Genomic DNA, 57,671 nt, shown 5'->3' with positions numbered 1-57,671 from the left:
AAGCCGCGTGGAGCGGACGCTGCTGGACGCGGGCCATCCTCGGCTCGTTGCAGGCGGCGCTTGAGGACTGCAACAAGGTGCTTCAGTCATGGCCGAACGACGCCGCCACATATGACTCGCGCGGACTGATTCACTTGAAGATGGGGGAAGCTGCCGCGGCGATCAATGATTTCAGTGCCGCGCTACGCTTCGATTCCAAGTTGGCGAGTGCGTTCTATGGGCGCGGGCTTGCCAGGCTCAAGAGCGGCGACAAGGCTGGCGGCGACGCCGATATTTCCGCAGCGAAGACGCTACGGGCCGGAATCGATGACGACTTCATGCGTTATGGCGTGCGCGGCGGCAACTAGCCGGCAAGCCCGGCGCGGCGAACTCGTCATGAAACGGTGCCGCGCCCAGGCTGCCGGGCTAATCCAGCTTCACGTTCGCTTCGGTCGCGACCTTGCGCCAGCGTTCGACTTCCGACGACACCATTTTCGCGAACGCAGGGCCGGCGACATCAGGAACGTCGGAGCCGTTGCGCTCCCAGGCTTCCTTGATGGCGGGCGTCTGCATGGCCTTCTGCACCTCCTTGGCCATCTGCTCGACAATCGCCGGCGGCGTGTTCTTCGGCGCGAACAGGCCGTACCAGGTCGATACTTCATAGCCGGGAAGGCCCGCTTCGGCGGCGGTCGGAAGATCCGGGAATGCGGGCACGCGTTTTGGCGCAGCGACGGCCAGCGCCCGCAACTGCCCGGCCCTCATCGGTCCTGCCGACGAGCCGAGCCCGTCGAAGACAACAGGCACGTGGCCGGCGATGAGATCCTGCATCGCGGGGCCGGCCCCGCGATACGGGACGTGCTGAAGGTTGGTCTTGGTCAGAATCTTGAACAGTTCGCCCGCGAGATGATGCGTGGTGCCGGCGCCTGCGGAGCCATAGTTCAATTTGCCCGGATTGGCTTTGGCGAAAGTGATGAACTCGGCCAGCGTTTTGGCGGCAACCTTTTCCGGATTGACGACCACTACCTGCGGCGGCCGCGCGACCAGCGCCACCGCAATAAAATCCTTCTCGAAGTTGTAGTCGAGGTTGGGATAGAGCGAGGGGGCGATGGCGTGATGCGCCGCGCCCATGAAGAAGGTGTAGCCGTCGGGCGCCGCCTTCGACGCCGCGGAAGCGCCGACGGTGCCGCCGGCGCCGGCGCGGTTTTCGATCAGCACGCGCTTGCCCAATTGGGTGTCGAGCTGAGCCGCGAGCGGGCGGGCAAAGGCGTCGGTACCGCCGCCGGCCGCGAACGGCACGATGAAGGTGATCGGCTTCTCCGGCCATGACTGGGCTTGGGCCTGGCCGGCCACGGCGGATACCACCGCCAGAACCGTAAACAGGGCGTACCGGATAACTCTTGACTTCACGGTATTCTCCTCCGGGTATTGCAAATTGGCATCCGCCCTCGGCGGCGCGATTGTCTTTTACGTCCCTGATTCCGGCTTTATTCCGGAAGCGGCCAGGGCAACGAGCCCGCACCGTATGCAAGATGCCAGGCGCGATCCATCAAAATGAGCGGCCGGCCGGGGGAAAATGGTCGTAGTCCCTGGGGCGTATGGTCGTTCCCATGGGCGCCGGCACCGCTCGTTCCCGTACGGCCGCGCCAAAGGGTACCAAAAAAGCCCGGACTGCCGCTATCGCGCCGGTGCCGGGGCGGTCGAAACCCCCGGACGAAGCATAAGCACCATCAGCATCACAGGAAAGAGCGGGCGATCCGCTCCCCTGAGAGGAAATTTGGTCCCCCTGCGCCAGTCCAAATGGACACTGGTTGCAAAGCAAAATATGCTCGCCCTGGGAATGTGGGGAAATGCGCTTATGGCTTGCCGTGCTGCTGCGGTTGCAGCCTTGTTGTGGTCGATTTTTTGCCAATTCGAACGCAGAGGCGCGTGGGCCCTACGGCTCGATCAGCGTCGGCAACTGGAAGGGCGGGGCCTACACCCACGATCAGACCGGATCGTTCTCGCACTGTGCAGCAGGCGCCCAATACGCCAGCGGCGTCTATTTTGTCGTGATGATCGACGGCAATGGCGGATGGAGCCTCGGCTTCATGCACGAACAATGGAGACTGAGGACCGGGGAAGCCTTTCCGCTGACCCTGACATTCGATGGTCAGCAACCGTTCAACGTCCATGGCGTCCCGATTGCCGACAAGCTGGTTCGGGTGCCGATGCCGAACAACTCCGCGCTGATCAGCCAGTTCCGGCGGGCCAAGGCCATGACCGCCTACACGCAGGGACAGCTCTTCCAGTTCAACCTCGACCAGACCGGCCAGCTATTGCCGGTATTGGCGAATTGCGTCGCCAAGATCAGGCAATCGGGATTGGCCAGTGCCGGCGATTTCTCGGTCCTGCCCGCCGCCAAGCCGGTCGCCGCAGCGGCGGCGCCGGATGCTGGGCCCGCCAAGCCCGACCGACTGTTCGACCAGACCGGCACCGGCTTTCTGGTGAGCACGAACGGACATCTCGTGACCAATGCGCATGTCGTGCACGGATGCGTCGGCGACATTTTGGGCAATCTGTCCGGCGAGGCGCCCGCCAAATTGCGCCTGGTGTCGAGCGATGAGACCAATGATCTGGCGCTGCTGCAGGTGACGGGCTCGTTCAAGGACGTCGCCAAGATCCGTGACAAGGCGATCCAGTCCGGCGACAGCGTGGTGGCGATCGGCTATCCCTTTCATGGCTTGCTGACATCCGATTTCACGGTGACGACCGGGATCGTGAGCTCGCTCAGCGGAATCCTGAACGATACACGCTTCCTGCAGATCAGTGCGGCCGTTCAACCCGGCAATAGCGGTGGGCCGCTATTGGCCGCAAGCGGTGACGTGGTCGGCGTCGTCGCGGCGAAACTGAATGCCATCAAGTTCGCGAGGGCGACGGGCAACATTCCCGAGAACATCAATTTCGCCATCAAGACGGGAGCCTTGCGGGATTTTCTCGACAACAGCGTGGTGCCGTATCAGATCTCGGACGCCAAGGCCGAGTTGAAGACGGCCGAAATCGCCCGCAATGCGCGGGGATTTACGTTCTTAATTTCCTGCAAGGCGAAGGCAAAGGCAAAGGAGAAAGAGACGGCAAAGAACTAGAAACTGCGCCCCTAGTCCCTTCAACGCCTACTGCGAATTGCGGCCGCAGTCTGGGCGTTCCAGGCGCTCCAGCTCACACTGGCGAGGCTTCGCTGGTCGGTCGCAAGCGGCCGCCGGGTCTGCCGCTCATAGGCGGCGATGATGTGCTGCGACTGCCGGATTTTCTGCTCGAGCTCGGCAATGGTCTTCTGGGTCTTGCCAGTCCTGCTCGATTGTGCGGACTCGCCCACCGTGAACCTGGCGGTCTCGATGCCCCTCAATGTCTCGCGAAGCTTCTTGAGCTGGGCGCGGTGCCACGCAATGGCGCTGTCACTATCTACCGGCATGCAAACCCTCCTGATTCGTGGCCGAATCTAGCACGCATGGGGCAAGTTGGGCCAAGGGGGGGCCCGGCGGGGGCATCGGGCCCCACTGGTTTCGCACGGCGGGAGACGGCCGTTTCCCGATTTCGACCCTTTTTTTGCCATCGAAGCGACCGCGGGCGAGCCTTCTAACAACAAACTTGCATGGCGATCTGTGGACAGCGCGGTCCCTCTTATCGTCCAGGCGGCAGAATGCCGGCCCGGTGCAATGGAGCGTGCGATGAGCGAAGTTGAGTTCGATCGAATTGTCGATGCCGTGCGGAAGGAAATCGCGTTGGCGCCGCCGGCGAGTTCGTTGACGGGGTTGCGGGCCTCCGAGGTGCGAGCGAAGACCATGGGCGACAAGTCAGCGTCCCGGCGCCACGCCTCGTTCGCCAGAATTCGCCGCGTCGGCGAGGGGCGGAAGCGATACAGGTGACGCGTATAGGAGACCACATGGAGCGATCAGTGTTCGAAGTCGTGAAGGCGCCGCTGGGCTGGTCGGTGTTTGCCGACAACGTCAAGATCGGCGGCGTCTACGATTCGCGGGGCGCCGCCCTCGAGGCCGCCGTGCTGGCCGCCTCCTATACCGTCAGCGACGGCGGTGGCGTTCAGATCAACGTGCCCGGCGCGGAGGAAGAAAAGCCGAGATGGGCGATCGCGTTTGATATCGCAGCCGCCATTCTGCCGCCGCGGAGCGGGGGCGAGCGAGGCAGGGCACGGTAAAGTCCGCGCAGTCGCGGGCCATGCGTGGACCGACACTGGCCGCGGTTTTCCGCTGGCGGCCTTTCATTTTACATCGTCGAACGGCGACACCGCGGGACGGCCAACGCGCGTCCGCTTGATGCGGCGCACTGCCATCGGCGCGCCGTCGGACTGATACTGCAGCTCGTATGTCTTGCCGTTCTTGTCGCTCGCGGTGCAGGAAATGCTGGAGACTTCCAGCGTCACGAAGTTTCCGACCTGCTTGCAGAGGCCGGCCGTCAATTCGACCGATGGTATCGGCAGTCCGTCGGCCTTCGGCCTGTCCTTGGATTTCAGCAGCATCCGGTCAATCGGCAGTTCGTACAGGTTGGCCTCCGGCCTTCGCCCGTTGTCACCGGAGAACGTGATGGTGTGACTGCCGTCGCTGGGATCGTCGAGCGCTACGGTAAAATTGGCGCGGCCTTCCTCGGTCTGGAAGAACGCCACGGCCCGGCAGGCAAAGTCCCGTCCGGCAACCTTCAGCGTGCTGCACTTGCCGGACATCAGCGCGAAGATGATGGTATCGGGCTCGTCCGAGGCGAGCGCCGGCGTTGTCGTGAGAAGGATGGCAAGGGCGAAAGCCCGACGGCCAGGGCGCGTGGTCATGTTCGGTTGATACGACATCGAGCGCCGTGTTGGCCAGACCGGCGGAGGTTTCGGACATCGGAAGAGGATAGCGCCGGTTTTGTGATACCTCAGGCCATCAGAAGTCGAGCGGCGCGTTGTCGACTACTTCCTTCATGACGAAGAAGGTCCGGGTCTGGCGAACGCCCGGCAGCGCGATCAATTGTTCGCCGTGGATGCGGTTGAAATCCTCCATGTCGCCGACGCGGATCTTGAGGAAATAGTCGAAATCGCCCGCCACCAGATGACAATCGAGCACGAATTTGAGTTGCGCTATCGCCCGCTCGAAGGCGGCAAAGCTTTCCGGCGTCGAGCGGTCGAGCACGACACCGACCATGACGAGCGCGCCCTTGCCGACCTTTCGCGGCGCCACCATCGCCCTGACCCCTGCTATGAACCCCTCGTCGAACAGGCGCTGGGTTCGGCGGTGACAGGTTGCGGCACTGACACCGGCCGTTTCGGCCAGCTCGGCATTGGTCAGCCGGCCGCTATTTTGCAGCAAACGCAATATCTTAAGGTCGACACGGTCGAGTCTGCCGGGCATGAAGGAATATTCCGTATTTGTGCCAAGTGACGGTACATAATGCGTCACAGTCCCTGAATGGTGCAATAACAGCGCTAGCTACGTGTCGATTTTGAAAACACCTCTCGGGAGCGTGGTGGTAGGCATTCCCCCGACATCAGACCATCAACGGGGATGACCATGTTGGAGAAATTCGAACGCTATCCGCTCACTTTCGGGCCGACTCACATCGAAAAGCTGGAGCGGCTGTCGCAGCATCTCGGCGGCCAGGTCGAGCTCTATGCCAAGCGCGAGGATTGCAATTCCGGCCTCGCCTTCGGCGGCAACAAGCTGCGCAAGCTCGAATACATCGTGCCCGACGCGATCGCTTCCAACGCGGACACGCTGGTCTCGATCGGCGGCGTGCAGTCCAACCATACCCGCATGGTCGCGGCCGTTGCAGCCAAGATCGGCATGAAGTGCCGCCTGGTGCAGGAAAGCTGGGTACCGCATGAGGACGCGGTCTACGACCGCGTCGGCAACATCCTGCTCAGCCGCGTGATGGGCGCGGACGTGCGGCTGGTGGATGAAGGTTTCGACATCGGCATCCGCCAGAGCTGGGAAGAGGCGATCGCGGACGTGAAGGCCAAGGGCGGCAAGCCCTATGCGATTCCCGCCGGCGCCTCCGTGCACAAATATGGCGGGCTCGGCTATGTCGGTTTTGCGGAAGAAGTCCGCGCGCAGGAGAAAGAGCTTGGCTTTGCCTTCGATTACATCGTGGTCTGCACGGTCACCGGCTCGACCCATGCCGGCATGCTGGTGGGATTTGCCAAGGACGGCCGCGCGCGCAAGGTGATCGGCATCGACGCATCCTTCACCCCGGCCCAGACCAAGGCCCAGGTGCTCGAGATCGCTCGCAATACCGCAAAGCTCGTCGAGCTGGGTAACGAGATCGTCGAGGACGACGTCGTCCTGATCGAGGACTACGCCTATCCGGCTTATGGCGTTCCGTCGGAAGAGACCAAGGAGGCCATCCGGCTCTGCGCGCGTCTCGAAGGCATGATCACCGATCCCGTCTACGAGGGAAAATCCATGCAGGGCATGATCGACCTCGTGAACAAGGGCTATTTCCCGAAGGGATCGAAGGTGCTCTACGCCCATCTTGGCGGCGCGCCCGCGATCAACGGATACGCTTACACCTTCCGCAATGGATGAGGTCGAGACTTACGCGTCGGCTGCCCGCACCACCGCCAGCAGTTCGTCGCCGTAATGTTCGAGCTTTTTGTCGCCGATGCCGGGGATGTTGCGAAGCGCGTTCAGCGTCGCCGGCCGCGCGGCGGCGATGCCGTCGAGCGTGGAATCATGCAGCACGACATAGGCCGGCACGTTTCGCTGGCGCGCGATCTCCGAGCGCCACGCGCGAAGCGCGGCCTGAAGAGGGGCGTCGGCGGGCCTCGCCTCGGCGCGTGGCGCGAGATCGCCGCGCCTTGATTTGGCGCGGCTGGCGCGAATGCGCGTGCCCGGCGCCGCCTCGCGCAGCATCACTTCGGTCTCACCCTTCAGGACGCCGCGCGCGCTTTCCGTCAGTTTTAGCGCACCAAAGGCTTCGCTGTCGGCCTGAAGGTGGCCCATCGCGACCAATTGCCGGATCACGGCGCGCCACTGCTTTTCGTTGAGCTCACGGCCGATGCCGAACACGGACAACTTGTCGTGGCCGAACTGCGTGACCTTCTCGGTCATGCGGCCGACCAGCACGTCGATCAGGTGCATGGCGCCGAAGCGTTGTCCGGTGCGGTAGGCGCAGGACAACAGTTTTTGCGCGGCGACTTTGCCGTCGCGAAGCTGCGGCGGCGACAGGCAGTTGTCGCAATTGCCGCAATTGCCGTCGGTGACTTCCTCGCCGAAATAGCCGAGCAGGCGGCTGCGCCGGCAGCCCGCGGTTTCCGCCAGCGCCACCAGTGCGTCGAGCTTGCCGATCGAGACGCGCTTGAACGTATCGGAGCCGGTGGATTCATCGATCATGCGGCGCTGCTGCACGATGTCGGTCAGGCCATAGGCCATCCAGGCGCTGGACGGCTTGCCGTCGCGCCCGGCGCGGCCGGTTTCCTGATAGTAGGCCTCGATGCTTTTCGGCAGATCGAGATGCGCCACGAAGCGCACGTCCGGTTTGTCGATCCCCATGCCGAACGCGATGGTGGCGACGATCACGACGCCATCCTCGTTGATGAAACGATCCTGGTTGCGGGCGCGGACGCCGGCGTCGAGACCGGCGTGATAGGGCAGGGCCGGAATGCCGGCGTTGCTCAGCGCTTCGGCGGTATCCTCGACCTTGGCGCGCGACAGGCAGTACACGATGCCAGCGTCACCCGCGTGCCGCTCGCTGATGAAGGCCTTGAGCTGGGCCGGGGCATTCTGCTTCTCGACGATCTCGTAGCGGATATTCGGGCGATCGAAACTCGAGATGAAGCTCGGTGCGCCTGATAGCCCCAGCCGGGTCACGATCTCCTTGCGCGTCATCTCGTCGGCGGTCGCCGTCAGCGCAATGCGCGGCACGTCGGGAAAGCGCTCGGCGATCGCGGACAGGCCGATATATTCGGGGCGGAAATCGTGCCCCCATTGCGACACGCAATGCGCCTCGTCGATCGCAAACAGCGCGATATTGGCTTGGCCGAGCAGGGAAAGGCAGCGCGGCGTCAAGAGCCGTTCCGGCGCGACATAGAGCAGGTCGAGGTCGCCGGCCAATAGCCGCCGCTCGACTTCCGACGCCTCGTCGAATGACAGCGTCGAGTTCAGCACGGCCGCGTTGACGCCGGCCTCCAGAAGTCCCGCGACCTGGTCGCGCATCAGCGCGATCAGCGGCGACACCACGATGCCGCAGCCCTCGCGCAGCAGCGACGGCAACTGATAGCACAGCGACTTGCCGCCGCCGGTCGGCATCAGCACCAGGCAGTTGCCGCCCTCGGTCACGTGCCGGACGATCTCTTCCTGCGCGCCGCGAAAGGCGGGCAGGCCGAACACGGAATTCAGGACGGACAGCGCATCGGGGGCATTGCCGGGTTCATCGTACCGGGCTGCAGGGGCAGGCATGGGAGTGAGGTCGTCCGGTTGAAGGCGTATGGGGGTAGGCACCGCGGAATTGAGGGATCAATAGGCCAAAAACATCGTGGCAAGTCCATGCCTGATTTTGATGTTCCCGCGGCGTGTTTCGGCAACGGCAGCAAAGGGGTCAACTGCCGGTGATCGGCGCGTCCGGGGGCGAACGACGGAGGGAGATTTGTGTTAGAAGGCAACCCAAGCAACAAAAACCCGAGGCGAGAGCATGCGGGCATCGACGCGGATTATCGCGGGCATCGTTGCCGTCGTGCTGATCGCTGCCGCGGTCGCAGCCTTTGCAGTTGCGTGGCGCCCGGCAATCGCGGCAATCGATCCTCCCGACCCGCAATCCTTCGATGCCGCCCTCGTCAAGCGAGGCCGCGACCTGGCGGCGATCGGCAATTGCAGCGATTGCCATACGCCGCGCGGGGCTAAGAACTTTGCAGGCGGTCTGCCGGTGCCGACCCCGTTCGGCACAATTTTTTCCACCAACATCACGCCGGATCCGGAGACGGGAATCGGCCGATGGTCGGAAGCGGCATTCCGCCGCGCGATGCGGTCCGGCGTCAACCGTGAAGGTCAGCACCTTTATCCGACATTCCCATACGACCACTTCACCAACGTCAGCGATGAGGACGACCGGGCGCTCTATGCCTTCCTGATGACGCGGCAGCCGGTTCGCGCAGCGGCACGCGAAAACCAGCTTGCTTTCCCGTTCGACCAGCGGCTCGCCATCGCGGGATGGAAATTGCTTTTCCTTCGCCACGACACCTATCGGCCCGATCCCAAACAGAGCGCCGAGTGGAACCGCGGCGCCTATCTGGTCGAAGGGCTCGCCCATTGCGGCGCCTGCCATACGCCGCGAAATGCGCTGGGCGCGGAACGCGTCAGCGCGCGGTTTGCCGGCGGCGATGTCGACGACTGGCACGCCTATGCGATCAACGACCAGTCCCGCTCACCCGTGCCCTGGACCGCCGATGCATTGTTCACCTATTTGCGCGAAGGCTGGCATCCCGATCACGGCACCGCGCGCGGGCCGATGGCGAAGGTGGTGAGCAACCTGTCCTCGGTGCCGGCAAGCGACGTCCACGCCATCGCGGTCTATATGGCCGGCGTATCCGGTACACCGTCGTCTGGCCGCGCCGGACCAAGCGAGGATGCCTTGGCGCGCGCCAGGACGGCTTCGCAGACAAACCCCGTTGGCGCGTCAATGTATACTGCCGCCTGCGCGTCATGCCACGAGGGCGGCAGGCCGCTTCCTTATGGCGGGGTCGATCTTGGCCTCAGCACCGCGATCTCAAGCCCCGATCCGCGCAATCTCGCCAACATCGTCCTTTCCGGCATTGATGCGGTGGAAGGCGAGCGTAGCCCGATCATGCCGGGCTTTGCCGCCAGCATGAACGATGATCAGGCTTCGGCCTTGCTCAACTATTTGCGGGCGCGGTTCAGCGACCAGCCGGCATGGATCGACCTCAAGAAAACCATCGCGGACGCGCGCCGCACGCAGACCGTATTTCTCCAGACGTCGCCCGCGCCGCGCAACGCGCCTGCCGACCCTCAGCAGCGAGAAAAGCCATGATGACATTGAAGGTCAACGGCCGCGAGCATCAGGTCGACGCGGAGGCGGATACGCCGCTGCTCTACGTGCTGCGTGACGACCTCAAGCTCAATGCCGCCAAGTACGGCTGCGGGTTGGGACAATGCGGCTCGTGCACGGTAATCGTGGACGGCAAGGCGGTGCTGTCCTGCGTCGTGCCGATGGTGCTGCTCGAAGGCAAGCAGGTAACGACGCTGGAGGGTCTCGGCACGATCGCCGAGCCCGCGCCGATCCAGCGGGCGTTCATGGAAGAGCAGGCAGCACAATGCGGCTATTGCATCCCGGGAATGATGATGCGGGCGCAGGCCTTGCTGCAGAAGAATTCGAAGCCGACCGACGAGCAGATTCGCGCCGAGCTCGAACCGCATCTATGCCGCTGCGGCACCCATATGCGGATTCTGCGTGCGATACATCGGGCGGCGCGGCTGATGGACACGGCGGAAGCGTCGCCGACAGCCAACGGGAGCGCCCGATGAACGCCCCCCTGATTATCGATCGCCGTCGCGTGCTGGCAGGCGGCGGCGCGCTGATCGTCAGCTTCTCGCTCGGCAGTGCTTTGGCGCAGCAACAAGAGGCGCCCGCGGCTGCCGCGCCGACCCCGCCCGGCAGCCTGAAAACCGCGCCCTATCTCGACGCATGGATCCGCATAGATGCCAATGGTGTCGAGGTGTTCACCGGCAAGGCCGAACTCGGCCAGGGCTTCAAGACGGCGTTCCAGCAGATCGCGGCCGAGGAGCTCGATGTTGCCTTTGATTCTCTGAAGGTGACGACGGCGGACACGCGCCTGACCGCGAACGAAGGTTATACCGCCGGCAGCAACTCCATGAAAGACAGCGGCACCGCGATCCAGAACGCGGCGGCACAGGTCCGCGCGCTGCTGATCGCGGAAGCGGCGCGGCGGCTTGATCTGTCGGCCGAGAGCCTGCGGACGGCAGACGGCGCGGTGATCGCGCCGGATGGCAAGCGCCTGTCGTATGGTGAACTCGTCGTAGGCGAGATGTTGCATGTTCAGGCGCAGCCAACGTCCAGACTGAAGGACCCGGCGACATTCAAGGTGATCGGCCGGCCTGTCCCGCGCGTCGATATCCCTGCCAAGGTGACCGGTGCGGAGGCCTATGTTCAAGACATGCGGCTGCCCGGGATGGTGCATGCCCGCGTCGTGCGGCCACCGAGCTACGGCGCGCAACTGACCGAATGCGATACCGCCGCCGTCGAGAAACTGCCCGGCGTCGTCAAGATCGTGCGTGACGGCAATTTCCTGGCCGTCGTTGCGGAAAAGGAATTCCAGTCGATCAAGGCGATGAACGCGCTTGCCGCTGCCGCGAAGTGGAAGGAAGCCGCACGCCTGCCTAAGCAGGATGATCTGCTTAACGTGTTGACCAGCCTGCCCTCGCAGAACACGACGATCTTCGAGCGCAGCAATCCCGCCGTCACGGCCCACAGGACCATCGAGGCGACCTACACGCGGCCCTATCAGGCGCACGGATCGATCGGGCCGTCCTGCGCGGTGGCACAATTCGTCGATGGCGCGATGACGGTGTGGACGCATACGCAAGGCGTTTTTCCCGACCGTCAGGGTATCGCCGAAATGTTGCGTATGCCGCCGGCCAGCGTTCACCTGATCCATGTCGAAGGCTCTGGCTGCTATGGCCATAACGGTGCTGATGATGCCGCCGCCGACGCCGCGCTGATCGCCCGTGCACTACCCGGCCGACCTGTTCGCGTGCACTGGATGCGCGAACAGGAACATGCCTGGGAGCCGTTCGGCCCGGCGATGGTGACGAAGCTCAAGGCCTCACTCGACGGCAATGGCAGGATTGCCGACTGGAATTTCGATGTCTGGAGCAATACGCATTCGATGCGGCCGGGCGGCGCCGGGTCGATGCTGGCGGCGCAGCACATGGCGCAACCGTTTGCCGTGCCGGCTCCCAGGCCGTTGCCGTTGCCGGAAGGCGGCGGCGACCGCAACGCGATCCCGTTCTACAATTTCCCCAATGCGCGCGTGGTGCATCACTTCATTTCCGCGATGCCGCTGCGGATTTCAGCGATGCGGGCGCTCGGCGCCTACCACAATGTGTTCTCGATCGAGAGCTTTATCGATGAGCTCGCCATTCTCGCCGGCGCCGATCCGGTCGAGTTCAGATTGAAACATCTCGACGATCGGCGCGGCCGCGACGTGATCGAAAGGGCCGCGCAAGCCTTCGGATGGAAACCTGATCAGAAGCCGCCGCCGGATCGCGGTTACGGCTTTGCCTTTGCGCGTTACAAGAATCTGGCAGCCTATTGCGCCGTCGCTTCCGAAGTGGAGGTGAACCGCGAAACCGGTCGCCCGCGCCTGGTCCGCGCGGCGGCGGCGGTTGATAGCGGCCAGGTGGTCAATCCGGACGGGTTGATCAACCAGATCGAAGGCGCAATCGTGCAGTCGATGAGCTGGACGCTGTATGAAAGCGTAACGTTTGACGACACCAGGATCACTAGCATCGACTGGCAGACCTATCCGATCCTGCGTTTCAATTCAGTGCCCGAAAGTATCGAGGTTCACATCATCGACCGGCCGGGGCAGCCGTTTCTCGGCAGCGGCGAAACCGGGCAGGGTCCGGCGGCGGCCTCGATTGCCAACGCCATCGCCAATGCTACGGGAAAGCGACTGCGGAATTTGCCGCTCACGCGCAAGCGCATCAAGGAAGCGATCGATGCGTGAACGGGGCTACTGATAGCTCGCCACGATGTCAGACACCGCGCGTTCGAGCTGTTTGGCGGTCGCGCATTGGCGGACAACGGTGCAGAAGGTCGAATAGCGCGGCATTTCGGAATCGCCCCAGCCCCAGGCCATGCGTCCCTCGGGATTGAGCCAGACCAGCCGTTTCGACCGTTCGGCAATTCGACGAAGGATGTCCGCACGCGGATCGAGGTTGTTGCTGCGGGCATCGCCGAGCACGATCACCGTGGTTTGCGGCGTGATCGCGCTCATCCACTCATCCTCAAAGTCAGCAAGCGAACTGCCGTAGTCGGAGGAGCCGAAGCCGACCTTGGACATGATCTCGGCCATTGCCTCTTCCGGCGATTTGGATTCCAGGATGTCGCTGACTTCGATGAGGTGTCCTGAAAATGCAAACGAGCGGGCATCGTCCACGACCTCGTGCAGGCTATGGATCAACAGCAGGAAGAAATCCGAAACCCGCGCCACCGAGCCCGAAACGTCGCACAACGCCACGATCTTCGGCTTGTCGCGATGCCGTCGCTTCCACGCGGTGAGAAACGGCACGCCGCCCCATGCGGCGTTGCGGCGGATGGTGCGGCGGACGTCGAGATGGCCGCGGCGCTGGCGCTTGCGCGGCTTGGAATAGCGCTCGCGCAGGCGGCGCGCGATCTGGCGGATCAGATGCCGCATCTGTTCGACCTGCCGCGGCTCGATCCGCGACAATGGCGCGTTGCGCAGGATCTCGTTGCGCAGGCTCTCCGCCTCTTCGCGGCCGTACAGCATCAGGGCCTGCGAGACGGTATCGCGCACCGTGCCGCGTAGCCCGTCCAGCGCGTTGGTCAACCGCTCTGCCAGCGCCGGGTTGGTGGCGGCGAGGTTGTCGAGATCGTCGCGCAGGCGCTGGATGCCCATCTGGTCGAGGATGCGGCCGGAGAAGATGCCACGCTGGGTGAAGTAGCGGATGTCGGACAGCGAGGCCGCGCTTGCCGCATTGGCAATCGCAGCCGATATCTGGTTGCGATCCTGCGCCAGCAGCATTTGCGCGAGTTCGCCAAGCCCTTCGGCTTGCTCGTCCCCGCCGCTTGTCTCGCTCGGTGAATCGGATGCCGCGTTGGATCCGTCCGCATTCTGCTCGTTCGGCTTGCCATCTTCGGGCGGCGATTGCGGCTCGGGCTGATCGAAGAACAGATCGAAGCAATCGCCGAGCGCCTTCTTCTCATCCTGCGTCTTGGCGAGCGTCAGCAGAAATGTGTCGCGCAGGATGGTGCGGTCGGTAAAGCCGACCTTGGAGACGGCCCGCATCGCGTCGATGCTTTCCGCCGGCGAGAGCCTGACGCCTGCGCCCCGCGCCGCACGAAAGAAGCGATGCAGGTTCTCGCGCATTCGCGCCTCACCCGAAGACGTTTTGACGCGAGGCCTTGGCGATGAAGGTGGAGACCTGCGGCATGGTGGCCTCGATATCCGCCTCGTATTTCAGAAGAACGTTGAGCGTGTCCTTGACCATCTCATGGCCGAGCTCGGGCGCCTGCAGCAGCACCAGCACGCGCGCCCAGTCGATGGTCTCGCTGACCGACGGCAGCTTCTTCAGGTCGAGCGTGCGGACCTCGTGGATGAAACCGACCATCTGCCTGCGCAGCGTCTGCGAAATGCCGGGCACCCGGCTCTCGACGATCCGCTCCTCCAACTTTTGTTCGGGGAAGCCGATATGCAGGTGCAGACAGCGCCGCTTCAGCGCGTCGCCGAGGTCGCGCTCGCTGTTCGAGGTCAGGATCACGGTCGGCGGCGCGACCGCGACCACCGTCCCGAGTTCCGGAATCGTGACCTGGAAATCGCTGAGGATTTCCAAGAGCAGCGATTCGAATTCGGCGTCGGATTTATCGATTTCGTCGATCAGCAATACGCAGCCCGCGGGCTGCTCCAGCGCTTGCAACAACGGCCGCGGTTCGACGAACTCCTTGGAGAAGAACACGTCGCCGAAATCGTGAAGCTGGGTTCAGCGCCGCCTCCAGCGTCGGCGCGCCGCCGAGCACCTCGCCGAGCTTGTCCTTCAGGATCTGCGTGTACAGAAGCTGCTTGGCATATTTCCACTCGTACAGCGCTTTCGCCTCGTCGAGCCCCTCATAGCATTGCAGGCGGATCATCTTCATGCCGCGCCAGGCGGCGATCGCTTTGGCCAGCTCGGTCTTGCCGACGCCGGCCGGGCCTTCGACCAGAATGGGCTTTTCGATCTGTTGCGACAGATAGACCGCGGTCGCGATCTGGCGGCTCGCAATATAGCCTTGCGCCGCAAGACCGCTTTCCACTGCCTCGATCGAGGCCGAAGGCCTGATATCAGCCACGGGGTTTCAACTCCGAATTCGGTAGATTTCGGAATGTTCTGCCTGCGTTCCCGGCAAAGAACAAGCGCCGTTTGGACATAACGAGGGCGCAAGTTCCGGTATTTTCCGCCTAGCGCAATGCCAGCCCGGTGGCCGCCTCAAGCTCGGTGATCGCCTGCGCCGCACTAACCACCTTGATTGTGGTCATGCCCATCTCGCGCGCCGGCTTCAGATTGACGCCGAGGTCGTCGAGATAGACGCAGTTCTTGGGATCGACCTTTAGCGTCTCAACCATCATCCGGTAGATGCGCGGATCGGGTTTCCGAAGGCCGATTTTTGCTGACTCGATGACATGGTCGAACAGCGCCATCACTTCGGCGACATAGAGTGTGCGGCCGCTGTGGCTGCCGATCGCGTTGGCGGGCAGGTTGTTGGTGATGCAGCCGGTCTTGAACATTGCCTTGACGCGCTTCAGCGCCTCGACCATTTCGGGCCGCAGATCGCCGGACAATAGCGGCAGCACGTCCTTGCCGCGAACCGCCGCGCCCAACGCCAGCGATTCGGCCGCAAACAATTCGTCGAAGGCCTCGATGTCGACCTCGGCGCGCTCGAATTTTGCCCAGGCATTCTCCAAATGATTGGCGGCGTTGGTGCGTCGGATGATGTCGGCCGGCAGCCCGCGCTCGGTCTCGAACCGCGTGAATGCCTCGAATGGCGAGGTGGTGAGCACTCCGCCGAAATCCCAGATCACTGCCTCGATCATCATGTCCTGCCTAAAGTAACGCTCCGGGGAGCGGCTAACACGGATTGACTGCCCGAACCAGCCCGATCGCTGCGCTTGGCGATGCGCGCCGCACAAGCTATTGCTGCGCCGATGAAGATCCTGCCTCGAATGATTGCCGGCCTGGTGCTGCTGCTCTCCGTTCCCGCCCATGCCATCGTCGGCGGTGGTGCGCCATCCACCGAAGGTGTGGCTCGCTCTATCATCACCATCGTCGGATCGCGCGGTAATTTCTGCACCGGGGCCTTGATTGCGCCAAGGCTGGTGTTGACGGCGGCGCACTGCGTGCAGCCCAGCGCGGAATACAAGATCGTCGAATATGGTGCAGACAGGCAACCCTCGCTGCACGACGTGAAGAGCATCGCCATTCATCCTGGCTTCAACATGCAGGCGATGTCAGGACATCGCGCGACGGCGGATGTCGCGTTGCTGCAATTAGCGGCGCCGCCTAGGGGAAAGACGCCGGCCGTGCTCGGATTGCCTGATATCCCGATCAACGTCGGCAGCCGTTTTACGATCGCGGGCATCGGCGTAACCGTCCGCGGCGACGGCAAGAGCGGCGGCACCATCCGCCTCGCCAGCCTGGTCGCGACCGGCAGGCCGGGAACGTTGCAGATCAGGCTGGTCGATCCGGTGGGGCAGGGCACGCGTGACGGGCTCGGCGCTTGCACGGGAGATTCCGGCGCGCCTGTATTTGAGGACAAGCCAAGCGGTCCCGTCATTATCGGCGTGGTGAGCTGGTCGACCGGGCCGAACGGCAGTGCAGGTTGCGGCGGCATGACCGGCGTCACGCCGCTGACGCTGTATCGGGATTGGATAGTGCAGACGGCGCAGAAGTGGGGCGCGGGGTTGTAGCTTGCTCGGTGCAGTAGGGTGGGCAAAGGCGCGTTAGCGCCGTGCCCACCATCAACCACTCCGCTCCCGATGGTGGGCACGCTTCGCTTTGCCCACCCTACGGATTTCCGTGACTCACTGCCCCGCCGCCTTGTTCGCGGCGGCGTTGTTGAGCACGATCAGGCCATCCACGGCCACGCCGAGTTTGCTGTTGATCAAAAACGGATTGACGTCGATCGACGCGATGCGGTTGCCGGCGTCCGCCATCAGGTTGGAGAGACCGACCAGCGCCTTGACGGCGGAAGGCTCGTGCAGTGCTGGCTTGCCGCGATAGCCCTTCATCTTCACACCGGCCTTGGTCTTGGCGATCAATTGTTTTGCTTCGGCCTCGTCCAGCGGCGCGCCGGCAAGCGCAACATCCTTCATCAGTTCGATGTCGACGCCGCCGGTGCCGAACAGCACGACGGGACCCATCTCGGCGTCGAGCGAGGCGCCGACCACGAGTTCGAGATCGGCCTTGACCTGCTGCGCGATCAGAATGCCCTCCAGCTTCGGCTTGCTCTTGATCCTCTTCACCCGCGCGGTGATGCCGTTGAACGCCTTCTTCACCTCCGCGGCGCTGTTGAGGTTCAGCACCACGCCGCCGATGTCCGACTTGTGCAGGATGTCGGCGCTGACCACCTTTGCGACGACGGGGAAGCCGATCTTCTTGGCGATCTTGACGGCTTCTGCCGCGGTCTGCGCAATCTCTTCCTTCGAAACCGGGATGCCGTAGGCTTTTAGCAGTTTCTTCGACGCGACCTCGTCCAGCGCGGCGGCGCCGTTGGCGGCCTTGAGCGTCCTCTCCAGCATTGCGCGCGCGGAAGCTTTCGAGCTCGATACGATGTCAGGCACTTCCTTGCGCAAGGACGCATATTCGATCAGCGACTTGATTGCCCCGACGGCGCGATCGAGGCCCTGCATGACCGCGATGTTCGGCAGCGACTTGCGCAGGGCCTTGGTGAATTCGGTAAATCCGATCGACATCGCGCTGATGTAGACCACGGGCTTATTGGCGGTTCCCGCCATCTCGTTGACGAGGCGCAGGTTGCGCTCGCGCAATTCGTGCGGCGCCTTCGGCAGCTCAGCGTCGATGATGACGATGTCGGTGTCGGGATCGTCGATCATGATCTTGATCGACTTGATGTAGACGGAGGGGTCGACAACGGCGGCAAAGCCGGCATCGAGCGGATTGCCGACAATACTGCCGGGCCCGAGCATTTGCGTCAGTTGCGCCGTCGCGTTCGGGCTCAGCGGCGCGAAGTTCAGGCCGGCCGAATAGAACGCGTCGATCAATAGCCCGCGCTTGCCGCCAGACAGCGATACCGCGGCGAGCCGGTTGCCCTTCGGCGGATCGGCATGGACGAAACATTCGGTAGTCTCGATCAGATCGTCCAATCCGCGCACGCGGATCACGCCTTCGCGCGTCGAGATCGCATCGAACGTTTCGATCGAGCCCGCGAGCGCGCCGGTATGCGCCATCGCGGCGGCGCGGCCGCCTTCGGAGGCGCCAAGCTTGAGCGCGATCACCGGCTTGCCGGCAGCCCGCGCGGCCTTGCAGGCCTCGCGGAACACTTTTGTGTTCCGGACGCCTTCGAGATAGACGACGATAGCGCGGATCGAGGGATCGGCTGCGAAATAGGTCATCAGGTCCGGCGTCTCGAGCCCGGTCTCATTGCCGGTCGTCACCATGTAGCCGACGCCGACGCCGCGATCTTCCAGCGTCTGCCGGATCGCCATCACGATCGCGCCGGATTGGCCAACAATTGCCACCGGTCCAGCCTCCATCGTGACGATACGATCGTCGATATTGGTGAACAGCTTTTCGCCCGCGCTCAAATTGCCGAGGCAGTTCGGCCCGGTGACCGCAAGACCGGTCTCGCGCACCGCCTCCTTCAATTCAACCGCTAGCCGCTGACTTTCCTCGTCCTGCAACTCGCTGAAGCCCGAGGTGACGATGGTGGCGGAACGCGCGCCGGCCGCCGCGGCATCGCGGATCACCTGCACGGCGAAGCGCGCCGGCACCAGCACCAGCACGTGATCAGGATTTTCGGGGAGGCTCGCAAAATCCTTGTAGCAGGGCACACCCCAGATCGTTTCGCGCTTGGCATTGACTGGAAACAGTCCGCCTTCGTAGCCGTACTTGATCAGATTGTTCCAGATGCGCTCGGCATAGTTGCCGGGCTTGTCGGTAGCGCCGACCAGCACGATATTGCGCGGGTGCAGCATCGCATGGATGCTCTTGACGATGTCGCTGGCGTCAGGCGATGGCGACCATTTTTCGACCGTGTGCGATGCGGTGCTTGCCTGAGCGTCCATGGACATCCCTAACTCTGTTGTTCCTGGCCGCGGCGATCGAGAATGATCGTCCCGCCATGGTTTTTCTTTTCATTAGGGCCCTTTTATTGAGCCTTGGCGAGGGTGGCAACACGCGTTGCGCGATGAGCGCCATTCGCGCTGCGCAAGATTTCCCGGCTCACAGAATTCAGCGCGTATTTGATATGGGTCCGATCATCGTGGCGTGCACAAGATAGCGCTCCGGCCCCTGTGTCAGCGCGTCGAACGGCCAGCAGGTGGACAGCACCAGTTCATGCCCGCCCGCGAGCGGATCGATGCCGGAGGTATCGAAGCGCACGACCGAGGTGGCATCCACCCGATAGCGGAACGTCCGCCCGTCACGTCTTGTGACGTCGATTTCGTCACCGACAATGACATTCTTCAGGAAGGCAAAATGTGTATCGCGATGCGCCGAATAGACGGCGATGCCGCGTTCGCCGGCGTCGGGTGTCTGTTCGACATGACCCGGGCCGAAGGCGAGCGCCTGGCCGCTGCTGCCCGCGAGCACGATGGCGCGGGCACCGAGCCGCTTTACCTCGATACGCGCAACCGGCCAGGTGTCGGCCCACGACCACGGCTTTGTCTCGCGCCCCGTGGTGATGGTTTTCTCGAAGGCCCGCTCCAGCAGCACCTGTGCGAGCAGCGCCTTGGCGTGGATGTAGGCGCCTTGGCCGAACAGGATCAGGCCGATGAGGGCGAGAAGGAGAGGGAGGATAAAGCGGGGCACCGGGATACTCTCCCCGTCATTGCGAGCGAAGCGAAGCAATCCAGCTCTCCACGCGGGGATAGATGGATTGCTTCGTCGCTTTGCTCCTCGCAATGACGGTGGTTGGAGAAAAAAGCGGCGCGCGCGGCTCTGGGGGGACGGGTGGAAGCCGCGCGCGCTCTGGAAAGAGGAGGTCGGGGGTCCCTCCACCTTTCAGCCGACGTCAACGAAGTGACATCTGACGTCGATTGAACACCAAGACGATCAGGCTGAACGTGAGCAGGATCACGCTCGCAATCATCTTCAGTTCGGCGTCGGTCGCCGTCCTAGGCAGCGTGACCGTGCTGGGCGCTTGGGTGGCGACAGGCTGGGCCCGCTTCAGCGCCGCGATCTGCACCCGCGCCTCCTCCGTGTCCGCGCGCCGTTCCATAGGCGTTGCGGGGACGCGTGGGCGCTCGCCGAACACCTTCTCAAAATCCCAACCCGCCGGCAGGTTGATCGGCAGTTCCGAGACCTTGAGCGGCTCTCCTTGCGGACGGCTCGGCGTCTTGTCGACTGCGACCAGGCTGGTCAGCCGCGTGACGAGTTGATGCTCGAGCGCCAGCGCCAGAATCGCCTTATCCGCATCTTCCGGGGTCGCCTGCCGCGTGGTGCGCGCGACTTCGGCGTTCGCGATCTTGCGGCGTGCCCAGAGTTTCGAGAGGCCTTTGCCTTCGGCTGCGTTTGCCAGCGGCAGGGTGACGGTCCACGGGCGATCGCCAATGCGGCCCCTGATCTCGACCGAGCCCGCGAGCTTGTCGAGTTTTGCCGCGAGCACCAGCGGCTCGTCGCGATAGACGTCGGGAATCGCGGCCGGCGTTATGTCGGCACTGGCTTCGGAGAAATTTGCGACCAGGTTGGTCACCGCGGGATTCTCCAGCTTGGCGAACAGCCCGCGCATGCGCTCTTCGACCTGCTCGACCGAACCGATATGGGTGAAGGTGCCACGGCCGAGTTCGGCGGCGCGCGTCATCAGATAGGTGTTCGGCGCCGAGCCGATGCCGACCATGAAGACACGAGAGCGGCCGCGCAGCGCGCTGATGGTTTCGAACAATTGCTGCTCGTTGCCGATGGCGCCGTCGGTGAGGAACACGACCTGCCGGACGTAGTTGGTATCGCCAGCCTTGTCGGCGAGCGCCGCGCGCATCGCGGGCACCATTTCGGTGCCGCCATTGGCTTGCAGTGCGCCGACGAATGAGGTGGCCCGGCCGATATGCTCGCTGTCGGCCGGCACGGCTGACGGAAACAACAGGTCCATGGTGTGGTCGAAGCGGATCACATTGAAACGGTCATTGGGCTGCAGGCGGCCGAGCGCGTAGATGAGGCTCGCTTTGGCCTGGATGATCGAGACGCCGCCCATCGAACCGGAATTGTCGATCACGAAAATCACCTCGCGCGGCAGCGGCTTCTGCTGCGCCTGCTCGACCGACGGTGGCGTGACGAAGGCGAGCAGATAGTCGCTGTCGCCGACGCGCTCGCGGAACAATCCGACCGAGGGCGCCGTCTCGGCCACGGGCTTCCAGGTCAGTTCGAAATCGCGATCCGCCGGCACCGGGCCTTCGGCCAATCGAAGAATGCTCGTATTCGCGTCCGGCTTCTCGGTCTTGATCGCGTGATGGTGGCTCTTGATTTCGCTGAGCGGGAAGCCGGCCTGCAGCCGCACCGTGATGCGGGTCGGGTTGACCGGTGCGTTGGTCGCGGGGTCGAGCACTTCGGGCGAGATGCGGTCGCGATCCGGAACGGGATCGGACTTGATCGCCCCCCAGCCGCCGCCTAGCTTGAAATCGACGCTCTGCACGACGGGCGCGGGATTGTAGCGCGGAGCCACCACCATTGGCACCCGCAGCGAGAACGCGCCGCCGGATTGTTGGACCGGCTCCTGATACTCGATCTGCACCAGCACGGTTTCGCCGGGGCCGATATTGGCGACGGAGTTGGTGAAGATGTTCGGCCGCTCCTGTTCGGTCAGCGCCGCCTTCTGCCCGTTCTGCTTCGCCTGCTCGTAGATAGCCTTCGCCTGCTGGCGCTCCTTGATGTCGCCGACCACGACGCGATCGCCGATCACCATCTTCAGCGAATCGACCGCGCCGCCGGCCGGCAGCGGGTAGACATAGACCGCCTCGACCCAGTCTTTCGAAGGGTTGCGGAAAATCTGGGTGACGCGGGCGCGGACGGTGGGGCCGGATACGGTGAGGTCGACATCTATGCCGAGCCGCGACGCATCGGCGTAACCTTCTTTGTTCTTTATGAGCAACGAACCAGAGCGCGCGTCGCCCGGCTTGAGGTAGTTTGCCGACAGGCGCTCTGCCGACCAGACCGGCTCAAAACTCAAAAATAATGCCGCAAACCCGACCAGGATTACGGCAACGCCTTGCATCACAAAGAACAGCACCAGCCTGACCAGGCTGGGCTGTTCGCTGCGTTTGTCAGCCTCAATTTCGTCGCATGTCGTCATGTCGCTCACTCCCAAACGGCGATTTTGCCGCGTGAGAGGGTGTGGAATTCAGCGATTTGGCGCGAGCGGAATGATCGGCCTTGTTCGGCCACCGACCAGCGTGGCACGCCGCGACCCGGGCTGCTTTGTGCGGGTTTGTGATGGATTGTGCGTCTGCTAAACTGACAGGAGAAGGACAGAGGTGACGATGCCAGCGCCGGACAAGCAGCTTTCCGCCGAACAAAGCCGGCAGATTGCCGACACGATTCGTGAGGAGATCGCCCGCCGCCGCATCTCCCGGCAGTCTCTGGCAGAACTTGCAAAACTCAGCCTATCGACGCTGGAAAAAGTGCTGGGCGGTCGCCGCCCGTTCACCCTCGCCACCACCGTCCGGCTCGAGCAGGCGCTCGGCGTTTCACTGCGCAAGACGCCGGAGGCGCCAGCGCCCCTGCCTGCTGTCAACGGCGAGGTTGCGCCCGATAGCTTGGGTGCCTATTCGCGCCGCGCGGTGGCGTGGATCGAGGGGACCTATGTCACGGTGCGTCCGTCGTTCGGCGACAAGGACGCGATCTTCGCCTACCGCACCGAGATCACCTGGGATCCGACCGCGTCTTCGCTGGTGTTTCACGAAAGCGAGCGGCAGGACGCGGCGTTCACCCAGTTCGGCGAAGTGGCGGTGCCGAACCAGTCCGGCCACATCTACCTCGTCACCAACCGGCACGGCCAGCATCGCCTGATCACGGTGGCGCGGCTGGCGATTTCGGGCGAGATGTACGGCATCATCACGACGCTGCTGGCCGGCCGCGGCTCATCGTTGACGCCGATCGCGGCCCCAATCGCCTATCTGCCGATCAAGATGGTCGCGAACCCGACCTTTGGCAGGGTTTCGTCTGACGATGCCAACTACGTGTTGTACCGCCAGCATCTGCGGCGGACGACGGAAGAACCGTTCGCGCTGTTCTTGCCGGGGTAGCGCCCACCGGCCTTGCATTCCCGGCGAGACAGACCATATAAGCCCTATTCGAATTATCACTCTGCCTTGTTGACCACGCCGAACCGGCTCCAATCCCCAAGACATCGTTGAAATCGGATCAAGCCTGCGCGGAGGTCGTGCGGGCAAAAGCGCTTTCGCGCATCTTGGAGATAGTTACATGGCTACCGGAACAGTTAAGTGGTTCAACGCGACCAAGGGTTTTGGCTTCATTCAGCCCGATGATGGCAGCACCGACGTTTTCGTCCACATCAGCGCCGTCGAACGTGCAGGTCTGAGCTCGCTCAATGAAGGACAAAAGCTTTCATATGAAGCGACGGTCGACCGCATGCGCGGCAAGACCAGCGCGGAAAACCTTCGCGTCGGTTAAGGCGATCGATGGGGGATCACCACGGATGTACTGGGATCCTTCGATCGGCCTCTGAGCAATCAAGCCCGCTGGCGATGAGCCGGCGGGTTTTCTCTTTCTGCTTCGCCTGGTGCGCCATTGCGCACTGGAGCGGATGATCCAGCAAGCCGCAGCGTTCGGTTCAATCACTACCACTAGCGTCTACTGGATGCCCCGCCGGAGCCTGTCATCCGGCCGGCCGAAGGCCGGACCGGGTGCGACTTGCTACTTTGCATGGGGTTGTTTTCTATATTTCGCGGGGCATGACGATGTGGGCACGGTCCTGTCACGAAGCCAGCTTGTCCGTCGCCTTCGGCGCGTTGAACTGCTGTCGCAGTGTCGGCTTGTGAATCTTGCCCGTCGCGTTGCGGGGCAAGGCATCGACGAACTCGATCAGCCTGGGACATTTGAACCGCGCCAGATTGGCCGCGCAATGCGCGTGAATATCGGCAGGCGTCAGCGTATGGCCCGGCTTGATCGCCACGATCGCCATGCCGACCTCGCCCCATTGCTCGTTCGGAACGCCGATGACGGCAGCCTCCGCGATGGCGGTGAGCTGATGCAGCACGCTTTCGACTTCGGCTGGATAGACGTTTTCGCCGCCGGAAATGTACATGTCCTTCCAGCGGTCGACGATGTAGTAGAAGCCTTCCTCATCGACACGCGTGGCGTCGCCGGTGTGCAGCCAGCCGTCGGTGAAGGATGATTGATTGGCGTCCGGCCGGTTCCAGTAGCCGGGCGTGACGTTCGGCCCCCTGACCCAGAGTTCGCCGAGCTCGCCGACATCGGCGTCCGTCCCGTCGGGACGGACGATCCGCACTTCCGTATGCAGCACCGGCTTGCCGGACGAGCCGGCCTTGCGCGCCGCGTCCTCGCGGTCGAGCGCCAGCACGGCCGGCGACGTCTCGGTCATGCCATAGCCCTGCTGAAGGGCGACGCCGCGCTCTTCCCATACTTTCAGGAGCGGCACCGGCATCGGCGCGCCACCGACGCCGCCGATCACCAGGCGGCTGAAATCGGCTGTCGCGAACGAGGGATGCTGCGCCATGAACTGGTAGATCGACGGCACGCCGAAGAATTGCGTAATGCCGTAGGATGGATCGCTGATCAGTTGCAGCGCCTGGCCTGGATCGAACGCGCGCATGATCAGCACGGTGCCGCCGGCATGCAGCACGGGATTGGTGTAGCAATTGAGCCCGCCGGTATGGAACAGCGGCAGCACCGTGAGCAGAACCGTCGACGGCGAGACATAGGCAGGGCCGCCGAGATTGACGCAATTCCAGAAGGTCATGCCATGGGTGATGATCGCGCCCTTGGGCAGGCCTGTCGTGCCCGAGGTGTACATGATGGTCGAGATGTCGTCGTGCGTGACGTATTCGAACCGGTCGAGCGGTTTGGATGCCGCGATCGCCGCTTCATAGGAGCCGCCGGGACCAAGCAGCAGCGCCGATGGAACGTTGCAGAGCTTGGCGACCGTCAGCGCGACTTCCGCGAGGTCGGTGTCGTGGATCATGACCGTCGGCGAGGAATCGCCGACAATGAACTGCAGCTCGGGAACCGTAAGCCGTGTATTCAGTGGCAGGAAGACCGCGCCTAACCGGCCGCAGGCGAACTGCACTTCAAGCGTATCGGTGGTGTTCAGTGCCAGCACGGCGACGCGGTCGCCGCGCTTGATGCCGAGCGCATCGCGCAGATGCGTGGCAAGGCGCGAAATGCGGTCGTCGAACTCTGCGTAGGAGAGGCGGCGGTCACTCGCGAGGTCGATGGCCGCGATCTTGCCCGGCGTGCGGCGGCCGAAATGGACGATCCAGTCGTAATAACGAACCGAGGGCATGCTTCCTCCAGGGTAGAACGGTCCTGCGCCGCTCGATACCGGCGATCTTATCTCGTTTTATCTGATGAAGCCGGCATATCGGTGTAATGTCTTGCGTTGTGTGGCTGGCCGGATCGCCAAGTGGGTCGCAGCCGCTCAACGCAAGTTTGCGCAGGCCAAATCGGGGCATCGTAATCCTTGCGGAGAAAAAGCATGCTGGAGCGCACAGGGGTGCAAAGCCCGTTCTACAAGGCGGATCACGAAGCGTTCCGCGACGTGATGCGCCGCTTCGTGGCGCGCGAGATCGAGCCCTATGCCCATGAATGGGATGAAGCCGGCGAGTTTCCGCGCGAGCTGTATCGCAAGGCGTCCGAGATCGGGCTGCTTGGGCTGGGCTTTCCGGAAGAATATGGCGGTGTGCCCGCCGACCAGTTCATGAAGATCGTGGCGTCGCAGGAACTGGCGCGCGCCGGCGCCGGCGGGGTCAGCTCAAGCCTGATGAGCCACACCATCGGCTCGCCGCCGATTGCGCGTGCCGCGCGGCCCGAGGTCAAGGCGAGGGTGTTGCCGCAGGTGCTGTCGGGCGAGAAGATTTCGGCGCTCGCGATCACCGAGCCCAGCGGCGGCTCCGACGTCGCCAATCTGCGCACCAAGGCGCGAATCGACGGTGACCATTATGTCGTCAGCGGCGAGAAGACCTTTATCACGTCGGGCATGCGGGCCGACTATCTGACGGTCGCGGTGCGCACCGGCGGCGAGGGACCGGGCGGCGTCAGCCTGCTGTTGATCGAGGGCGATACGCCGGGCCTGTCGCGGACCAAACTGAAGAAGATGGGCTGGTGGGCCTCCGATACCGCCACGCTGCATTTCGACGAGTGCCGCGTCCCCATCGAGAACCTGATCGGCGAGGAAGGTCAGGGCTTCAAGATCATCATGCACAATTTCAACAGCGAGCGTATGGGCATGGCGGCGAGTTGCACGGCTTACGCTCGCGTCTGCGTCGAGGAAGCGATGGCATATGCCAAGGAGCGCAAGACCTTCGGCAAGCCGATTGCCCAGCACCAGGTGATCCGTCACAAGATCGTCGACATGGCGCAGAAGGTCGCGGCCTCGCAGGCGATGCTGGAAATGCTGGCGTGGCGGCTCGGGCAGGGCGAGAGCCCGGTCGCCGAAATCTGCATGATGAAGAACCAGGCCACGCAAACCATGGCGTTCTGCGCCTCCGAGGCCGTCCAGATTTTCGGCGGCGCCGGCTTCATGCGCGGCGTCAAGGTCGAGCGCATCTATCGCGAGGTCAAGGTCAACGCCATAGGTGGCGGCACCGAGGAGATCATGAAGGATCTCGCCTCAAGGCAAATGGGGCTCTAGCCGTCATTTCCGGGGGCGCGCGTAGCGCGAACTACGATGTGCAATTGCACATCGGAGAATCTGGAGATGAGTACAATAAAATCGAGATTCTCAGGTGCGCAATTGCGCACCATAGTTCGCGCTACGCGCGCCCGGAATGACAGGGAAACAAACATGCTCTTCACCGCCGACCACGACGAACCCCGCCGCATCCTGCAAAAATTCATCGCGGCCGAGATCAACCCGTTCGTTGACGAATGGGAGAAGAACGACATTTTCCCGGCGCACGAGCTGTTCAAGAAGCTCGGCGATCTCGGCTTTCTCGGCCTCAACAAACCAGTCGAGTTCGGCGGCCAGGGACTCGATTATTCCTACGCGCTGATGATGGCGGAAGAGCTTGGTGCCATCAAATGCGGCGGCGTGCCGATGGCGATCGGGGTGCAGACCGATATGGCTACTCCCGCGCTGGCGCGGTTCGGTTCTGATGAGGTGCGCCGCGAATTTCTCGCGCCCGCGATTGCCGGCGATGCAGTGGCCTGCGTTGGCGTCTCGGAGCCGGGCGCCGGTTCCGACGTCGCCTCGATCAAGACGAGTGCGCGTTCCGACGGCGACGATTACGTCATCAACGGCGGCAAGATGTGGATCACCAACGGCGTGCAGGCCGACTGGATCTGTCTGCTCGCCAATACCAGCGACGGCCAGGTCCATCGCAACAAGTCGCTGATCTGCGTACCCATGAAAACCAAGGGCGTGCAGGTCGCGCGCAAGCTCGACAAGATGGGCATGCGCTCGTCCGACACCGCGCAGATCTTCTTCGATAATGTTCGGGTGCCCAAGCGCAACCGGATCGGTGAGGAAGGCAAGGGCTTTACCTACCAGATGGTGCAGTTTCAGGAGGAGCGGCTGTGGGGCGCGGCGGCCTGCCTCAAGGCGCATGAGTTCATCATATCAGAGACGATCGAATACACCCGCGGCCGCAAGGCGTTTGGGAAGTCGATCCTCGACAATCAGACCGTTCATTTCAAGCTTGCGGAGATGCAGACCGAGGTCGAGCTGTTGCGCGCGCTGGTCTACCGCGCCGCCGAGGCGTTGATCGCGGGCGAGGATGTGACGCGGCTTGCCACCATGGCCAAGCTCAAGGCGGGGCGGCTGGGGCGCGAACTCACGGATGCCTGCCTGCAGTTCTGGGGCGGCATGGGTTTTATGAACGAAACGCCGGTCAGCCGGGCCTATCGCGACAGCCGCCTGACCTCGATCGGTGGCGGCGCCGACGAGGTGATGCTGACGGTGTTATGCAAGATGATGGGCACGCTGCCCGGCATGAAACAGAAATAGCGGCGAAACGCGATTGGCGGGTTTACCGCGGTCCCTCAAGCATGAACGGAAATCGGTATGCTCTATCAGGAGAGCCAGAAAGTCGTCGAACTGAAACACCGTCTTCAGTCCTTCATGGACCGCTATGTCTATCCCAATGAGGACCGCTATTACCGCGAGGCGGAAGAGCTGGGTCCCTGGAAAATTTTTCCCGTGGTCGAGGAACTGAAGCCCAAAGCCAGGGAGGAGGGACTTTGGAACCTCTTCCTGCCGGAGAGCGAGCACGGCGCCGGTTTGACCAACCTGGAATACGCGCCGCTATGCGAAATCATGGGGCGGTCGCACCTCGCGCCTGAGCTGTTCAATTGCTCGGCGCCCGATACCGGCAATATGGAAGTGTTGGCGCGCTATGGCACCAGGGAGCATCAGGAGCGGTGGCTGAAGCCACTCCTCGAAGGCGAAATCCGCTCCTGCTTTGCGATGACCGAGCCGGCCGTTGCCTCGAGTGACGCTACCAATATCGAAAGCTCGATCGTCCGCGACGGCGATCATTATGTCATCAATGGCCGCAAATGGTACACGACCAACGCGACGGACCCGCGCTGCAAGATATGTATCTTCATGGGCAAAACCGATCCGGACAATCCGGACCGTCATCGCCAGCAGTCGATGATTCTGGTGCCGATGGATACGCCCGGCATTCAGGTTCTTCGTCCGCTTCCTGTGTTCGGGTTCTATGGGGTGCCCGACCGCGCCTCGGAAGTCGTGTTCGAGAACGTGCGCGTTCTCGCAGCGAACATGCTGCTCGGCGAGGGGCGGGGCTTTGAAATCGCGCAGGGGCGTCTCGGCCCCGGCCGCATCCATCATTGCATGCGGCTGATTGGGCTCGCCGAACGCACGCTGGAGAAGATGTGCGTTCGTACCCGCAGCCGCGTTGCCTTCGGCAAGCCGGTTTCAGAGCAAACCGTCACCCAGGAGCGGATCGCGGAATCGCGCATCATGATCGAGCAGGCGCGGCTCTTGACCCTGAATGCGGCCCACATGATGGATAGCGTCGGCAACCGCGCGGCGAAGGCCGAAATCGCGATGATCAAGGTGGCGGTTCCGAACATGGCTTGCCAGGTCATCGATTGGGCCATTCAGGCGCACGGCGGCGGTGGCACCAGCAATGACTTCGGCCTGGCTGCGGCCTACGCCACCGCGCGTCTGCTTCGGCTGGCTGACGGCCCGGACGAAGTCCACCGCAATCAGATTGCTCGCCTTGAATTGCGGAAACACAGCAACGCTTAAGACGGATGTCTGTTCGCCGCTGCGCCTGCGGTCAGGCGGGCGTGCCATAGCGCTTCAGTTATCTGCGCGCCCAAGCTACGACAGGGCAACCAGCGCTTAGACGCAAGACCCGGAACCTGGTCCTCCTACATTCTATCCAACGCCTGCGCAAAGCAGCGAGATTCAACATAGTGTGGGAGGAAGGCATGACCTCGCTCGACCGTCGTACGTTACTGGCTGGTTCGGCGGCGGCAGGTGTCGTGGCGCTTGCGGGCCCTTCTCGTGCCGAAGACACTCCCGGCGTTACCGCGACCGAGATCAAGATCGGTTGCACCACTTCGCTGAGTGGTCCGGTGTCGGCGTTGGGCACGATCGCGAAATGCTCGGACGCTTATTTCCGCATGATCAACGATCAGGGCGGCATCGCCGGCCGCAAGATCAACTTCATCTACTATGACGATGCATTCAATCCGGCGAAAACCGTCGAGCAAACCAGAAAGCTGATCGAAAGCGACAATGTCGCCTTTCTGTTTTCGATGCTCGGCACGGCACCGAACTCCGCCGTGGTTAAGTATGTCAACTCGAAGAAGGTGCCGCATCTGTTCCTGTCGGTGAACGGCGACAAATGGGGGGATTACCAGAACTATCCCTGGACCATGGGCTTTGCGCCGAGTTCACGAACCGAGGCGCAGATTTTTGCTAAGTACGCGCTGAGCCAGAAACCCGATGCGAAGTTTGCCTTGCTCTACCAGAACGACGACCTCGGCAAGGATTTCGTCAACGGCCTGCGCGACGTGCTGGGGCCGCGCTACGATTCCATGGTGAAGGCGGTGTCCTACGAAGTCACCGATCCGACGATCGATTCCCAAGTCGTCGCACTGCGCGCCAGCAACGCCGATGTTCTGATCTCGGGCGTCACGGCGAAGTTTGCGGCGCAGTCGATCCGGAAGGTCTTCGAACTCGACTGGAAACCGATGCATTTCGTCACCAGCGGCGCCGCCTCGGTGGCCTCGACCATCATGCCGGTCGGGCCCGAGCGCGCGGTCGGCGTCATCACCTCGGTGTACATCAAGGATCCGTCCGATCCGGCGTGGGCGGAAGATCCCGCGATCAAGGATTACTTGAAGTTCATGGCGAAGTATTACAGCGAAGGGAATCCGAAGGAGTTCCTCAACGCGTATGGGTATACGGTCACATCAGTGCTGCGCGTATTGCTGGAGCAGTGCAAGGGGAATTTCAGTCGCGACAGCATCATGCGTGAGGCGAACAACCTCAGGAACGTCGAGGTCCCGACCCTGTTGCCGGGCGTGCGTGTCAACACCAGCCCTGCCAACCACCATCCGTTGCGCCAGATGCAGTTGCAGCGCTGGGACGGAAAAGGCTATGTCCGGTTCGGCAATATCATCGAGGGGGCAGATCTCTGATGCGGCACACGCCGGACGCATGAGGATGTCGTTGCGGACGGCCCGCCGGCGTTCCAGACTGCCAACCAAGAAAACAGGGAACGCCTGATGATCACGCTCTACCACTGCGACGGCGCCCGCTCGTTCCGCCCGCTCTGGATGCTGGAAGAGATGGGCTTGCCCTATGAACTGAAGATGCTGCCGTTCCCGCCGCGGGTGCTGGCCAAGGAATATCTCGCGATCAATCCGCTCGGCACCATTCCGTTCATGATCGACGGCGAGACCAAAATGACGGAATCCTCCGGTATCTGTTATTATCTCGGCACCAAGTACGGGCCGAGCCCGCTGGTCGTCGGGGTCGACGATCCGGCCTACGGCGCCTTCCTGAACTGGATGTATTTCAGCGATGCCACGCTGACCTTTCCGCAAACGCTGGTGCTGAGATACAGCCAGCTCGAGCCGGAGGAACGGCGGAACCCGCAAGTTGCCGGCGATTACGCGAAATGGTTCCTGGGCCGGCTGCGCGCGGTCGAGGCAGCGACCGCCAATGCCGAAAACCTGTGCGCCGGCCGCTTCACCGCGGCCGATATCGTCAACGGCTATGCGCTGCGGTTGGCCGACAACATCGGCCTGGCCAAGGATTTCGGGCCGAATGTCAGGGCCTATTGGGCCCGGCTGCAGGAACGCGAGGGCTATCAGCGCGCAGTTGCGGCGGAGCGGAAGGCAGGCATCGAGCAAAACGTCGCGCCGCGCGTCCGGGCTTGAAGGGCCGCGTCATTCCGGGATGGTGCGTGAGCACCAGACCCGGAATCTCGAGATTCCGGGTTCGCTTCGCGCCCCGGAATGACGGCCCTAGGCGTCTAGTCAGTCCTCAAATTTCCGCTATGGTTGATCCCATCGCAGCGGCCAGAGAGCCGCGCGAGGAGGACGAGCCATGGACGATACCGGCCACAAATCCGGCCATCTGATGCTTATCACCCCGGAACGCGTGTTCTACGCCGGCCTGCTCGGTCGGCCCCGGCAACGCTGCTCGGGCGCCTTCAACATCTATGTCGCGATCGAGGGCGGGCTCTGGCTCACCACTGCCGATGGCCGCGAAACCCATGGCGAGATGGTCGCTCTGTTACCGAACGTCAGGCATACCATCGCGAGCGAACATCGCTCGGTGCTCAGTGTCGTGATCGAACCGGAGAGCGTTCGGCCCGGTGTGCTCGACGATCTCGCGACACGCCTGGAGGGGCCCGAGGGCGCGGCTTTCGCCAGCCGGATTCGGGCCGCCTATCACGAACTGCGCGAGCATCACGCCGGCAATGATTTCCCCAGCACCGAGTTCGATCGCATGTGCCTCGGCGAAGTCCTGCCACAGCGCGAACTCGATCCCCGCGTGGCAAACGCGATCGTGCAGATCGGAAAATTCTCCGGCGAGCCGGTGACGGCGGCAAGCTGCGCCGCCGAGGCGGGATTGTCGCCGTCGCGCTTTCTGCATCTGTTCAAGGAAGAGACCGGAATTTCGTTCCGCTCGTTCCGCGCCTGGAAGCGCGCGCGGCATTTGCTGCATTTCGCCAACCAGGACATCAACCTTGCGCATCTCGCGCAGGATATCGGCTATCCCGATTCGACGCATTTTAGCCACTCGATCCGCCGCTTCTACGGGCTGAAGCCGCGCGCGATCTTTTCCGGCTCGCGCGATCTTGCGATCTATAGCCACCGCCACGCGAGTGCCGGATAGCGGGTGGACGCAAGAAGCCGGCTGATGCGGCACGCATGATCGCGCTGGATGTTCGCGATCTCTCGCGTCCCGTTTCGAAGGTTGATCCATGGGCGACAAGGCCGTCATTACCTGCGCGCTGAACGGCGTGTTGACCGATCCGAAGCAGCACAACGTGCCGGTGACGCCGGAGCAGATGGCGCGTGAGGCCAAGGCCGCCTTCAACGCCGGCGCTAGCATCATGCACATCCATCTGCGCCAGCAGGAGCCGAACAAGGGGCATCTGCCGTCCTGGGATGTCAGTGTGTCCAGGGAGATTCAGCAGGCGATCCGCGAGGCCTGCCCCGGCGTCATCATCAATCACACGACAGGCACGTCAGGTCCGAAATATCAGGGAGCGCTCGACTGCGTGCGTGAGACCCGGCCCGAGATCGCGGCCTGCAACGCGGGTTCGTTGAACTATCTCAAGGTGAAATCCGACAACACCTGGGCCTGGCCGCCGATGATGTTCGATAACGCGGTCGAGAAGGTGCAGGACTATCTCGACGTCATGAAACAAGCGGGTACGATTCCGGAGTTCGAATGTTTCGACGTCGGCATCGTACGCTGTGTCGGCATGTACGTGCAAACCGGCATGTATTCCGGACCGCTCGAATATAATTTCGTGATGGGCGTGGCGTCAGGCATGCCGGCGGATCCGGAGTTGCTGCCGATCTTGCTAAAGCTGAAACTGCCGGAATCGCACTGGCAGGTCACCGCGATCGGCCGCGCCGAAATCTGGCCGCTGCACCAGCGCTGCGCCGAACTCGGCGGTCACCTGCGCACCGGGCTGGAGGATACCTTTTATCTCGCCGACGGCACCAAGGTGACCTCGAACGGGCAGCTCATCGAAGCCATCGCCGCCTGCGCGCGGCGCGCGGGCCGCGAGATCGCAAGCCCGGCTGAAGCGCGGCAGATTTTCGGGACCAGGCATTGAAGCTGTCATTCCGGGACACGCGAAGCGTGAACCCGGAATCTCGAGATTCCGGGTCTGGTCCTTCGGACCATCCCGGAATGACGGAGTAGGTTAGTTTATGGCAACGATTGAATCCACCATCTCCCCTTCCAGCGCCGCCTACAAGGCCAACCGCGACGGCATGCTGGCGCTGATCGCGCGCATGCGCTCGCTGGAAGATCGCACGCGCGCAGCATCGGCCCAAGCCAAAGATCGCTTCCACAAACGCGGGCAATTGCTGCCGCGCGAGCGCGTGGCGCTGGTGCTCGACCCCGGTTCGCCCTTCATCGAACTATCGACGCTCGCCGGCTATATGTTCGACGTGCCGGACGCGGAGAAGAGCGTTCCCGGCGGCGGCGTGATCGCAGGGATAGGCTTCGTCTCCGGCATCCGCTGCATGGTCAGCGCCAATGATTCCGGCATTGACGCCGGCGCATTGCAGCCGTTCGGCCTCGACAAGACGCTGCGGGTGCAGGAACTGGCGCTGGAGAACAAGCTGCCCTACGTGCAACTGGTTGAAAGCGCCGGCGCCAATCTGCTGCGCTACCGCGTCGAGGATTTTATCCGCGGCGGCAACATCTTTCGAAATCTCGCGCGGCTGTCGGCCGCCGGTCTGCCCGTCGTCACCGTGACGCATGGATCGTCAACGGCGGGCGGCGCCTACCAGACCGGGCTCTCCGATTACATCGTCATGGTCCGCGGCCGTACCCGCGCATTCCTGGCCGGCCCGCCACTGCTGAAGGCGGCAACGGGAGAGATCGCGACCGAGGAGGAACTCGGCGGCGCCGAGATGCACACATCTATTTCCGGACTTGGCGACTATCTCGCCGAAGACGATCGCGACGCGCTCCGCATCGCGCGCGATATCATGGCCAACCTGGAATGGGATCGACCGAAGCCTGCGGCATCGTCCTTCAAGCCGCCACGCTATGACGCCGAGGAACTGCTCGGCATCATGCCGATGGACCACAAGCGTCCCGTCGATATGCGCCAGGCCATCGCGCGCTTCGTCGACGATTCCGATTTCACCGAGTTCGGTGCGAATTACGGCCCGGCGACGGTCTGTGGCCACGCCCGCATCGAAGGACAGGCGATCGGGATCATCACCAACAACGGCCCGCTCGACGTGCCCGGCGCCAACAAGGCGACGCATTTCATCCAGGCCTGCTGCCAGTCGCGCACACCGCTGCTCTACATGAACAACACCACCGGCTACATGGTAGGCCGTGCCTACGAGGAAGCCGGCATGATCAAGCACGGCTCCAAGATGATTCAGGCGGTGACGTCAGCAACCGTGCCGCAGATCACGATCTATTGCGGGGCGTCGTTCGGGGCCGGCAATTACGGCATGTGCGGGCGCGGCTTCCACCCGCGCTTCTGCTTCTCCTGGCCCAATGCCAAGACCGCCGTGATGGGCGGCGAGCAGGCCGCCGAAACCATGGCGATCGTGACCGAGGCTGCGGCGGCGCGGCGGGGCAAGCCGATCGAGAAGGAAAAGCTGGAGGCGATGAAGGCGCAGATCACGGGTGTGTTCGACGGCCAGATGGACGTGTTCTCGACCAGCGCGCGGGTGCTCGACGACGGCGTGATCGATCCCCGCGATACCCGCAGCGTGCTTGCCGAAGTGCTGGCGATCTGCCGCGAGGCCGAGGCCCGCACGCCGCAGCGCATGCAATTCTCGGTCGCCCGGCCATGAGCGGAATCGAGATGAAGCGAACGCCATTCTTCAGGATTCTCGTCGCCAATCGCGGTGAGATCGCGCTGCGGGTCATGCGCACCGCGCGCCGGCTCGGCTATGGCGTGGCTGCCGTCTATTCCGATGCCGATCGTGATGCGCTGCACGTGCGGGAGGCGGACCAGGCGGTGCGGATCGGGGAGGCGCTGCCGGCGCAATCCTACCTGCGGATCGACGCGATCATCGCCGCAGCTAAAGCCAGCGGGGCCGGCGCGGTGCATCCGGGCTACGGCTTCCTCGCCGAGAACGAGGATTTTGCGCAGGCCTGCCGCGACGCCGGGCTGGTCTTCATCGGGCCATCACCCGAAGCGATTCGGGCGATGGGCAACAAGGCCGGCGCCAAGGACATTATGCGGAGGGCCGGCGTGCCTGTCGTGCCCGGCTATCAAGGCGCGGACCAGAGCGACGCAGTGATGCTGGCGGAGGCCAGGAAGATCGGCTTCCCCGTGATGATCAAGGCGGTTGCCGGCGGTGGCGGGCGCGGCATGCGGCTGGTCGAGGACGCCGCGGCATTTCCGGATGCGCTGCGCAGCGCAAGGTCGGAGGCGCAGGGCGCGTTCGGTGATCCCACGGTGATCCTGGAGCGCGCCATCGTCGATCCCCGCCACATCGAGATTCAGGTGTTCGGCGATCGCTACGGCAATGCCATCCATCTCGGCGAGCGCGACTGCTCGGTGCAACGCCGGCACCAGAAGCTGATCGAGGAGGCGCCCTCGCCAAAGGTGACGCCGGACTTGCGGGCGCGCATGGGCGCCGTCGCGGTCGCTGCCGTCAAATCGATCGGCTATGAGGGCGCGGGTACGCTGGAGTTCCTGCTCGATGAGAGCGGCGAGTTCTATTTCATGGAAATGAACACGCGCCTGCAGGTCGAGCATCCCGTCACCGAAGCGATCACCGGGCTCGATCTGGTCGAGCTGCAGTTGCGCATTGCCGCCGGCCAGCCGCTCGGGCTCAAGCAGGAAGACGTCAAATTCTCCGGCCACGCCATCGAGGTGCGGCTGTGCTCGGAGGACGCGGACCATGACTTCATGCCGCAATCGGGACGCATGGCGTTGTGGCAGATGCCCGACGGCATCCGCGTCGAGCACGCGCTGCGATCGGGTTCGGAGATTCCGCCGTTCTACGATTCGATGATCGCCAAGATCATCAGCCTTGGTGCCGACCGCAACGAGGCCCGCGGGCGGCTGATTTGCGGCCTGGAGCAGACCGCGGCGTTCGGCGTCACCACCAATCAGGGATTTCTGATTTCCTGCCTGCGCCATCCTGCCTTTGCGAAGGGCGAAGCGACCACGGCCTTCATCGGCAATCACCGCGACGAATTACTGGCGCCGCGCGTTAATGACAAGGCGGAAGCTGCGCTGGCAGCGCTGCTGCTCTATGTCACCAACCCGCACGCGCCGCCCTGGCGCAGTGGCCGGTCGCTGGCAGCTACTTTTCCGCTGACGATGCGGATCGACGTTGGCCACGGTGCGTTCGAGGTTGATATCGTTCGGAACCGCGACGGGAGTTATGTCGCCGGCCTCGAGGGCAACGAGCGGCGTTTCGAGATCGACGAGCTCGGCCCCGACACGATCCGCTTCCGTGCCGACGGCATGATGGAGTCAGCGAGATTCCTGCGCGATGGCGGTCGTCTGTACATCCTGCATCGTGGAGCCTCGATTGCCGCCCGCGATCTGACGCTGGCCGCACCGGCCTCCGCTGCGGCGGCGGACGGCGACGGCAAGGTGCGCGCGACGATGAACGGCCGCGTGGTGGCGGTGCTGGTCAAGCCCGGCGAGCAGGTTGCCGTCGGCCAGCCGGTGATGACGCTGGAAGCGATGAAGATGGAGCACGTGCATATGGCAGGTGTTGCTGGCACGGTTTCGTCGATCGATGTCGCCGAGGGCGAGCAGGTGACGACGGGGCGGATCGTCGTGGAGATTGCGGCGGGCTGACTGCGTAGGGTGGGCAAAGGAGCGTAGCGACGTGCCCACCGTCTAGCATTCCGTTGTGATGGTGGGCACGCTTCGCTTTGCCCACCCTACGAATTCTCCGGTCGCCCTGTCCCATCATTCAGCCAACACGCCACCTGATGTCCTTCACCCGCCTCCACCAGCGCTGGCCGCTCCGCCTTGCAGCGGTCCATGACATAGCGGCAGCGGGTGTGGAAGGCACATCCCGAGGGTGGGTTGATCGGGCTCGGGACGTCGCCGTCGACCATGGGCGCAAGGCGCTTTGCCTTGGGATCAGCGATCGGGACTGACGCCAGCAGCGCTTGCGTATACGGATGCCGCGGGTTGGCGAACAATTCCGACTTGTCCGCGATTTCGACAATGCGTCCGAGATACATCACGGCAACGCGATGGCTGATATGGGCGACGACGGCGAGATCATGGGCGATGAACAGGTAGGAAAAATCGTTCTTGCGCTGCAGGTCGATCAACAGGTTGATCACCTGCGCCTGGATCGAGACGTCGAGCGCCGAGACCGGTTCGTCGCACACGATCAGGCTCGGCCCGAGCGACAGTGCGCGTGCAATGCAGATGCGCTGCCGCTGGCCGCCGGAGAATTGGTGCGGGTAGTTCTTCATCTGATCGGGCCGCAATCCCACCTGCGCGAACAGTTCCGCGACGCGTTCTTGCTGCGCGCGGCCGGTTGCCAGCCCATGCACGGCGAGTGGCTCGCCGACGATATCGCCCGCGGTCATGCGCGGATTGAGCGAGGCGAACGGATCCTGGAATACGATCTGCATGGAGCGACGGTGCGGCCGCATCTCGGCCTTGCTGAGCCCGGTGATGTCGGTGCCGTTCAGCTTGATGGCGCCGCTGGACGGCTCCACCAGCCGTAGCACGCTGCGCGCGACCGTCGATTTACCGCAGCCGGATTCGCCGACCAGCCCGAGCGTCTCGCCTTTGGCGACCGAGAAGCTGACACCGTCGACTGCATGCACGGTGCCGACGCGCCGGCGCAGGACGCCGCCGCGCACCGCGTAATGCTTGACGAGATCGGTGACTTCAAGGAGGGGGCGTTGGTCGCTCATGGCGCGCCTGCCAATTCGGTTGCGCGCCAGCATGCCGCGAGATGATTGGCATCGACTTCCTGCAGCGGTGGATACTCGGCGCGGCATCGGTCCACGGCAAGGCGGCAGCGCGGTGCAAAGGCGCAGCCTGGCGGCAAGTTGGTCAACGACGGCACCATGCCGGGAATCTCATTCAGCCGCGCATCGGTCTTGGCACCGAACGAGATCACCGCGGGCATCGAGGCCATCAGCCCGCGCGTGTAGGGATGCTTTGGATTTTCGAACAGGTCCTCTACCGTCGCTTCCTCGACCTTCTTGCCGGCATACATCACGATGACGCGCTGCGCGGTCTGCGCCACCACGCCGAGATCGTGCGTGATCAGGATCAAGCCGGTGCCGAGCCTCTTTTGTAGATCGACGATCAGCGCCAGGATTTGCGCCTGGATCGTCACGTCGAGCGCTGTAGTCGGCTCGTCCGCAATCAACAGCGCCGGCCGGCACGCCAGGGCCATCGCGATCATCGCGCGCTGCCGCATGCCGCCGGAGAGCTGGTGCGGATATTCCTGCGCACGGCGTTCCGGCTCGGGGATGCGGACCAGGCGCAACATCTCGACCGCCTTGGCCCAGGCCTCCTTCGCGGTCATTTCCTGGTGCAGGCGTAGCACCTCGGTGATCTGGTCGCCAATCCGCATCACCGGATTGAGCGAGGTCATCGGCTCCTGAAAGATCATCGAGATCCGATTGCCGCGGATGTCGCGCATCTCGGCCTCGTCGAGGCTGAGCAGATCGGTGCCTTCCAGCGTCACCGAGCCGCCGACCACGCGGCCCGGCGGGTCCGGCACCAGCCGCATCACCGACAGCGCGGTCACGCTTTTGCCGCAGCCGGATTCGCCGACGATCGCGAGCGTCTCGCCGCGGCGCACGGTGAACGAGACGTCGTCGACCGCGCGGAACAGCCCGGAATTGGTGAAGAACACCGTCTGCAGGTTCTTCACTTCGAGAATAGTGTCGTCCTTGCGCGCCTCGCTCATCAGCCGCGCTGCCTCGGATCGAGGATGTCACGGAGCGCGTCGCCGAACAGATTGGTGCCGAATACCGCAAGGGAGATGGCGACGCCCGGGAAAATCACCAGCCACGGCGCGGTGCGGACATATTCGGCCGCGGACTCTGACAGCATGCGGCCCCACGACGGATAGGGCTCGGGAATGCCGAGGCCGAGGAACGACAGCGAGGCCTCGGTGAGGATGGTGGAGCCGAGCTGCGCGGTCGCCAGCACGATCAAGGGCGCGAGCGTGTTCGGCAGCACGTGGCGGAGCGCGATGCGGGTCTCGCTCATGCCGATCGATTTTGCGGCCTCGACGAAGGGCTGCTCGCGCAGCGCCAGCGTATTGGCGCGGATCACGCGGGCGACCGTCGGGATCAACGGGATCGCGATCGCGATGATCACGTTCGGCAGCGATGGCCCCAGCGCCGCGGTCATCACCAGCGCCAGCACCAGCAAGGGCAGGGCCTGCAGAACGTCGGTGACCCGCTGGAACAGCAGATCGACCCAGCCGGACAGATAGCCGGATACGAGGCCGACGATGACGCCGATCGACGATCCGAGCGCGGTGGCGCCGATACCGACGGCGAGCGAGATGCGCGCGCCGTGAATGATCCGGCTCCAGACGTCACGGCCGAACGAATCGGTTCCCATCCAGTGCGCTGCGCTCGGCGCCGCCAGCCGCTGCGCCGAATCGACGCTGAGCGGGTCATAGCGGGCGATCAGGTCGGCCGAGATCGCCATCCAGACGAACATCACCATGATAACAAGGCCGATCGTGCCGAGCAGATAACGTTGCGCCAGGAACACCAGCCGGCGCCAGCCATGCGTCGAATGGGCGCCGGCCCGCCTCAACTCGCTTTCGAAGTTAATCGTGGTCACGCGGCTAGTCTCCATACCGGATGCGCGGATCGATCGCGGCGTAAAGCATGTCGACGGTGAAGTTCGCGACCACCACGACCACGGCGATCAGCATCACGAGATTCTGCACGATCGGGTAATCGCGCCAGCGCAGCGCCTCGACCAGGAAGCGGGCCACACCTGGAATATTGAACACGGTTTCGGTGACGATCAGCCCGCCGATCAGGAACGCCGCCTCGATGCCGATCACGGTGATAACAGGGAGAATGGCGTTCTTCAGCGCGTGGCGATAATTGACCGATGCCTCCGAGGCACCCTTGGCGCGCGCGGTGCGGATATAATCCTGCCGCAGAATTTCGAGCATCGAGGAACGCGTGATCCGCATGGTCAGCGCGGCGCTGCGAAAACCGACCGCCATCGCCGGAACGGCATAGATCGCGAAAGCCTCAGTCCAGGTTGCCGGGTTCGGATTGTAGATGGGCATGTGACCGAACAGGGAAACCGACGCCATCAGGATCAGCAGTCCAAGCCAGAACGAAGGCAGCGACAGGCCGCTCAGGCTGACGACACGGAGCGTATAGTCCAGCCGCGAGCCTTGGTGGACTGCGCTGAGAACGCCTAAGGGAATGCCGATCGAGGCCGAGAACAACAGCGCCAGCGCCGCCAGCCGGGCGGTGATCGGAATGCGCGGCAGGATCTCCTGCAACGCCGGCTTTTCCGAGACGTAGGAATAGCCGAGATCGCCGTGCAGCAGCCCGCCGATCCAGTTCAGATATTGCTGGTAGATCGGCAGGTTGAGGCCGAGTTCCTTTTCCAGGTTGGCCTTGTCGGTGGGATCGACGAAGCCGGCGGCGTCGAACAGGATGTCGACGATGTTGCCGGGGACGACCCGCAGCAACACGAAGATGATGATCGATATCCCTATCAGGGTCACGAGCATCAAGGCGAGGCGTCGCACGATATAAGCAAACACCCGGCTACTCTCCCTGACCCATCCGCCAGAGCCCCTTCGGTTCTGATAAATCAGAACCGGGCTCTCGTTTTTTGTTTTGACGCGTTTTCTTCACGCGAACCGGGATCCACTTCGCTTGAAAACGCTATCGCGATTGGACGTTACTTGTCCATCCAGACGTCTTCGTAACGGTAGCCGTTGTAGGAGCTGTTCACCATGATGGTGATGCCCTTGACATAAGGCTGCCAGCACGAGCCCTGGCGGGCGTGCAAGATGATCGGCCGCGCCACGTCTTCCTGCAGCTTCTTGTCGATCTCCCAGACCAACTTCTTGCGCTTGGCGACATCCTTCTCCATCGACTGCTCGTCGAACAGCTTCTCGATTTCCCTGTTGCAGTAGTTGGTATAGTTGCGCTCCGAGCCGCAAGAATAGTTTTCGTAGAATGACTGGTCGGGATCGTCGACCGCATTGCCGGTGAGGTTGAGGCCGAGCGAGTAATCCTTGCGGGCGACCTTCGGGAACCATTGTGCGGTATCAACGACGTCGAGATCGCCGTCGATATAGATGCTCTTCATCTGATCGATCAGGATGACGGCGGGATCGCGGTAGATCGGGATGTTGCGCGTGGCGACCTTGACGGCGAGGCGCTTGTCCGGTCCATAGCCTGCCTTCTGCATCAGCTTGCGCGCCTCTTCCCGATTGGCGTTGACGTCGAGACCGTAACCCGGAATCGATTCCAGCATTTCCTTCGGCATCGCCCACAAGCCGCCCGGTGCGGGGAGCATGGTGCCGCCGATGTCGGCCTGTCCCTCGTACAGTATCGAGACGAAGGCCTTGCGGTCGAGCACCAGTGCCAGCGCGCGGCGAATGTCGATATTGTCGAACGGCGGGGCGGACGAGTTGACGATGATGTTGGTCGAGACGTTGACTGGCTCGACCACGCACACTGCGTTCGGTGCCTGCGACTTGACCTCCTTCAAGAGCGGGATTGACACTTCGGTCGGGAAAGTCATGTCGAATTTCCCGGAGACAAATCCGAGAATGGCCGTCGAACGGTTCGTGATGATGGTGAACTCGATGCCGTCGAGGTGCGGCAGACCCTTCTTGAAGTAGTCGGGATTCTTGGTGAGCTTGATCGATTCGTTGGCCTTGAACTCGACGAATTTGAACGGGCCGGTGCCGACCGGCTTGGTACGCATGTCGGCCGGGGAGACGTGGCAGGGGTAAACCGGAGTGTAGCCGGAGGCGAGTAACGACAACAACGCCGGCTGCGGCCGCTTCAGGCTGAACGATGCCTCGAAATCGCCGCTTGTCGTCACGTCCTCGACCTGGTTGTACCAGGACTTTCGCGGGTTCTGGCGAAACTTCTGTTGCGACTTGCCCATCAGCATGTCGAACGTGCATTTGACGTCGGCTGAGGTGAACGGCTTGCCGTCATGCCACTTGACGCCCTGCTTCAATTTGAAAGTGAGTTTCTTGCCGTCGTCGCTCCAGGCCCAGCTCTCCGCCAGATCCGGGACGATGGAGTCTGCGCTGTTCTGCGCGACGTCCTGCTTGAACATGACCAGGTTGTTGAAAACCGGCATAAAGGGAACGTTGATCGAGAAGGTCGCGCCTTCGTGGATCGAGGCGCTGCCCGGACTGTCGCGATGATAGACTCTGAGGATGCCGCCCTGTTTCGGTTCGCCGGCCGATGCAACATCATAAGCCGGCAGCAGCAACAACGCCGCGGCAGCAAGCGCATAAACGCTCCGCATGATCCCCTCCCACATTTTGCTCGGTCTCGAAACGGCCGATTGCATCAGACGATAGCATGACCGCGCGTCCGGGCAACCGGCCAGGACGATGCACAGATCGGCAATTCGAACTAATCGAAATCCGCGGGGCGGAACATGCGCGCCAACACGGCCGTTCGCTGCGAAAGCGGCAGATTCGTTGCAGCGTAGCCGTTATGTTGCGGCTTGCGCTGGAATGTCTCGCCGGATGATGCACCGCACCACCAGATGTCGCGACGTCTGTGTTCGAGTTCGCCATCTCACATCGTCGCATGCTCACACGATCCGCGAGGTCTTGTTGCCCCAATAGCGATCGCGCAACAGGCGCTTGTAGAGCTTGCCGGTCGGCAGCCGCGGCAGTTCGGCCTCGAAATCGATCGAGCGCGGCACTTTCTGGCGCGACAGCGACTGGCTGCAGAAGGCGATCAGTTCGTCGGCCAGTTCCTGTCCCGGCGAAACACCCGGCATCGGCTGTACCACCGCCTTCACTTCCTCGCCGAGGTCGGGATTCGGCACCCCGAACACTGCGGCGTCGGCGATCTTGGGGTGAGTGATCAGGAGGTTCTCGCATTCCTGCGGGTAGATGTTGACGCCGCCGGAGATGATCATGAAGGTCGCGCGATCAGTCAGGTAGAGAAATCCGTCCTCGTCGACATAGCCGACGTCGCCGACCGTGCTCATGCTGCCATCGGGCGAGCGGGCCTCCTTGGTCTTGGCCGGGTCGTTGAAATATTCAAACGGAGTTGCGGTCTTGAACCACACCGTGCCGGGCGTGCCGACGGGGCAGGGTTGCATGTTCTCGTCGAGAATATGGAGGTCGCCGAGCAGCACCCGGCCGACGGTGCCACGGTGTGCCAGCCATTCCTCGCTGTTGCAGGCGGTGAAGCCGAGCCCTTCGGTGGCGCCGTAATATTCATGGATGATCGGTCCCCACCATTTGATGATGTCGTCCTTCACCGCAGCAGGGCAGGGCGCGGCGGCGTGGATCGCGATCTCAAGCGATGAGAGGTCGTAACGCTTGCGGACATCCTCCGGCAGCTTCAGTATGCGCGAGAACATCGTCGGCACAAGCTGGGTGTGGGTGATGCCCCATCTTTGAACCAGTTCCAGATATCTTTCCGGATCAAAACTTTCCATGATGATGACAGTGCCGCCGGCGCGGATCGTCAAATTGACCGCCGCCTGCGGCGCCGAATGGTACAGCGGTGCGGGCGAAAGGTAGACCATGCCTTCGCGGTAGTGCCAGACGCCGTGCAGGAAATCGAAAATCGCCAGGTTCTGAAGCGGAGGTTGTTCGGGCAGCGGCCGCAGGATGCCCTTGGGTCGGCCGGTGGTGCCGGACGAATAGAGCATCGCGGTGCCGATGCATTCGTCCGATATCGGCGTCTTCGGCAGGCCTGACGTCGCCTGCTCAAGCCCGACGATACGGTCGCTCTCGCCGTCGCCGTCTGCGACAATGCATAATTCGACATTGGGGCATTCCTTCAGCGCCTCGCGGGCGACGTCGAGCTTTGCCTTCGAGGTGATGAGAATGCGCGACTGGCTGTTGGTGAGGATGTAGGCGAGTTCGCCCGCGGTCAGGTAGGAGTTCACGCAGGTATAATAAAGCCCGCTCCGTTCGCCGGCGCCGCAGGCCTCGAGGTAGCGGCTGTTGTTCTCCATGAAGATCGAATAGTGGTCGAGGCGCTTGAGTCCGCGGTTGCGAAACAAGTGCGCCAGCCGGTTCGTGCGCGCCTCCAGTTCACGATAGGTTACGGCCTCTCCGGTGGAAGCCATGATGAAGGCGGGTTGCAGCGGACGAAGATGAGCATGTGTGCCGGTGTACATGTTGGCTTCGGTCTCCTTACGCGGTCATGTCCAGAATCTCGCGCACCTGCGCCGGTCCCTCGATCTTGCGCGGATTGCGTGGCACCCAGGGCGTTGCCATCGCTTGTTGCGCGATGCGGTCGAAATGCTCAGGCGCAACCTTGACCTCGCGCAGGCTGCGCGGCATGCCGAGGTTGCGAATGAAGCGGTCGAGCACGTCGCCGGCGTCATCGTTCGGATGGCCCATGGCGGCTCCAACCAACGCCTGACGTTCGGCATTGGCTGACTTGTTCCAGCGCATCACCGACGGCAGCATCACGCAGGAGGTGTAGCCGTGTGGCACGCCGAATTCGGCGCCGAGCACGTAGCCGATGCCATGGCTGGCGCCCATCGGCACGCCGGAAGCGAGCGGCCCGGTCGAAAGCCAGGTCCCGATCTGGCAATCCATTCGCGCCTCGACGTCGCCGGCCGCGGCCTTCACCCGCGGCAGTGCCCGCGCCAGCATCGATAGGCCCCTCAGCGCCTGCGCGTCGCCATATGGGTGAGCCTCGCGCGAGCAGATGCCTTCGACGCAATGGTCGACGGCGCGGATGCCGGTCGACAGCCACAGCCATTCCGGTGTGTGCTGGGCAAGCCAGGGGTCGAGAATCACGGCGCGTGGCATTGTCAGCGGATGGCGCAGTGCCTCCTTGACCTTCGTCTTCTCGTTGGTGACGCCGGCCGTGGAGGAGAATTCGCCGCCGGCGATCGTCGTCGGCACGCTGATCTGGCGCACCGTCGGCGCGGCAAGTTGCGGTGAGCCGCCGCGGCCGGCCTTGATCCGGTCGATGTCATCTGCGCTGCGGATATCGTTGGCGAGGCAGAGCTGCACGGCCTTGGCGCCGTCGGTGATCGAACCGCCGCCGATCGTGACGATGAGATCGGCATCCGCTGCGCGGGCCTGTTCGCTGGCGGCGATCACGGCCGAGCGCGGCGTGTGCGGCGGCATCGCGTCGAACGTGCCGACGCAACGCGGTCCCAGCGCACGGCGGATGGTGTCGATCACATCGGTTTCGCGGTTGAGCGTGCCGCTGACCATCAGGAAGGCGCGCCTCGTGCCGAGCCGATCCAACTGCGCGACAAGCGCCTCGGACGCTGGCCGCCCGAACACGACCTCGTCCATGGCGCCGAATACGACACGCCCTCTGTGCACGCTTGTCCTCCCCGGACATTTTTTCTGGCCCTTGTGGTGGGCCTTGCGGCGAGGTTAGCCGAGGAAATCGGCGACGTCATGCCCGGAGACGATACTGCTTGCGGACAGTCTCGCCCCGCAAGCGGTCGGCTCCCTCCCCCCTTGCGGGTGTTCAGACCGGAGACATGGTGGACGGGTGTTCGGAGACATCGTGGACACTTTCGAGAGCGAGCTTCGCTCGCCTCGAGGGCGGGGCGTGCGAGACGTCTTTGCGCGATGTCACGTTTTCGTCATCAGGCGGCGATTAGCTGGACCATGCGTCGCGACGGTTCCGCTTTCATCGCAGTGCGAAAACGCGAAAATCCGCGTTGCGAAGAGCGTTGACTACACCTGCATAACGATTGTGCTTGATCCCAGCCGGTTCTTGACGAGACTGGGAACCAATCACATCTGTGGCCTCCGCCACTAAGTTCCACGGCAAGCTTTTTCCATCAATCAGGATGTTGAGGATGCAGGGGGAGATGGGATTGAGCACGACTGAGCCATTGAAACGTCCGGCTGCGACAAGCCGTGATGGTCACTCACTTCGCGGTCTCAAATGGTTGCCCCCATTGCTCGCGCTTGCGCTGTCTGCCTGTGGCGACAAGCCGCCGCAACAGCCGGCTGCGGCGGCGCCATCGGTCACGGTCTCGCAGCCGGTGAAACGTACCGTCACCGATTGGGATGAATTCACCGGCCGCTTCGAGGCAATCCAGGAGGTCCAGGTTCGCGCCCGCGTCGGCGGGTTCGTGACCAGCGTCGAATTCCGCGACGGCGCGATCGTGCGCTCAGGCGATCTGCTGTACGTGATCGACGCGCGTCCGTTCGAGGCGGTCGCCGAACAGGCCGATGGGCAGTTGTCCGATGCGCGCGCGAGAGCGGAGCTCGCCAAGCGCGAACTCGACCGCGCGCTGACATTGAATCAAACCCAGGCGGTGTCCGATTCCGTCGTGGACCAGCGCCGCCAGACCCTGCAGGCGGCGCGCGCCGCGGAGATGCAGGCCGAAGGCGCACTCAAGGCCGCCAAGCTCAACATCGAGTTCACCCATGTGATGGCGCCGATCACCGGCCGCGTCAGCCGCCATCTCGTGACGCCTGGCAATCTCGTGCAGGGCTCCGAGGGCGGCGCCACGCTGCTCACCTCGATCGTCTCGCTCGACCCGATCTACATCTATTTCGATGTCGACGAGGCGACTTACTTACGAAACAGCCGGCTCTGGTTCGAAGGCAGGCGGCCGAGTTCGCGCGACACGCCGAACCCGGTCCAGGTGACGCTGACCGGCGAGACCAAGCCCTCGCATGAGGGCAAGATGGATTTCCTCGATAACCGCCTGGACGTCTCGACGGGTACGTTGCGCAGCCGCGCCGTGATCCCGAACAAGGATCTCTCGATCCTACCCGGACAGTTCGGCCGCGTCCGGATCGTCGGCAGCGGGCCTTATGAGGCGCTGCTGCTGCCGGACACGGCTGTCGCGACCGACCAGTCGCGCAAGATCGTTTTTGTCGTCAAGGACGACAATACGGTCGAGGCGAAGCCGGTGACGCTCGGACCGCTCGACGAAGGCCTGCGCGTGATCCGTGAGGGCTTGAAGCCGGAAGACCGCGTCATTATCGACGGCCTGCAACGGGCACGGGTGGGGGCAAAGGTCAGCCCACAGCCGGGCGACATCAAGCCGGCCGGTGCCAAGACATGAATCTCGGCCGCCTCTCCATCAACCAGCCCATCCTGGCGATGGTGTTGTCGATCGTGCTTCTGATCGTCGGCGCGATCGCCTACACCACGCTGCCGGTCTCCGAATATCCGCAAGTGGTGCCGCCGACGGTGACGGTCACCACGCAATATCCCGGCGCCTCCGCACAAACCGTGTCCGACACCGTCGCCGCTCCGATCGAGCAGGAGATCAACGGCGTCGAGGACATGCTGTATCTCTACAGCCAGGCCACCTCGAACGGGCAGTTGACGATCACGGTCACCTTCAAGCTCGGCACCGATCTCGACAAGGCCCAGGTGCTGGTGCAGAACCGCGTCGCGATCGCGCAGCCGCGGTTGCCCGAAGAGGTGCAGCGCAACGGCGTCATTACCCGCAAGAACAGCCCCGACATCCTGATGGTCGTGTTCATGCTGTCGCCGGACGACACGTTCGACCAGCTCTACATCTCCAACTACGCGCTGTTGCAGGTCCGCGACGAGTTGCTTCGGCTCGACGGCGTCGGTGACATTCAGATCTTCGGCGCGCGCGACTATTCGATGCGGCTGTGGCTCGACCCCGACAAGATCTCTACGCTCGGCCTGACGGCGGGCGAGGTGGTGGCGGCGATCCGCTCGCAAAACGTGCAGATCGCGGGCGGTCAGATCGCGGAGCCGCCGATCGGCGACCGCGCCTTTTCGCCGAATCTCACCTTTACCGGCCGTCTGAAAGACCCGAAACAATTCGAGGAGATCGTGGTCAAGGCCGGTGCCGACGGGCGCACGGTCAAGCTGCGCGATGTCGCGCGGATCGAACTTGGTGCTTTGGCGTATTCGACCAACAGTTTTCTGCTGCGCAAATCCGCGGTCGCCATGCTGGTGACGCAGCGGCCGGGCTCGAATGCGCTGGCGACGGCCGAGAATATTTCCAAGACGATGGAGAAACTGAAGGCGAGCTTCCCGAAGGGACTCGACTACAACATCGGCTACAACCCGACCGAATTCATCGCGCAGTCCGTCAGCGAGCTGATCAAGACGATCTACGAGGCGATGGCGCTGGTCGTGATCGTGGTGCTGGTATTTTTGCAAGGCTGGCGCCCGGCGATCATCCCGATTATCGCGATTCCGGTTTCGCTGGTCGGCACCTTTGCGGTGATGGCGGCGCTCGGGTTCTCGATCAACAATCTGACGCTGTTCGGCCTTGTGCTGGCGGTCGGCATCGTGGTCGACGACGCGATCGTGGTGGTCGAAAACGTCGAGCGTCACCTCGAACATGGCATGAGCCGGCGCGACGCCGCGCTCCGCACCATGCAGGAGGTCGGCAGCGCTCTGGTGTCGATCGCGCTGGTTCTGTGCGCCGTGTTCGTGCCGACCGCGTTCCTTGGCGGCATCTCCGGGCAGTTCTTCCAGCAGTTCGCCGTCACCATTGCGGTCGCGACCGCGATTTCCTGCTTCTGTTCGCTGACGCTGTCGCCGGCGCTGGCCTCGTTGATCCTGCAGCCGCACGAAGACAAGAGGCCGCCGGCGCGCTGGAATTTCATCGCCCGCGGCTGGGGCGCCTTTACTGGCGTGTTCAATCGCGGCTTCGATCGGTTGGCGCATGGCTATGCCAGCACCGCCGATTTCGTGATCCGGCATTCGGTGGTGATGTTGCTGGTGTACGTGGCGCTGATCGGCGGCGCCGGATGGCTGTTGATGACGACGCCGCAAGGCTTCATTCCGGCGCAGGACCGTGGCTACGTCATCGTCTCCGTGCAATTGCCGGGCGCCGCCTCGCTGGCGCGAACGACCGAAGTGGTCAGGGAGATCGAAAAGATCGCACTGGATACGCCGGGCGTCGTTCGCGCGCCGGCCTTCGCCGGCTTCTCGGGCGCAACCCGGACGCAGGCGAGCAACGCCGCGGCACTGTTTCCAGTGTTTGACGACCCGGCGGCCAGGGCGAAGAAGGGACTTTCGTCCGCCTCGATTGCGAACGAATTGCGCAAGCGGCTGGCAAGCATCCAGGGCGCCTTCATCATCGTGATTCCGCCGCCCGCGGTGCCCGGCATCGGCACCGGCGGCGGCTTCACCATGCGGATCCAGGACCGCCAGGGCCGTGGCTCGGAAATGCTCGCGGCCACGACCGACGAATTGATCGGTGCCGCGCGCAAGGCACCCGGACTGACCCAGGTGTTCTCCACCTTTGCCGCCAACACGCCGCAACTGTTCGTCGACATCGACCGCGTCAAGGCGCAGAAGCTCGGCGTGCCGATCGCCAATATCAACGATACGATCCAGACCTATTTCGGCTCGTCCTATATCAACGACTTCAACCTGTTCGGCCGCACCTACCGCGTCACGGCGCAGGCCGACCTGCCGTTCCGCAAGGAGACGTCCGATCTCTCACGCCTGCGCACCCGCAATGCCGCCGGCGACATGGTGATGCTCGGCAGCGTTGTGAGCTTCAGCGACATCTCCGGTCCCGACCGCGTCGCGCGCTACAATCTCTATCCCGCATCCGAACTGCAGGGCGATACGTTGCCCGGGACTAGTTCGGCGACCGCAATCGAGACCATGAAGAAGCTGGCCGAGGAAACGTTGCCGAGCGGCTTCTCGTTCGAATGGACCGATCTGTCCTATCAGCAGGTCACCGGCGGCCAAGCCGGCCTCCTCGTGTTCCCGATCTGCGTGCTGTTCGTGTATCTGGTGCTGGCGGCGCAGTATGGCTCGTGGAGCCTGCCGTTTGCAGTCATCCTGATCGTGCCGATGTGCCTGCTCGCCGCCACCGTCGGCGTGCGCATCATGGGACAGGACGTCAACATCCTGACTCAGATCGGCTTCGTGGTGCTGGTCGGGCTGGCGGCCAAGAACGCCATTCTCATCGTCGAGTTCGCGCGCGACATCGAGCTCGAGGGCAAAGCGCGGCTGGAGGCCGTGATCGAAGCCTGCCGGTTGCGGTTGCGACCGATCCTGATGACGTCATTCGCTTTCATTCTCGGCGTGCTGCCGCTGGTGATCTCGTCGGGCTCGGGCTCGGAGATGCGGCAGGCGGTGGGCGTCGCCGTGTTCTTCGGCATGATTGGCGTCACGCTGTTCGGCCTGGTGTTCACGCCGATCTTCTACGTCATCGTGCGCAACCTCGCCGAAGGCAAGGGTAAGAAGCCGACGGCGGTGTGAGTGCGGCAGGTCCATTCACCACGGTCGTCATTCCGGGGCGCGCGAAGCGCGAACTATGATGTGCAATTGCACATCTGAGAATCCATCTCACCACAGGTTATGCGGGCCAATGGATTCCGGGTTCGCGCTTTGCGCGCCCCGGAATGACGGAGGAAGTCTGGCGCGTCCAGCTTCACAAGTTCCCCAATACTTTTGGCTGATCTGAAATGCATGGGCACTCGTGGGGTTATTGAATAGTGTTGCCAGGTTCCTCTGACAAAAAGTTCCGGGAGAAAAGAATGAAGTCGGGATTGTTGGCCGCCGTTGCGGCAGTTGGTCTTTTGCTCGCCGCGCCGGCGTCGGCGCAGGGCGTCAAGATCGGCATTCTGAACGACCAGTCCGGGGTCTACGCCGATTACGGCGGCAAGTGGTCGTTCGAGGCGGCCAAGATGGCGATCGAGGATTTTGGCGGCGAGGTGCTCGGCCACAAGATCGAAATCGTCTCCGCCGACCATCAAAACAAGCCGGATCTCGCCACCGCGATCGCGCGACGCTGGTATGAGGTCGAGGGCGTCGACATGATCACGGAGCTGACGACCTCTTCGGTTGCGCTCGCGATTCACGATCTCTCCAGGCAGATGAAGAAGATCGACATCGTCGTGGGTGCTGCGACCTCGCGCCTCACCGGCGACGCCTGCCAGCCTTACGGCTTCCATTGGGCCTACGACACCCACGCGCTCGCCTACGGCACCGGCGGTGCGCTGGTGGAATCCGGCGGCGATAGCTGGTTCTTCATGACCGCCGACTACGCCTTCGGCCACGCGCTGGAAAAAGACACCGGCGATTTCGTCAGGGCGAAGGGCGGCAAGGTGCTCGGCGCGGTCCGCATTCCCCTGAACTCGTCGGACTTCTCTTCCTTCCTGCTGCAGGCGCAGAGTTCGAAAGCCAAGATCATCGGCCTTGCCAATGCCGGCCTCGACACCACCAACTCGATCAAGCAGGCGGCGGAATTCGGCATCGTCAAGAGCGGCCAGAAGCTCGCCGGCCTGTTGCTGACGCTGGCCGAAGTTCACGGCCTCGGCCTCGACGCCGCCCAGGGCTTGGTGCTGACCGAAGGCTACTACTGGGACCGCGACGCCAAGAGCCGCAACCTCGCCGAACGCTTCTTCAAGCGCACCGGCCGCATGCCGAACATGATCCAGGCCGGCACCTATTCGGCGACGCTGCAATACCTCAAGGCAGTCAAGGCCGCGGGCACCAAGGATACCGAGGCGGTGGCGAAGAAGCTGAAGGAGCTCCCGGTCGACGACGATTTTGCGCAAGGCGGCAAGGTGCTGGAAAACGGCCGCATGGTGCACGACCTCTATCTGTTCGAGGTCAAGAAGCCGTCCGAATCGAAGAAGCCGTGGGACTACTACAAGCAGCTCGCCGTGGTGCCGGGCGACAAGGCGTTCCCGGCGGCAAAGGATTCCGGCTGCCCGCTGGTGAAGTGATTCCAACTAGCGTGCCCCGGACGCGGTGCAGCGTCTCTTCGACGGTGCACCGCAGAGCCGGGGCCCACCCTGGCTGGCATGGACCCCGGACCAGCAGCGCACCGCAAGAGCGCTGCGCAGCATCCGGGGAACGCTGGCCGGCATTCGCGCGCTCCCTCACTGCACCAGCCGCCACAGGATCGCGCCGAATGCGCCGACCCACAGCGCGATCGTCGTCAGCGCCTGAGTCGCAAAGCCGGGGCTGCGTTGTGGGACCGACTTGGCGTAGCCGAATATGTAGAGAATGCGACCGACGACCCAGACCAGCCCCAGCGCAGCGGCGATGCCGTCGCTGATATAGATCGCGAACAGCCATAGCGCCGGCAAAAACATCGGCAGCCATTCCAGCGTGTTCATCTGCGCGCGAAACACGCGCTCGAAATCTTCATTGCCCGAGATCGCCGGCAGCTTGACGCCGAATTTGCCGCGCGCCTGTGCCACACGAACGGACGAATAGAAGTAGACCAGGATCGCCAGCAAGCTGACGAGCGCGGTGAGATGATACATCGCTGAGACTCCCCTGTTTCGTGCGCGCGCTTAATAGCCCGTCATTTCCAGATAGCCCACCCCCGTGTGGCTGCCTGCGAAGCGAATCGGGCCTTCCCAATAGGGGAAGCTCGTGCCCATCCAGCTCCGGGGATTGAGCGGCGTGCACTCGATCTTGAGCGCCTTGCTCGGAACCTCGATGCGCCATGTGGTCGGAATTTTTCGCGCCCCAATCTCGGTGAACGCGAGCGGCGTCATGGCGATATCCGCGGAGGCGAGTTGCTCGGCCGTGCCGTCGGGCGCGATCCATTTGCCCGAGCCATAATGCTGGCCGTCGGTCTGGCGCATCCGGTACAGCATCAATTTGTCGCCGGCGTTGAAATGCAGCGAGAGCCAGTCCCATCCGCTTTGATCCGCGGCGAGCGGCTGGCTGCTCCACTCGCGATCGAGCCAGGCCGTGCCGGTGACGTCGATAGGCCTGTCGTCAATGGTGAGGATGCCCGTCGCCGCATAATGCGGCTGGCTGTAGTAATAGGAGGCCTGTTCGCGCAGCGATTTGCGGCTGTAGCCGCCATCGCCCTGCAGCACCAGCGGCCGATCCGCATCCAGGCGCAGCGTGTAGCTGAAGTCGGCGCCCGATGCTTTCAGTTCCAGCGCGATATTGTCGTCATTCACGGAATCGAGGGCGCGCATCTCCCAGGCATCGATCCAGGCGTGAAACGGGTTGGCCTCGACGCCGGCCTGGCCGACACCGCCGCGCGCGAACGTCTGGCTGAAGCGATGGGCATCTTCGCGCGTGACGGCGGCATGGCCCATCCATATCTGCTGGTTGGCCCAGCCCTGCTGCGGCCCGCCTGGCGCGATCGCCTGGCGAAACAGCGTCCATTGGGCGCCGTAGGCCGCTCCGCGTACGTCAGTGAGATTGGCCGTCACATACCACCACTCGACGCGGAATTCCGGGTGCGGTCCGTGGTCGGCGGGAAAAGCAAATGTCCTGCCCGGCACGACCGGTGCAAATCCATCCGCGCTTTCGCCAAGACCGGCAAAGCCCTGCGCGAGTGCCTCGCCGCCGAATCCGGCTAAGAGTGTGCCGCCAATGAAACCGCGGCGGGTAATGAGGCCGCTACCGCTCATTGGCAAAGATCCTGATCAGGCTGGTCGGCTGCATGCGCGCCAGTCTGATGACGGGGAGCGCTGAGGCCGCAACCGCCGCCGTCATCGCGACGCCGGTGAGCCAGAGCAATTGCATCGGAAAGACATGAAACGGCAACCGCCAACCGAACGCCTTGACGTTGACGATCGCGAGCAGGCACCACGCGACCAGCAAACCCAGCGGAAGCGCAAAGATGGTGGTGATGAGCGCCACCGAGGTCGTCTTCAGCAGTTCGATGGCCGCGAGCCGCCGCCGCGTAACGCCGATCGCCCATAATGGGGCCAGTTGCGGCAGGCGGGAATTGGCAAGCGTCAAGAGGCTCGTCAACAGCGCCACGCCGGCGACGCCGAGCGTAAAGGCGTTCAGCGCCGCCGTGACCGAGAAAGTGCGGTTGAAGATCCGCGTCGATTCCGCCTTCATCGTCGCCTGGTCGGCGACATTGCGATCGTCGAGGCCGAACTTCTCCTGCAGGGCCGAGATCAACGCCGGGATCTTTGGCGGGGCGACCCGCAGTCCCATGCGCGTCAGCGGGATTTCCGGAAAGCGCCGCGTCAGCGCGGCGAAGTTCACCGCGATCTGACTCTTGGGGTTGCCGTAATCGGCATAGATGCCGACCACGTTGAGCGTCCAGTTTCCGCCCGAGGCGGGCACCTCGATACGGTCGCCGAGGGAGAGGTGCAGCCGTCGCGCCAGTTGTTCGCTGACGAGCGCCGCATCGCCGGGGCGAAGCTTGACCCAGGCATCGTCAGTCGATTGCAGCAGCGGCCAGTTGTCGCGATAGGTGGCGTGATCGGACAGGCCCAGCACCTCGAGCGGCGCGCCCGCCAATTGCGTATCGGCGCGGCCACCGGGCAGGATCGCCTCGACCTCGGGGCGTTCGCGCAGCCACGCCTTGATCTCATGTGCCTGCGCGTCGTTGGCGGCGTTTACATAAATTTCTGCCGCGAGCCGCCCGTCCAGCCAGACCAGAAACGTGCGGGAAAAACTCTCGACCATGGTGGAGACGCCGACATTCACCGCCAACGCGAGCAACAGCGCCATCAAAGCGAGCGACAATCCCGACAATTGCTGGCGGCTATCGGCCCAGAACCAGATTCCGAGCGGGGCTCGTGCATAGCGCTGGCCAAGCGACAGCACGATTTCCAGAAACATCGGCAGGATCAGCGCTGCGCCAAGCATCAATGCAGCGAGCACGGCAAAGCCCGAAATCAGGGAATCGCCAAACCACAAAAAGCCGCCAGCCGCTGCGAACGCCGCGAGTGCCAGCGCGCTCTGGTAAGTCAGCCAGCGCCGCTGCGCCTGTTGCCAGGCGAAGGGCTGGGCGGCGGCGAGCAGCGGCAGCCGCAGCGCCTTGGTCAGGCTGGCGGCGGCCGCTGCGAGCGCGCCCAAAATGCTGATGGCGATGCCCGCGATCCACCATTGCGGCTTGAGCGTCAGATATCCCGGAATCTGCGCGCCATAGAGCCCGCGCAGCGATGCGGCGACGTCAGGCAGCAGCGCACCGGCGATGAAGTAACCGCACACGAGTCCGATCAGCCCCGCGGCCAGCGCCAGCGACACCAGCTCAAGCACCAGCACGGCGTTCATCATCCGCGCCGAGACACCGCAGGCGCGCAAGGTGCGTAAGGTCGGCAGCCGCTGCTCGAAGGCGAGCCCGATCGCCGAATTGACGATGAACAGGCCGACAAAGAACGACAGCAACCCGAACGCGGTCAGGTTCAGGTGAAAACTGTCGGTGAGGCGTTCGAGGTCGGTTTCCGCATCGGCTTCGACCAGCCGAAGCTTGTCGCCGGCAACGCTTTCGAGCGGCGGGTGCCGCCCTGTCGCCTTGCCGATCAGGAGCCGCGAAAGTTGGTCCGGCATCTTTAGGAGGTTCTGCGCAATGCCGATGTCGACGACCAGCACGCCGGGCACCAGGTTTGGCTGCACGCGAAGCGGTGGCAGCGGTGCGCCGCCATCGCCCTGTGGGCGGGCGCCCTCCGCGAGCTTGAGGTCGGAAAGCGTTTCCGGTGCCACCAGCATCTCGCCCGGCGGCGTCATGAAGGTTTGCAGGCTGGCTTTGCCGATCGTCGGCGCGTTGCCGACTTCGGCGGGCAGCGTAACGGGTTCGATGCCGAGCAGCCGGAATGACCGTCCCTCGATCTGGATGCGGCCTTCCAGCACCGGCGAGACCGGCCAGCCGGCGCGGCGCAACTCGACAAAAAGTTCTTGCGGAAAGCTTACGCCGTTGCGGGCGACCAGCATGGCGGTGCGCGTACCGCCAAACGTAGCGGCAGCGCGATCGTAGGAGGTGCGCGCCTGCTGATTGAGCGCCTGTACGCCGCTCCATAGCGCGGTCGCCGAGATCAACCCGATCAGCAGGGTCGCCAACTGCATCGGATGACGCCGCCAATGGCTCAGCAGCACGGCCAGCGTCCACAGTGCGCGTTTCACGCGATCACCCCGGCATGGAGGTTGACCTGGCGGTCGAGCGTTGCGGCGAGCCGCGCGCTGTGCGTCACCAACAGAAAACCGCAGCCGCTGCGCGTCACCAGGTCGCGCGCCAGAGCCAGCACTTCGTCCGCCGTGTCCTCGTCGAGATTGCCGGTCGGCTCGTCTGCGAGCAGCAATAGCGGCTTGACCGCCAATGCCCGGCCGATTGCGACGCGTTGTTGCTGACCGCCGGACAATTGCTCGGGATAGCGCTTCAGGAAGCGGCCGAGCCCGAGCCGCTCCACCAGTTCGTGGTGCCAGGCCGCATCGTGACGGCCGGCGATGCGAGCCTGGAAAACGAGGTTGTCTTCCACCGTGAGGCTTGGGACCAGGTTGAATTGCTGAAACACCAGGCCGAGCCGGTCGCGGCGCATTTCCGCCCGGCCGGCATCCGTGAGTTCGGAGACCTGCGCATCTGCCAGCGTGATCTCGCCGCCGTCGGCCGCATCGAGCCCGGCGATCAGGTGCAAGAGCGTGCTCTTGCCGCTGCCGGATTCGCCGGTGAGTGCGACGCTCTCACCGGCAGCGACCGTCAGGTTCACGCCGCGCAGCACCGCGACCTCTTCGCCGGCGGTGCGGTAGCTCTTGGTCAGGCCGGTCACGTGCAGCACGGGGCCGGTCGCACTGGGATTGTATTTAGTCATGCGCGATGATGGACCGATCTGACCATGAAACTCCCCCGACGCGATGGCATGCAACATATCAGGGCACGCGTCCCCGATCACGGCCTCAATCGCGTCGCGCCGCGATCGTGATCCGGTTGTGGCGTGCGCCTGTCGCACCAGCCGGCAGTTGCACGGCGGGCATTTGCGAAAATCGCGGTTGCCTTGCCCGCAAGCCGCCTTGTAGCATTGGAACCGGCCGATCCTACAGAGCCAGCAAAGATAAACGGGGAAAGCAGCCATGACCGCGCAAGCGACGCCCAAGGGTACGCCCAAGGGCGCTTGGAAAATCACCTTCCTGCTGTTTCTGTTCATGCTGGTGAACTTTGCCGACAAGATCGTCGTCGGGCTCGCCGGCGCCCCGATCATGGATGAGCTGAAGCTCTCGCCAGAACAGTTCGGTTTTCTCGGCTCCTCGTTCTTTTTCCTGTTTTCCATCTCGGCCATCGTCGTCGGCTTCATCGTCAACCGCATCGATACCCGCTGGGTGCTGCTCGCGATGGCGGTGATCTGGTCGGTGGCGCAGTTTCCGATGGTCGGCACGGTCGGTTTTACGACGCTCGTGATCTGCCGCATCATCCTTGGTGCCGGGGAGGGGCCTGCGTTCGCGGTAGCGGCGCACGCGGTCTACAAGTGGTTTCCTGACGAAAAGCGGACGCTACCCACCGCGATCCTTTCGCAGGGTTCGGCGTTCGGGGTGATCCTCGCGGTGCCCGCACTGAACTGGATCATCGTCAATCATAGCTG

General features: G+C 63.4%; 46 protein-coding genes and 1 pseudogene (2 of these 47 running past the window's edge). 24 read left to right on the top strand and 23 right to left on the bottom strand.

The annotated features are described in order from the left end of the window. Positions 1-347: the final stretch of a tetratricopeptide repeat protein gene (locus V1277_RS12505; protein WP_334416407.1), read on the top strand. Its footprint begins 523 nt before the window's first position; the window shows 347 of its 870 coding nt (coding positions 524-870); its start codon lies beyond the left edge, outside the window; it ends in the stop codon at positions 345-347. 58 nt (positions 348-405) lie between these two features. Here the strand turns inward: V1277_RS12505 and V1277_RS12500 are convergent, their stop codons facing one another. Further along, complete coding sequence (locus V1277_RS12500; protein ID WP_334416406.1) at positions 406-1,386, bottom strand: Bug family tripartite tricarboxylate transporter substrate binding protein; 981 nt, start codon at positions 1,384-1,386, stop codon at positions 406-408. A 440-nt stretch (positions 1,387-1,826) separates the two neighbouring features. On the opposite strand from V1277_RS12500, the gene V1277_RS12495 reads away from it, so the two are divergent. Then, positions 1,827-3,101, top strand: a complete 1,275-nt coding sequence (locus tag V1277_RS12495) for a S1C family serine protease (protein WP_334416405.1) — start codon at positions 1,827-1,829, stop codon at positions 3,099-3,101. Positions 3,102-3,121: 20 nt separating this feature from the next. Here V1277_RS12495 and V1277_RS12490 read toward each other — a convergent pair whose 3' ends face one another. Then, positions 3,122-3,427 (bottom strand): hypothetical protein, encoded by a 306-nt coding sequence (locus V1277_RS12490; protein WP_334416404.1) that lies wholly within the window; start codon positions 3,425-3,427, stop codon positions 3,122-3,124. A gap of 256 nt (positions 3,428-3,683) precedes the next feature. Here V1277_RS12490 and V1277_RS12485 point away from each other — a divergent pair, with 256 nt between their 5' ends. Together V1277_RS12485 and V1277_RS12480 are read left to right on the top strand one after the other, a co-directional pair. Then, the gene (locus tag V1277_RS12485; RefSeq protein WP_334416402.1) at positions 3,684-3,881 is read left to right on the top strand and encodes a hypothetical protein; all 198 of its coding nucleotides are present in this window, start codon (positions 3,684-3,686) and stop codon (positions 3,879-3,881) included. A gap of 17 nt (positions 3,882-3,898) precedes the next feature. Further along, positions 3,899-4,168, top strand: coding sequence for a hypothetical protein (locus V1277_RS12480; protein WP_334416401.1), 270 nt, complete (start codon positions 3,899-3,901; stop codon positions 4,166-4,168). Between the two features lie 63 nt (positions 4,169-4,231). On the opposite strand, the gene V1277_RS12475 is transcribed toward V1277_RS12480, so the two are convergent. Together V1277_RS12475 and V1277_RS12470 are read right to left on the bottom strand one after the other, a co-directional pair. Next, a complete protein-coding gene (locus V1277_RS12475; RefSeq protein ID WP_334416400.1) occupies positions 4,232-4,792 on the bottom strand; it encodes a hypothetical protein in 561 nt (186 codons plus the stop codon). 97 nt (positions 4,793-4,889) lie between these two features. Continuing rightward, positions 4,890-5,354, bottom strand: a complete 465-nt coding sequence (locus V1277_RS12470) for an Lrp/AsnC family transcriptional regulator (RefSeq protein ID WP_334416399.1) — start codon at positions 5,352-5,354, stop codon at positions 4,890-4,892. Between the two features lie 159 nt (positions 5,355-5,513). Between V1277_RS12470 and V1277_RS12465 the strand changes: the two genes are divergently transcribed. After that, positions 5,514-6,527 carry a 1-aminocyclopropane-1-carboxylate deaminase gene (locus V1277_RS12465; RefSeq protein WP_334416398.1) on the top strand — a complete coding sequence of 338 codons (1,014 nt, stop codon included), beginning with the start codon at positions 5,514-5,516 and terminating at the stop codon, positions 6,525-6,527. 9 nt (positions 6,528-6,536) lie between these two features. Here the strand turns inward: V1277_RS12465 and recQ are convergent, their stop codons facing one another. Next, the gene (recQ, locus tag V1277_RS12460; protein WP_334416397.1) at positions 6,537-8,399 is read right to left on the bottom strand and encodes a DNA helicase RecQ; all 1,863 of its coding nucleotides are present in this window, start codon (positions 8,397-8,399) and stop codon (positions 6,537-6,539) included. A 232-nt stretch (positions 8,400-8,631) separates the two neighbouring features. On the opposite strand from recQ, the gene V1277_RS12455 reads away from it, so the two are divergent. Genes V1277_RS12455 through V1277_RS12445 form a run of 3 tightly spaced genes read left to right on the top strand, consistent with a single transcriptional unit; the run spans position 8,632 to position 12,703 of the window. Continuing rightward, positions 8,632-9,984, top strand: coding sequence for a cytochrome c (locus V1277_RS12455; RefSeq protein ID WP_334416396.1), 1,353 nt, complete (start codon positions 8,632-8,634; stop codon positions 9,982-9,984). Then, positions 9,981-10,478 (top strand): (2Fe-2S)-binding protein, encoded by a 498-nt coding sequence (locus V1277_RS12450; RefSeq protein WP_334372169.1) that lies wholly within the window; start codon positions 9,981-9,983, stop codon positions 10,476-10,478. Before V1277_RS12455 ends, V1277_RS12450 begins: the two co-directional genes overlap by 4 nt. Further along, positions 10,475-12,703, top strand: coding sequence for a xanthine dehydrogenase family protein molybdopterin-binding subunit (locus tag V1277_RS12445; protein WP_334416395.1), 2,229 nt, complete (start codon positions 10,475-10,477; stop codon positions 12,701-12,703). Before V1277_RS12450 ends, V1277_RS12445 begins: the two co-directional genes overlap by 4 nt. 6 nt (positions 12,704-12,709) lie before the next feature. Here the strand turns inward: V1277_RS12445 and V1277_RS12440 are convergent, their stop codons facing one another. The 3 genes and pseudogenes from V1277_RS12440 to V1277_RS12430 all read right to left on the bottom strand — a co-directional run bounded on the left by V1277_RS12440 (position 12,710) and on the right by V1277_RS12430 (position 15,787). Further along, positions 12,710-14,086, bottom strand: coding sequence for a vWA domain-containing protein (locus tag V1277_RS12440; protein ID WP_334416394.1), 1,377 nt, complete (start codon positions 14,084-14,086; stop codon positions 12,710-12,712). A gap of 7 nt (positions 14,087-14,093) precedes the next feature. Beyond that, a pseudogene (locus V1277_RS12435) lies at positions 14,094-15,042 on the bottom strand (AAA family ATPase). A gap of 109 nt (positions 15,043-15,151) precedes the next feature. Beyond that, entirely contained in the window at positions 15,152-15,787 is a 636-nt protein-coding gene (locus tag V1277_RS12430) for an HAD-IA family hydrolase (RefSeq protein WP_334416393.1), read from the bottom strand. 108 nt (positions 15,788-15,895) lie between these two features. Between V1277_RS12430 and V1277_RS12425 the strand changes: the two genes are divergently transcribed. After that, complete coding sequence (locus V1277_RS12425; RefSeq protein ID WP_334416392.1) at positions 15,896-16,657, top strand: S1 family peptidase; 762 nt, start codon at positions 15,896-15,898, stop codon at positions 16,655-16,657. 114 nt (positions 16,658-16,771) lie between these two features. Here the strand turns inward: V1277_RS12425 and V1277_RS12420 are convergent, their stop codons facing one another. From V1277_RS12420 to V1277_RS12410, 3 genes are all read right to left on the bottom strand, one after another. After that, the gene (locus V1277_RS12420; RefSeq protein ID WP_334420355.1) at positions 16,772-18,994 is read right to left on the bottom strand and encodes an acetate--CoA ligase family protein; all 2,223 of its coding nucleotides are present in this window, start codon (positions 18,992-18,994) and stop codon (positions 16,772-16,774) included. Positions 18,995-19,160: 166 nt separating this feature from the next. Beyond that, a complete protein-coding gene (locus tag V1277_RS12415) occupies positions 19,161-19,739 on the bottom strand; it encodes a class GN sortase (RefSeq protein WP_334416391.1) in 579 nt (192 codons plus the stop codon). Positions 19,740-19,941: 202 nt separating this feature from the next. Beyond that, on the bottom strand, positions 19,942-22,212 hold the full coding sequence (locus tag V1277_RS12410) for a marine proteobacterial sortase target protein (RefSeq protein ID WP_334416390.1): 2,271 nt from the start codon (positions 22,210-22,212) through the stop codon (positions 19,942-19,944). 187 nt (positions 22,213-22,399) lie between these two features. Here V1277_RS12410 and V1277_RS12405 point away from each other — a divergent pair, with 187 nt between their 5' ends. Continuing rightward, a complete protein-coding gene (locus V1277_RS12405; RefSeq protein WP_334420354.1) occupies positions 22,400-23,164 on the top strand; it encodes a helix-turn-helix domain-containing protein in 765 nt (254 codons plus the stop codon). A 178-nt stretch (positions 23,165-23,342) separates the two neighbouring features. Further along, entirely contained in the window at positions 23,343-23,552 is a 210-nt protein-coding gene (locus V1277_RS12400; RefSeq protein WP_334416389.1) for a cold-shock protein, read from the top strand. Between the two features lie 304 nt (positions 23,553-23,856). Here V1277_RS12400 and V1277_RS12395 read toward each other — a convergent pair whose 3' ends face one another. Next, positions 23,857-25,404: an acyl-CoA synthetase gene (locus V1277_RS12395; protein WP_334416388.1), complete on the bottom strand. Its 1,548-nt coding sequence runs from the start codon at positions 25,402-25,404 to the stop codon at positions 23,857-23,859. A 192-nt stretch (positions 25,405-25,596) separates the two neighbouring features. Here V1277_RS12395 and V1277_RS12390 point away from each other — a divergent pair, with 192 nt between their 5' ends. The 9 genes from V1277_RS12390 (at position 25,597) to V1277_RS12350 (ending at position 37,087) form a co-directional block, all read left to right on the top strand. After that, complete coding sequence (locus tag V1277_RS12390; protein ID WP_334416387.1) at positions 25,597-26,751, top strand: acyl-CoA dehydrogenase family protein; 1,155 nt, start codon at positions 25,597-25,599, stop codon at positions 26,749-26,751. A 153-nt stretch (positions 26,752-26,904) separates the two neighbouring features. Next, positions 26,905-28,065 (top strand): acyl-CoA dehydrogenase family protein, encoded by a 1,161-nt coding sequence (locus V1277_RS12385; protein WP_334416386.1) that lies wholly within the window; start codon positions 26,905-26,907, stop codon positions 28,063-28,065. A 57-nt stretch (positions 28,066-28,122) separates the two neighbouring features. Then, positions 28,123-29,334, top strand: coding sequence for an acyl-CoA dehydrogenase family protein (locus V1277_RS12380; RefSeq protein WP_334416385.1), 1,212 nt, complete (start codon positions 28,123-28,125; stop codon positions 29,332-29,334). A gap of 185 nt (positions 29,335-29,519) precedes the next feature. After that, complete coding sequence (locus tag V1277_RS12375; protein WP_334416384.1) at positions 29,520-30,737, top strand: ABC transporter substrate-binding protein; 1,218 nt, start codon at positions 29,520-29,522, stop codon at positions 30,735-30,737. Between the two features lie 87 nt (positions 30,738-30,824). Next, entirely contained in the window at positions 30,825-31,481 is a 657-nt protein-coding gene (locus V1277_RS12370; RefSeq protein ID WP_334416383.1) for a glutathione S-transferase family protein, read from the top strand. A 169-nt stretch (positions 31,482-31,650) separates the two neighbouring features. Beyond that, the gene (locus tag V1277_RS12365; RefSeq protein WP_334416382.1) at positions 31,651-32,445 is read left to right on the top strand and encodes a helix-turn-helix domain-containing protein; all 795 of its coding nucleotides are present in this window, start codon (positions 31,651-31,653) and stop codon (positions 32,443-32,445) included. Positions 32,446-32,533: 88 nt separating this feature from the next. Then, positions 32,534-33,400, top strand: a complete 867-nt coding sequence (locus V1277_RS12360; RefSeq protein WP_334416381.1) for a 3-keto-5-aminohexanoate cleavage protein — start codon at positions 32,534-32,536, stop codon at positions 33,398-33,400. Between the two features lie 97 nt (positions 33,401-33,497). Then, positions 33,498-35,114 carry an acyl-CoA carboxylase subunit beta gene (locus V1277_RS12355; RefSeq protein WP_334416380.1) on the top strand — a complete coding sequence of 539 codons (1,617 nt, stop codon included), beginning with the start codon at positions 33,498-33,500 and terminating at the stop codon, positions 35,112-35,114. An 11-nt stretch (positions 35,115-35,125) separates the two neighbouring features. Then, positions 35,126-37,087: an acetyl/propionyl/methylcrotonyl-CoA carboxylase subunit alpha gene (locus V1277_RS12350; protein ID WP_334416379.1), complete on the top strand. Its 1,962-nt coding sequence runs from the start codon at positions 35,126-35,128 to the stop codon at positions 37,085-37,087. Between the two features lie 86 nt (positions 37,088-37,173). Here the strand turns inward: V1277_RS12350 and V1277_RS12345 are convergent, their stop codons facing one another. The 7 genes from V1277_RS12345 to V1277_RS12315 all read right to left on the bottom strand — a co-directional run bounded on the left by V1277_RS12345 (position 37,174) and on the right by V1277_RS12315 (position 45,779). Continuing rightward, the gene (locus V1277_RS12345; RefSeq protein ID WP_334372197.1) at positions 37,174-38,172 is read right to left on the bottom strand and encodes an ABC transporter ATP-binding protein; all 999 of its coding nucleotides are present in this window, start codon (positions 38,170-38,172) and stop codon (positions 37,174-37,176) included. Continuing rightward, positions 38,169-39,182: an ABC transporter ATP-binding protein gene (locus V1277_RS12340; RefSeq protein ID WP_334416378.1), complete on the bottom strand. Its 1,014-nt coding sequence runs from the start codon at positions 39,180-39,182 to the stop codon at positions 38,169-38,171. Before V1277_RS12340 ends, V1277_RS12345 begins: the two co-directional genes overlap by 4 nt. Further along, positions 39,182-40,075, bottom strand: coding sequence for an ABC transporter permease (locus V1277_RS12335; RefSeq protein ID WP_334416377.1), 894 nt, complete (start codon positions 40,073-40,075; stop codon positions 39,182-39,184). Before V1277_RS12335 ends, V1277_RS12340 begins: the two co-directional genes overlap by 1 nt. Before the next feature lie 4 nt (positions 40,076-40,079). Beyond that, complete coding sequence (locus V1277_RS12330; protein WP_057841301.1) at positions 40,080-41,027, bottom strand: ABC transporter permease; 948 nt, start codon at positions 41,025-41,027, stop codon at positions 40,080-40,082. A gap of 140 nt (positions 41,028-41,167) precedes the next feature. Next, positions 41,168-42,763: an ABC transporter substrate-binding protein gene (locus V1277_RS12325; RefSeq protein WP_334416376.1), complete on the bottom strand. Its 1,596-nt coding sequence runs from the start codon at positions 42,761-42,763 to the stop codon at positions 41,168-41,170. Between the two features lie 294 nt (positions 42,764-43,057). Then, a complete protein-coding gene (locus V1277_RS12320) occupies positions 43,058-44,608 on the bottom strand; it encodes an AMP-binding protein (protein ID WP_334416375.1) in 1,551 nt (516 codons plus the stop codon). Between the two features lie 16 nt (positions 44,609-44,624). Beyond that, positions 44,625-45,779 carry an iron-containing alcohol dehydrogenase gene (locus V1277_RS12315; RefSeq protein WP_334416374.1) on the bottom strand — a complete coding sequence of 385 codons (1,155 nt, stop codon included), beginning with the start codon at positions 45,777-45,779 and terminating at the stop codon, positions 44,625-44,627. Positions 45,780-46,279: 500 nt separating this feature from the next. Between V1277_RS12315 and V1277_RS12310 the strand changes: the two genes are divergently transcribed. The 3 genes from V1277_RS12310 (at position 46,280) to V1277_RS12300 (ending at position 52,112) form a co-directional block, all read left to right on the top strand. Further along, positions 46,280-47,491 carry an efflux RND transporter periplasmic adaptor subunit gene (locus V1277_RS12310; protein WP_442894476.1) on the top strand — a complete coding sequence of 404 codons (1,212 nt, stop codon included), beginning with the start codon at positions 46,280-46,282 and terminating at the stop codon, positions 47,489-47,491. After that, the gene (locus V1277_RS12305) at positions 47,488-50,640 is read left to right on the top strand and encodes an efflux RND transporter permease subunit (RefSeq protein ID WP_334416373.1); all 3,153 of its coding nucleotides are present in this window, start codon (positions 47,488-47,490) and stop codon (positions 50,638-50,640) included. The genes V1277_RS12310 and V1277_RS12305 overlap by 4 nt, the downstream gene beginning before the upstream one ends. Positions 50,641-50,918: 278 nt before the next feature. Next, entirely contained in the window at positions 50,919-52,112 is a 1,194-nt protein-coding gene (locus tag V1277_RS12300; protein WP_334416372.1) for an ABC transporter substrate-binding protein, read from the top strand. Positions 52,113-52,268: 156 nt separating this feature from the next. On the opposite strand, the gene V1277_RS12295 is transcribed toward V1277_RS12300, so the two are convergent. The 4 genes from V1277_RS12295 to V1277_RS12280 are packed head-to-tail and all read right to left on the bottom strand — an operon-like array spanning position 52,269 to position 56,906. After that, positions 52,269-52,658 carry an MAPEG family protein gene (locus V1277_RS12295; protein WP_334416371.1) on the bottom strand — a complete coding sequence of 130 codons (390 nt, stop codon included), beginning with the start codon at positions 52,656-52,658 and terminating at the stop codon, positions 52,269-52,271. Positions 52,659-52,688: 30 nt separating this feature from the next. After that, entirely contained in the window at positions 52,689-53,771 is a 1,083-nt protein-coding gene (locus V1277_RS12290) for a lipocalin-like domain-containing protein (RefSeq protein WP_334416370.1), read from the bottom strand. Beyond that, positions 53,761-56,223 carry an ABC transporter permease gene (locus V1277_RS12285; protein ID WP_334416369.1) on the bottom strand — a complete coding sequence of 821 codons (2,463 nt, stop codon included), beginning with the start codon at positions 56,221-56,223 and terminating at the stop codon, positions 53,761-53,763. The genes V1277_RS12290 and V1277_RS12285 overlap by 11 nt, the downstream gene beginning before the upstream one ends. Beyond that, positions 56,220-56,906: an ABC transporter ATP-binding protein gene (locus V1277_RS12280; protein ID WP_334420353.1), complete on the bottom strand. Its 687-nt coding sequence runs from the start codon at positions 56,904-56,906 to the stop codon at positions 56,220-56,222. The genes V1277_RS12285 and V1277_RS12280 overlap by 4 nt, the downstream gene beginning before the upstream one ends. 259 nt (positions 56,907-57,165) lie before the next feature. Between V1277_RS12280 and V1277_RS12275 the strand changes: the two genes are divergently transcribed. Next, on the top strand, positions 57,166-57,671 hold the beginning of the coding sequence (locus tag V1277_RS12275; RefSeq protein WP_334416368.1) for an MFS transporter. The gene runs 781 nt beyond the window's last position; only the first 506 of its 1,287 coding nucleotides appear in the window; its start codon is at positions 57,166-57,168; its stop codon lies beyond the right edge, outside the window.

This window comes from Bradyrhizobium sp. AZCC 1588 (genome assembly GCF_036924735.1).
Classification (GTDB): Bacteria; Pseudomonadota; Alphaproteobacteria; order Rhizobiales; family Xanthobacteraceae; genus Bradyrhizobium.
The sequence above is the reverse complement of the archived record's forward strand: the minus strand, read 5'-3'. Positions and strand labels throughout refer to the sequence as shown.

What these genes read in the sequence shown, in the direction of transcription:
- V1277_RS12325 (WP_334416376.1), bottom strand. Translation starts at nt 42,763, where the DNA reads ATGCGGAGCGTTTATGCGCTTGCTGCCGCGGCGTTGTTGCTGCTGCCG.
- V1277_RS12385 (WP_334416386.1), top strand. Translation starts at nt 26,905, where the DNA reads ATGCTCTTCACCGCCGACCACGACGAACCCCGCCGCATCCTGCAAAAA.
- V1277_RS12370 (WP_334416383.1), top strand. Translation starts at nt 30,825, where the DNA reads ATGATCACGCTCTACCACTGCGACGGCGCCCGCTCGTTCCGCCCGCTC.
- V1277_RS12380 (WP_334416385.1), top strand. Translation starts at nt 28,123, where the DNA reads ATGCTCTATCAGGAGAGCCAGAAAGTCGTCGAACTGAAACACCGTCTT.
- V1277_RS12475 (WP_334416400.1), bottom strand. Translation starts at nt 4,792, where the DNA reads ATGACCACGCGCCCTGGCCGTCGGGCTTTCGCCCTTGCCATCCTTCTC.
- V1277_RS12350 (WP_334416379.1), top strand. Translation starts at nt 35,126, where the DNA reads ATGAAGCGAACGCCATTCTTCAGGATTCTCGTCGCCAATCGCGGTGAG.
- V1277_RS12480 (WP_334416401.1), top strand. Translation starts at nt 3,899, where the DNA reads ATGGAGCGATCAGTGTTCGAAGTCGTGAAGGCGCCGCTGGGCTGGTCG.
- V1277_RS12485 (WP_334416402.1), top strand. Translation starts at nt 3,684, where the DNA reads ATGAGCGAAGTTGAGTTCGATCGAATTGTCGATGCCGTGCGGAAGGAA.
- V1277_RS12360 (WP_334416381.1), top strand. Translation starts at nt 32,534, where the DNA reads ATGGGCGACAAGGCCGTCATTACCTGCGCGCTGAACGGCGTGTTGACC.
- V1277_RS12390 (WP_334416387.1), top strand. Translation starts at nt 25,597, where the DNA reads ATGCTGGAGCGCACAGGGGTGCAAAGCCCGTTCTACAAGGCGGATCAC.
- V1277_RS12295 (WP_334416371.1), bottom strand. Translation starts at nt 52,658, where the DNA reads ATGTATCATCTCACCGCGCTCGTCAGCTTGCTGGCGATCCTGGTCTAC.
- V1277_RS12440 (WP_334416394.1), bottom strand. Translation starts at nt 14,086, where the DNA reads ATGCGCGAGAACCTGCATCGCTTCTTTCGTGCGGCGCGGGGCGCAGGC.
- V1277_RS12310 (WP_442894476.1), top strand. Translation starts at nt 46,280, where the DNA reads ATGGGATTGAGCACGACTGAGCCATTGAAACGTCCGGCTGCGACAAGC.
- V1277_RS12450 (WP_334372169.1), top strand. Translation starts at nt 9,981, where the DNA reads ATGATGACATTGAAGGTCAACGGCCGCGAGCATCAGGTCGACGCGGAG.
- V1277_RS12430 (WP_334416393.1), bottom strand. Translation starts at nt 15,787, where the DNA reads ATGATGATCGAGGCAGTGATCTGGGATTTCGGCGGAGTGCTCACCACC.
- V1277_RS12345 (WP_334372197.1), bottom strand. Translation starts at nt 38,172, where the DNA reads ATGAGCGACCAACGCCCCCTCCTTGAAGTCACCGATCTCGTCAAGCAT.
- V1277_RS12490 (WP_334416404.1), bottom strand. Translation starts at nt 3,427, where the DNA reads ATGCCGGTAGATAGTGACAGCGCCATTGCGTGGCACCGCGCCCAGCTC.
- recQ (WP_334416397.1), bottom strand. Translation starts at nt 8,399, where the DNA reads ATGCCTGCCCCTGCAGCCCGGTACGATGAACCCGGCAATGCCCCCGAT.
- V1277_RS12375 (WP_334416384.1), top strand. Translation starts at nt 29,520, where the DNA reads ATGACCTCGCTCGACCGTCGTACGTTACTGGCTGGTTCGGCGGCGGCA.
- V1277_RS12305 (WP_334416373.1), top strand. Translation starts at nt 47,488, where the DNA reads ATGAATCTCGGCCGCCTCTCCATCAACCAGCCCATCCTGGCGATGGTG.
- V1277_RS12290 (WP_334416370.1), bottom strand. Translation starts at nt 53,771, where the DNA reads ATGAGCGGTAGCGGCCTCATTACCCGCCGCGGTTTCATTGGCGGCACA.
- V1277_RS12405 (WP_334420354.1), top strand. Translation starts at nt 22,400, where the DNA reads ATGCCAGCGCCGGACAAGCAGCTTTCCGCCGAACAAAGCCGGCAGATT.
- V1277_RS12340 (WP_334416378.1), bottom strand. Translation starts at nt 39,182, where the DNA reads ATGAGCGAGGCGCGCAAGGACGACACTATTCTCGAAGTGAAGAACCTG.
- V1277_RS12425 (WP_334416392.1), top strand. Translation starts at nt 15,896, where the DNA reads ATGAAGATCCTGCCTCGAATGATTGCCGGCCTGGTGCTGCTGCTCTCC.
- V1277_RS12465 (WP_334416398.1), top strand. Translation starts at nt 5,514, where the DNA reads ATGTTGGAGAAATTCGAACGCTATCCGCTCACTTTCGGGCCGACTCAC.
- V1277_RS12495 (WP_334416405.1), top strand. Translation starts at nt 1,827, where the DNA reads ATGCGCTTATGGCTTGCCGTGCTGCTGCGGTTGCAGCCTTGTTGTGGT.
- V1277_RS12455 (WP_334416396.1), top strand. Translation starts at nt 8,632, where the DNA reads ATGCGGGCATCGACGCGGATTATCGCGGGCATCGTTGCCGTCGTGCTG.
- V1277_RS12400 (WP_334416389.1), top strand. Translation starts at nt 23,343, where the DNA reads ATGGCTACCGGAACAGTTAAGTGGTTCAACGCGACCAAGGGTTTTGGC.
- V1277_RS12395 (WP_334416388.1), bottom strand. Translation starts at nt 25,404, where the DNA reads ATGCCCTCGGTTCGTTATTACGACTGGATCGTCCATTTCGGCCGCCGC.
- V1277_RS12410 (WP_334416390.1), bottom strand. Translation starts at nt 22,212, where the DNA reads ATGACGACATGCGACGAAATTGAGGCTGACAAACGCAGCGAACAGCCC.
- V1277_RS12470 (WP_334416399.1), bottom strand. Translation starts at nt 5,354, where the DNA reads ATGCCCGGCAGACTCGACCGTGTCGACCTTAAGATATTGCGTTTGCTG.
- V1277_RS12420 (WP_334420355.1), bottom strand. Translation starts at nt 18,994, where the DNA reads ATGGACGCTCAGGCAAGCACCGCATCGCACACGGTCGAAAAATGGTCG.
- V1277_RS12355 (WP_334416380.1), top strand. Translation starts at nt 33,498, where the DNA reads ATGGCAACGATTGAATCCACCATCTCCCCTTCCAGCGCCGCCTACAAG.
- V1277_RS12445 (WP_334416395.1), top strand. Translation starts at nt 10,475, where the DNA reads ATGAACGCCCCCCTGATTATCGATCGCCGTCGCGTGCTGGCAGGCGGC.
- V1277_RS12300 (WP_334416372.1), top strand. Translation starts at nt 50,919, where the DNA reads ATGAAGTCGGGATTGTTGGCCGCCGTTGCGGCAGTTGGTCTTTTGCTC.
- V1277_RS12320 (WP_334416375.1), bottom strand. Translation starts at nt 44,608, where the DNA reads ATGTACACCGGCACACATGCTCATCTTCGTCCGCTGCAACCCGCCTTC.
- V1277_RS12365 (WP_334416382.1), top strand. Translation starts at nt 31,651, where the DNA reads ATGGACGATACCGGCCACAAATCCGGCCATCTGATGCTTATCACCCCG.
- V1277_RS12280 (WP_334420353.1), bottom strand. Translation starts at nt 56,906, where the DNA reads ATGACTAAATACAATCCCAGTGCGACCGGCCCCGTGCTGCACGTGACC.